65 protein-coding genes (1 of these 65 cut by a window edge) are annotated in these 54,916 nt (G+C 62.2%); 50 read left to right on the forward strand and 15 right to left on the reverse strand.

What is annotated here, in order from left to right; genetic code table 11:
* Positions 1-990: alpha/beta fold hydrolase (locus AC1Q6C_RS19715; RefSeq protein ID WP_492666738.1), on the forward strand; the 990-nt coding region annotated here is incomplete at its 5' end.
* Positions 991-1,327: 337 nt separating this feature from the next.
* On the opposite strand, the gene AC1Q6C_RS19720 is transcribed toward AC1Q6C_RS19715, so the two are convergent.
* From AC1Q6C_RS19720 to AC1Q6C_RS19735, 4 genes are all read right to left on the reverse strand, one after another.
* Complete coding sequence (locus AC1Q6C_RS19720) at positions 1,328-2,377, reverse strand: alpha/beta hydrolase (RefSeq protein WP_230359667.1); 1,050 nt, start codon at positions 2,375-2,377, stop codon at positions 1,328-1,330.
* Positions 2,378-2,510: 133 nt separating this feature from the next.
* Positions 2,511-3,374: an ABC transporter permease gene (locus AC1Q6C_RS19725; protein ID WP_019747544.1), complete on the reverse strand. Its 864-nt coding sequence runs from the start codon at positions 3,372-3,374 to the stop codon at positions 2,511-2,513.
* A complete protein-coding gene (locus AC1Q6C_RS19730; RefSeq protein ID WP_051119122.1) occupies positions 3,371-4,201 on the reverse strand; it encodes an ABC transporter permease in 831 nt (276 codons plus the stop codon). Before AC1Q6C_RS19730 ends, AC1Q6C_RS19725 begins: the two co-directional genes overlap by 4 nt.
* 29 nt (positions 4,202-4,230) lie before the next feature.
* A complete protein-coding gene (locus AC1Q6C_RS19735; protein WP_230359669.1) occupies positions 4,231-5,220 on the reverse strand; it encodes an ATP-binding cassette domain-containing protein in 990 nt (329 codons plus the stop codon).
* Positions 5,221-5,655: 435 nt separating this feature from the next.
* On the opposite strand from AC1Q6C_RS19735, the gene AC1Q6C_RS19740 reads away from it, so the two are divergent.
* Complete coding sequence (locus AC1Q6C_RS19740; RefSeq protein WP_218680618.1) at positions 5,656-6,510, forward strand: glycosyltransferase family 2 protein; 855 nt, start codon at positions 5,656-5,658, stop codon at positions 6,508-6,510.
* Positions 6,511-6,517: 7 nt separating this feature from the next.
* On the opposite strand, the gene AC1Q6C_RS19745 is transcribed toward AC1Q6C_RS19740, so the two are convergent.
* From AC1Q6C_RS19745 to AC1Q6C_RS19765, 5 genes are all read right to left on the reverse strand, one after another.
* On the reverse strand, positions 6,518-7,462 hold the full coding sequence (locus AC1Q6C_RS19745) for a diiron oxygenase (RefSeq protein WP_230359670.1): 945 nt from the start codon (positions 7,460-7,462) through the stop codon (positions 6,518-6,520).
* A 6-nt stretch (positions 7,463-7,468) separates the two neighbouring features.
* Positions 7,469-8,368, reverse strand: a complete 900-nt coding sequence (locus tag AC1Q6C_RS19750; RefSeq protein WP_492666739.1) for a prephenate dehydrogenase dimerization domain-containing protein — start codon at positions 8,366-8,368, stop codon at positions 7,469-7,471.
* 8 nt (positions 8,369-8,376) lie between these two features.
* Complete coding sequence (pabB, locus tag AC1Q6C_RS19755; RefSeq protein ID WP_003940870.1) at positions 8,377-10,461, reverse strand: aminodeoxychorismate synthase component I; 2,085 nt, start codon at positions 10,459-10,461, stop codon at positions 8,377-8,379.
* Positions 10,458-10,982, reverse strand: a complete 525-nt coding sequence (locus AC1Q6C_RS19760) for a chorismate mutase family protein (RefSeq protein ID WP_019747551.1) — start codon at positions 10,980-10,982, stop codon at positions 10,458-10,460. Before AC1Q6C_RS19760 ends, pabB begins: the two co-directional genes overlap by 4 nt.
* An 85-nt stretch (positions 10,983-11,067) precedes the next feature.
* Complete coding sequence (locus AC1Q6C_RS19765; protein WP_003940943.1) at positions 11,068-11,544, reverse strand: hotdog fold domain-containing protein; 477 nt, start codon at positions 11,542-11,544, stop codon at positions 11,068-11,070.
* A gap of 552 nt (positions 11,545-12,096) precedes the next feature.
* Here AC1Q6C_RS19765 and rpsJ point away from each other — a divergent pair.
* The 32 genes from rpsJ to truA all read left to right on the forward strand — a co-directional run bounded on the left by rpsJ (position 12,097) and on the right by truA (position 30,292).
* Complete coding sequence (gene rpsJ, locus AC1Q6C_RS19770; RefSeq protein WP_003938093.1) at positions 12,097-12,402, forward strand: 30S ribosomal protein S10; 306 nt, start codon at positions 12,097-12,099, stop codon at positions 12,400-12,402.
* Between the two features lie 17 nt (positions 12,403-12,419).
* Positions 12,420-13,076: a 50S ribosomal protein L3 gene (gene rplC / locus AC1Q6C_RS19775; RefSeq protein WP_003940826.1), complete on the forward strand. Its 657-nt coding sequence runs from the start codon at positions 12,420-12,422 to the stop codon at positions 13,074-13,076.
* Positions 13,073-13,747 carry a 50S ribosomal protein L4 gene (rplD, locus tag AC1Q6C_RS19780; protein WP_003940723.1) on the forward strand — a complete coding sequence of 225 codons (675 nt, stop codon included), beginning with the start codon at positions 13,073-13,075 and terminating at the stop codon, positions 13,745-13,747. The genes rplC and rplD overlap by 4 nt, the downstream gene beginning before the upstream one ends.
* The gene (gene rplW, locus AC1Q6C_RS19785; protein WP_003940990.1) at positions 13,744-14,049 is read left to right on the forward strand and encodes a 50S ribosomal protein L23; all 306 of its coding nucleotides are present in this window, start codon (positions 13,744-13,746) and stop codon (positions 14,047-14,049) included. The genes rplD and rplW overlap by 4 nt, the downstream gene beginning before the upstream one ends.
* Before the next feature lie 39 nt (positions 14,050-14,088).
* Entirely contained in the window at positions 14,089-14,925 is an 837-nt protein-coding gene (gene rplB / locus AC1Q6C_RS19790) for a 50S ribosomal protein L2 (RefSeq protein ID WP_003940895.1), read from the forward strand.
* 13 nt (positions 14,926-14,938) lie between these two features.
* On the forward strand, positions 14,939-15,220 hold the full coding sequence (gene rpsS, locus AC1Q6C_RS19795) for a 30S ribosomal protein S19 (protein ID WP_003940820.1): 282 nt from the start codon (positions 14,939-14,941) through the stop codon (positions 15,218-15,220).
* Entirely contained in the window at positions 15,217-15,621 is a 405-nt protein-coding gene (rplV, locus tag AC1Q6C_RS19800) for a 50S ribosomal protein L22 (protein ID WP_003940717.1), read from the forward strand. Before rpsS ends, rplV begins: the two co-directional genes overlap by 4 nt.
* Positions 15,621-16,427 carry a 30S ribosomal protein S3 gene (gene rpsC / locus AC1Q6C_RS19805; RefSeq protein ID WP_003941003.1) on the forward strand — a complete coding sequence of 269 codons (807 nt, stop codon included), beginning with the start codon at positions 15,621-15,623 and terminating at the stop codon, positions 16,425-16,427. Before rplV ends, rpsC begins: the two co-directional genes overlap by 1 nt.
* A gap of 3 nt (positions 16,428-16,430) precedes the next feature.
* Positions 16,431-16,847 (forward strand): 50S ribosomal protein L16, encoded by a 417-nt coding sequence (gene rplP / locus AC1Q6C_RS19810; RefSeq protein ID WP_003940899.1) that lies wholly within the window; start codon positions 16,431-16,433, stop codon positions 16,845-16,847.
* Positions 16,847-17,083: a 50S ribosomal protein L29 gene (gene rpmC, locus AC1Q6C_RS19815; protein WP_003940734.1), complete on the forward strand. Its 237-nt coding sequence runs from the start codon at positions 16,847-16,849 to the stop codon at positions 17,081-17,083. Before rplP ends, rpmC begins: the two co-directional genes overlap by 1 nt.
* Positions 17,080-17,361: a 30S ribosomal protein S17 gene (rpsQ, locus tag AC1Q6C_RS19820; protein ID WP_003941020.1), complete on the forward strand. Its 282-nt coding sequence runs from the start codon at positions 17,080-17,082 to the stop codon at positions 17,359-17,361. The genes rpmC and rpsQ overlap by 4 nt, the downstream gene beginning before the upstream one ends.
* 346 nt (positions 17,362-17,707) lie before the next feature.
* Entirely contained in the window at positions 17,708-18,076 is a 369-nt protein-coding gene (rplN, locus tag AC1Q6C_RS19825) for a 50S ribosomal protein L14 (protein ID WP_003940951.1), read from the forward strand.
* Positions 18,076-18,393 (forward strand): 50S ribosomal protein L24, encoded by a 318-nt coding sequence (rplX, locus tag AC1Q6C_RS19830; RefSeq protein ID WP_003941019.1) that lies wholly within the window; start codon positions 18,076-18,078, stop codon positions 18,391-18,393. The genes rplN and rplX overlap by 1 nt, the downstream gene beginning before the upstream one ends.
* Before the next feature lies 1 nt (position 18,394).
* On the forward strand, positions 18,395-18,961 hold the full coding sequence (gene rplE, locus AC1Q6C_RS19835; RefSeq protein ID WP_003940924.1) for a 50S ribosomal protein L5: 567 nt from the start codon (positions 18,395-18,397) through the stop codon (positions 18,959-18,961).
* A gap of 4 nt (positions 18,962-18,965) precedes the next feature.
* The gene (locus tag AC1Q6C_RS19840; RefSeq protein WP_003940698.1) at positions 18,966-19,151 is read left to right on the forward strand and encodes a type Z 30S ribosomal protein S14; all 186 of its coding nucleotides are present in this window, start codon (positions 18,966-18,968) and stop codon (positions 19,149-19,151) included.
* A gap of 451 nt (positions 19,152-19,602) precedes the next feature.
* Positions 19,603-20,001, forward strand: coding sequence for a 30S ribosomal protein S8 (gene rpsH / locus AC1Q6C_RS19845; RefSeq protein WP_003940873.1), 399 nt, complete (start codon positions 19,603-19,605; stop codon positions 19,999-20,001).
* 14 nt (positions 20,002-20,015) lie between these two features.
* Positions 20,016-20,555 carry a 50S ribosomal protein L6 gene (rplF, locus tag AC1Q6C_RS19850; RefSeq protein ID WP_003940970.1) on the forward strand — a complete coding sequence of 180 codons (540 nt, stop codon included), beginning with the start codon at positions 20,016-20,018 and terminating at the stop codon, positions 20,553-20,555.
* Between the two features lies 1 nt (position 20,556).
* Complete coding sequence (rplR, locus tag AC1Q6C_RS19855; RefSeq protein WP_003940996.1) at positions 20,557-20,964, forward strand: 50S ribosomal protein L18; 408 nt, start codon at positions 20,557-20,559, stop codon at positions 20,962-20,964.
* Between the two features lie 31 nt (positions 20,965-20,995).
* Positions 20,996-21,667 (forward strand): 30S ribosomal protein S5, encoded by a 672-nt coding sequence (gene rpsE, locus AC1Q6C_RS19860; RefSeq protein ID WP_003940718.1) that lies wholly within the window; start codon positions 20,996-20,998, stop codon positions 21,665-21,667.
* On the forward strand, positions 21,667-21,846 hold the full coding sequence (gene rpmD / locus AC1Q6C_RS19865; protein ID WP_003940751.1) for a 50S ribosomal protein L30: 180 nt from the start codon (positions 21,667-21,669) through the stop codon (positions 21,844-21,846). The genes rpsE and rpmD overlap by 1 nt, the downstream gene beginning before the upstream one ends.
* A 2-nt stretch (positions 21,847-21,848) precedes the next feature.
* Positions 21,849-22,292 carry a 50S ribosomal protein L15 gene (gene rplO, locus AC1Q6C_RS19870; protein ID WP_003940829.1) on the forward strand — a complete coding sequence of 148 codons (444 nt, stop codon included), beginning with the start codon at positions 21,849-21,851 and terminating at the stop codon, positions 22,290-22,292.
* 276 nt (positions 22,293-22,568) lie between these two features.
* Positions 22,569-23,888, forward strand: coding sequence for a preprotein translocase subunit SecY (gene secY / locus AC1Q6C_RS19875; RefSeq protein WP_003940773.1), 1,320 nt, complete (start codon positions 22,569-22,571; stop codon positions 23,886-23,888).
* Positions 23,885-24,430, forward strand: a complete 546-nt coding sequence (locus AC1Q6C_RS19880; RefSeq protein WP_003940868.1) for an adenylate kinase — start codon at positions 23,885-23,887, stop codon at positions 24,428-24,430. The genes secY and AC1Q6C_RS19880 overlap by 4 nt, the downstream gene beginning before the upstream one ends.
* Complete coding sequence (map, locus tag AC1Q6C_RS19885) at positions 24,430-25,227, forward strand: type I methionyl aminopeptidase (protein WP_003940806.1); 798 nt, start codon at positions 24,430-24,432, stop codon at positions 25,225-25,227. The genes AC1Q6C_RS19880 and map overlap by 1 nt, the downstream gene beginning before the upstream one ends.
* 313 nt (positions 25,228-25,540) lie before the next feature.
* Positions 25,541-25,762 carry a translation initiation factor IF-1 gene (gene infA, locus AC1Q6C_RS19890; protein ID WP_003418601.1) on the forward strand — a complete coding sequence of 74 codons (222 nt, stop codon included), beginning with the start codon at positions 25,541-25,543 and terminating at the stop codon, positions 25,760-25,762.
* Positions 25,763-25,852: 90 nt separating this feature from the next.
* Positions 25,853-25,966 (forward strand): 50S ribosomal protein L36, encoded by a 114-nt coding sequence (gene rpmJ, locus AC1Q6C_RS19895; protein ID WP_003938068.1) that lies wholly within the window; start codon positions 25,853-25,855, stop codon positions 25,964-25,966.
* A gap of 250 nt (positions 25,967-26,216) precedes the next feature.
* Positions 26,217-26,591, forward strand: a complete 375-nt coding sequence (rpsM, locus tag AC1Q6C_RS19900) for a 30S ribosomal protein S13 (RefSeq protein WP_003940834.1) — start codon at positions 26,217-26,219, stop codon at positions 26,589-26,591.
* Entirely contained in the window at positions 26,591-27,004 is a 414-nt protein-coding gene (rpsK, locus tag AC1Q6C_RS19905; RefSeq protein WP_003940683.1) for a 30S ribosomal protein S11, read from the forward strand. Before rpsM ends, rpsK begins: the two co-directional genes overlap by 1 nt.
* Positions 27,005-27,026: 22 nt before the next feature.
* Positions 27,027-27,632 carry a 30S ribosomal protein S4 gene (rpsD, locus tag AC1Q6C_RS19910; RefSeq protein ID WP_003940769.1) on the forward strand — a complete coding sequence of 202 codons (606 nt, stop codon included), beginning with the start codon at positions 27,027-27,029 and terminating at the stop codon, positions 27,630-27,632.
* Positions 27,633-27,752: 120 nt separating this feature from the next.
* Positions 27,753-28,814: a DNA-directed RNA polymerase subunit alpha gene (locus AC1Q6C_RS19915; protein WP_003941016.1), complete on the forward strand. Its 1,062-nt coding sequence runs from the start codon at positions 27,753-27,755 to the stop codon at positions 28,812-28,814.
* Between the two features lie 29 nt (positions 28,815-28,843).
* The gene (gene rplQ, locus AC1Q6C_RS19920; protein ID WP_003940748.1) at positions 28,844-29,401 is read left to right on the forward strand and encodes a 50S ribosomal protein L17; all 558 of its coding nucleotides are present in this window, start codon (positions 28,844-28,846) and stop codon (positions 29,399-29,401) included.
* A 6-nt stretch (positions 29,402-29,407) separates the two neighbouring features.
* Entirely contained in the window at positions 29,408-30,292 is an 885-nt protein-coding gene (truA, locus tag AC1Q6C_RS19925) for a tRNA pseudouridine(38-40) synthase TruA (protein WP_019747557.1), read from the forward strand.
* 57 nt (positions 30,293-30,349) lie between these two features.
* Here truA and AC1Q6C_RS19930 read toward each other — a convergent pair whose 3' ends face one another.
* Positions 30,350-31,492 (reverse strand): acyl-CoA dehydrogenase family protein, encoded by a 1,143-nt coding sequence (locus AC1Q6C_RS19930; protein ID WP_007728582.1) that lies wholly within the window; start codon positions 31,490-31,492, stop codon positions 30,350-30,352.
* A 57-nt stretch (positions 31,493-31,549) separates the two neighbouring features.
* Here AC1Q6C_RS19930 and AC1Q6C_RS19935 point away from each other — a divergent pair, with 57 nt between their 5' ends.
* The gene (locus AC1Q6C_RS19935; protein WP_007728583.1) at positions 31,550-32,128 is read left to right on the forward strand and encodes a TetR/AcrR family transcriptional regulator; all 579 of its coding nucleotides are present in this window, start codon (positions 31,550-31,552) and stop codon (positions 32,126-32,128) included.
* Between the two features lie 22 nt (positions 32,129-32,150).
* Complete coding sequence (locus AC1Q6C_RS19940) at positions 32,151-32,708, forward strand: NADPH-dependent FMN reductase (protein WP_003940967.1); 558 nt, start codon at positions 32,151-32,153, stop codon at positions 32,706-32,708.
* A 16-nt stretch (positions 32,709-32,724) separates the two neighbouring features.
* Here AC1Q6C_RS19940 and eccE read toward each other — a convergent pair whose 3' ends face one another.
* Positions 32,725-34,365, reverse strand: a complete 1,641-nt coding sequence (gene eccE / locus AC1Q6C_RS19945) for a type VII secretion protein EccE (protein ID WP_054188119.1) — start codon at positions 34,363-34,365, stop codon at positions 32,725-32,727.
* Between the two features lie 97 nt (positions 34,366-34,462).
* On the opposite strand from eccE, the gene eccB reads away from it, so the two are divergent.
* On the forward strand, positions 34,463-35,929 hold the full coding sequence (eccB, locus tag AC1Q6C_RS19950; protein ID WP_082239041.1) for a type VII secretion protein EccB: 1,467 nt from the start codon (positions 34,463-34,465) through the stop codon (positions 35,927-35,929).
* A gap of 14 nt (positions 35,930-35,943) precedes the next feature.
* Here the strand turns inward: eccB and mycP are convergent, their stop codons facing one another.
* Positions 35,944-37,356 carry a type VII secretion-associated serine protease mycosin gene (gene mycP, locus AC1Q6C_RS19955; RefSeq protein ID WP_050655855.1) on the reverse strand — a complete coding sequence of 471 codons (1,413 nt, stop codon included), beginning with the start codon at positions 37,354-37,356 and terminating at the stop codon, positions 35,944-35,946.
* 14 nt (positions 37,357-37,370) lie between these two features.
* Positions 37,371-38,837, reverse strand: a complete 1,467-nt coding sequence (gene eccD, locus AC1Q6C_RS19960; protein WP_050655863.1) for a type VII secretion integral membrane protein EccD — start codon at positions 38,835-38,837, stop codon at positions 37,371-37,373.
* A gap of 235 nt (positions 38,838-39,072) precedes the next feature.
* On the opposite strand from eccD, the gene eccCa reads away from it, so the two are divergent.
* The 10 genes from eccCa (at position 39,073) to AC1Q6C_RS20010 (ending at position 50,040) form a co-directional block, all read left to right on the forward strand.
* On the forward strand, positions 39,073-43,077 hold the full coding sequence (gene eccCa / locus AC1Q6C_RS19965; protein ID WP_050655862.1) for a type VII secretion protein EccCa: 4,005 nt from the start codon (positions 39,073-39,075) through the stop codon (positions 43,075-43,077).
* Positions 43,074-44,576: a type VII secretion-associated protein gene (locus AC1Q6C_RS19970; protein WP_050655861.1), complete on the forward strand. Its 1,503-nt coding sequence runs from the start codon at positions 43,074-43,076 to the stop codon at positions 44,574-44,576. Before eccCa ends, AC1Q6C_RS19970 begins: the two co-directional genes overlap by 4 nt.
* A gap of 184 nt (positions 44,577-44,760) precedes the next feature.
* Complete coding sequence (locus tag AC1Q6C_RS19975; protein ID WP_003940986.1) at positions 44,761-45,066, forward strand: WXG100 family type VII secretion target; 306 nt, start codon at positions 44,761-44,763, stop codon at positions 45,064-45,066.
* A gap of 100 nt (positions 45,067-45,166) precedes the next feature.
* A complete protein-coding gene (locus AC1Q6C_RS19980; protein ID WP_492666740.1) occupies positions 45,167-45,460 on the forward strand; it encodes a WXG100 family type VII secretion target in 294 nt (97 codons plus the stop codon).
* A 290-nt stretch (positions 45,461-45,750) separates the two neighbouring features.
* Positions 45,751-46,194 (forward strand): 50S ribosomal protein L13, encoded by a 444-nt coding sequence (rplM, locus tag AC1Q6C_RS19985; RefSeq protein ID WP_003940842.1) that lies wholly within the window; start codon positions 45,751-45,753, stop codon positions 46,192-46,194.
* A complete protein-coding gene (gene rpsI, locus AC1Q6C_RS19990) occupies positions 46,191-46,700 on the forward strand; it encodes a 30S ribosomal protein S9 (RefSeq protein WP_007728596.1) in 510 nt (169 codons plus the stop codon). The genes rplM and rpsI overlap by 4 nt, the downstream gene beginning before the upstream one ends.
* 154 nt (positions 46,701-46,854) lie before the next feature.
* Positions 46,855-48,192: a phosphoglucosamine mutase gene (gene glmM / locus AC1Q6C_RS19995; protein WP_050655854.1), complete on the forward strand. Its 1,338-nt coding sequence runs from the start codon at positions 46,855-46,857 to the stop codon at positions 48,190-48,192.
* Positions 48,193-48,302: 110 nt separating this feature from the next.
* Positions 48,303-48,608: a hypothetical protein gene (locus AC1Q6C_RS20000; RefSeq protein WP_050655853.1), complete on the forward strand. Its 306-nt coding sequence runs from the start codon at positions 48,303-48,305 to the stop codon at positions 48,606-48,608.
* Positions 48,609-48,688: 80 nt separating this feature from the next.
* Entirely contained in the window at positions 48,689-49,753 is a 1,065-nt protein-coding gene (locus tag AC1Q6C_RS20005) for a hypothetical protein (RefSeq protein ID WP_238587985.1), read from the forward strand.
* On the forward strand, positions 49,750-50,040 hold the full coding sequence (locus tag AC1Q6C_RS20010; protein ID WP_076949013.1) for a hypothetical protein: 291 nt from the start codon (positions 49,750-49,752) through the stop codon (positions 50,038-50,040). Before AC1Q6C_RS20005 ends, AC1Q6C_RS20010 begins: the two co-directional genes overlap by 4 nt.
* Here AC1Q6C_RS20010 and AC1Q6C_RS20015 read toward each other — a convergent pair.
* The gene (locus tag AC1Q6C_RS20015) at positions 50,001-50,840 is read right to left on the reverse strand and encodes a poly(ethylene terephthalate) hydrolase family protein (protein WP_003941000.1); all 840 of its coding nucleotides are present in this window, start codon (positions 50,838-50,840) and stop codon (positions 50,001-50,003) included. The two genes, AC1Q6C_RS20010 and AC1Q6C_RS20015, sit on opposite strands and share 40 nt — an antisense overlap.
* 111 nt (positions 50,841-50,951) lie before the next feature.
* On the opposite strand from AC1Q6C_RS20015, the gene glmS reads away from it, so the two are divergent.
* Positions 50,952-52,814, forward strand: coding sequence for a glutamine--fructose-6-phosphate transaminase (isomerizing) (gene glmS, locus AC1Q6C_RS20020; protein ID WP_003940837.1), 1,863 nt, complete (start codon positions 50,952-50,954; stop codon positions 52,812-52,814).
* A 53-nt stretch (positions 52,815-52,867) separates the two neighbouring features.
* Here glmS and AC1Q6C_RS20025 read toward each other — a convergent pair whose 3' ends face one another.
* Complete coding sequence (locus tag AC1Q6C_RS20025) at positions 52,868-53,239, reverse strand: plastocyanin/azurin family copper-binding protein (protein ID WP_003940908.1); 372 nt, start codon at positions 53,237-53,239, stop codon at positions 52,868-52,870.
* A gap of 38 nt (positions 53,240-53,277) precedes the next feature.
* Between AC1Q6C_RS20025 and AC1Q6C_RS20030 the strand changes: the two genes are divergently transcribed.
* Both AC1Q6C_RS20030 and alr read left to right on the forward strand, forming a co-directional pair.
* Positions 53,278-54,711 (forward strand): NAD(P)H-hydrate dehydratase, encoded by a 1,434-nt coding sequence (locus AC1Q6C_RS20030; RefSeq protein WP_492666741.1) that lies wholly within the window; start codon positions 53,278-53,280, stop codon positions 54,709-54,711.
* Between the two features lie 55 nt (positions 54,712-54,766).
* On the forward strand, positions 54,767-54,916 hold the 5' end (the start) of the coding sequence (gene alr / locus AC1Q6C_RS20035) for an alanine racemase (protein ID WP_158170550.1). 1,053 nt of this gene lie beyond the right edge of the window; 150 of the gene's 1,203 nt are visible here — the first part of the coding sequence; it begins with the start codon at positions 54,767-54,769; its stop codon lies beyond the right edge, outside the window.

Raw genomic sequence — 54,916 nt, forward strand, 5'->3', positions numbered from 1 at the left:
GCGTTTGTGGGTGTGTTGGGTGTTGATCGGGTGGGGTTGGATGATGATTTCTTCGAGTTGGGTGGCAACTCCCTCATTGCGATGAAGTTGGCGTCCGAACTGAGTGCATCTGTTGGTGTCGACGTCCCAGTGCGCATGCTGTTCGGTGCATCGACAGTCGAATCCCTCTCTGCCCGAATCGAAGACACACTTCGTGGTAGCGCGCCGTCGTCGAGTCAGGCGCTCGACGTTCTATTGCCGATCCGGGATGCTGGATCGTCGGTACCGGTATTCTTCATCCACCCGATGAGCGGGCTGGCATGGAAAGCCTCCGGCCTGGTTCCTCACCTCGACGCGCAGACGCCGCTCTACGGACTGCAGGCGCCGGTGATGACGGAATCGTGGCCTCTGCCCACATCAGTCGACGCATTAGCTGAGCGGTACGTTCGCGAGATGCTGAGTGTGAATCCGAGCGGCCCGTTCCACATCGTCGGCTACTCGCTCGGCGGGTTCATCGGACACGCGTGTGCAGTTCTGTTGCGCTCGAAGGGGTTCGACGTGAAGCTGGCAATGATCGATCCTCGCGGCACTACCGAAGTCGGGGAGAACCAGGCCCGGGACAACGTCTCCGAACTGGCCGCTGGATGGGGGGTCGACGTCGGGGACACTCTGGATCTCGGTGCGTTGGGCCGGGACGAGATCCTCGCGCTCGGCCGATCACTCGATTCCCTGTCATTTCTCACGACCGAGCAACTCGGATCTCTGTACGATTTTGCGCTCTCAGCTGCCTCGATAATCGACGGGTACGTACCGCGCGTCTTCGACGGTGACGCTGTACTTCTCAGCGCCACCGTGGGAGTCGGTTCGACAATCGAACTTGCCGAGGCCTGGAAGCCTTACGTCAACGGAACCCTGGCTGAGACAACGGTCGAGAGTTCGCATCACTCGATGATGGAAACCGATCAGCTCGAGCTGATCGGTCCGCGATTGTCGGCGTTCTTCAGGAGCTGATCGGACCGTTGGAGGACGTCGGGACGAATCTGAGCGAGAAGCCGACGTTCTGCGTGTTTGTCGGGTCAGGTCCCGGGCCAGGTCGGGCAATTACCGACGTCGGTATATGCCTAGATCCGGATACATGAACCGATTCCGCTGTCGTACTCATGACTGTGTGTCAGGCATGCGTCGAGGCGTCGAACGAATCGGCGCAGCCGCAGGTTGTGCAGCAATACATGTCTAACTTCGTGCGCTCGGTAAGTGAAACAGCACACTACGACGAAGGCCACCTGTACGGACACGCTGCGTCGGGCGTGTAGCGATCAGGTGGCCTTCGAGGCAGATCAGGAGTTGATCAGATTCCGAGCGACCCGGCGATGAACGGCCACGATTTGTGCAGCTGATCCTGCCAGTAGCCCCACGAGTGGGTCCCTACCGGCTGGAAATCGACAACTGCCGGAATATTCAATTCATACAGGCGCTTGGCCATGTTCGAAGTGCAAAGGTTGGTCGCTGCTTCGATTGGGCCGCCGATGATGATCTGGTTCTCGGTGTACGCGCGACCATCGCTCAGGCGTGGGTTGAGGAAGGTGTCGTTCGGAATTCCAGGAAGTCCGTTGCCCGTGCTCATGTAGATCGGTGTCCCACGCAACTTCTCTGCGTTGACGAGCGGATCGTGTTCGACCCATCCCGGTCCGTCCAATGGTCCCCACATATTGGTGATGTCGTCGACTCCGCCGATCCATTCCGTGGTCGTCCGGACGAATGCTTGTCCGAGGGGATCGCTGGTCTGTGCGCAGCCACTGTAAGCGGCAACAGAACTGTAGAAACCGGGGTACTCGATCGCCAGGTTCAGTACCGATGTACCGGACATCGAGATGGCGGAGATGGCTTGCTTGCCGTTGCTCCCCAACTCTTCGTTCAACAACGGAGGCAATTCTTTGCCCAGGAAGGTCGACCACTTATTGCGTCCAGCCTTGGGGTCGTCTTTCTCCCAGTCCGTGTAGTACGAGAGTCGACCGCCGACAGGAGTGGCGACGTTCACGTTCTTGTCGGCAAAGAACTCGACTACGTCGGTTTGCCTCTCCCACGTAGCAGCGTCTTCCCCGCCGCCGGCACCGTTCAGTAGATACACGATCGGGCGAGGCTCGGAATTGTCAGCGGGAGTGATGACCTGGATCGGAATGACCTTGTCCATCGACGCCGCGTAAACATTGACTACGAGTTGACGGTCATTGACCTTCTCGACGGACTTGACGTAAGAGCCCGTCGACGCTGTTTCGGATGAGTCGCCACCGACGCGCGCGGGGACGGCCTGCGCGATACCTGCAGTGAACAGTGAACCGGCGACAGCCAACACGCCGATCTGCACGGTGCGTCGCCAGGTCGTAGAGTTTCGCGTCAAGACTTCTTACCTCTCGGTTGAAACGGTTCTCGGAAAAGCGACTGTCTATAGCTTCCCGATTGGATATGTCGACCGGATCGTCGGATACGTTACGGAGCGACCGATTCGGTAGGTCGAGATTTGGACACAGGCGTTAGTCCGAGGCGGCCCGCCGGTATCCCTTAATCGCCGGATACAGGAATACAGCGATCATTCCGAAGGACCATGCAAATGTTTTGAGCACGGGTACGAGAACTGGCCCACCGAGCGACATTCCTCGCATCGCTTCGACGGCCACCGACATCGGCTGCGCGGCGATCACCGGCTGCAACCAAACGGGATACGCCATCGTGGGCACAAAACCACTGTTGAAGAACATCAGCAGCGTGCAGCCGATGGAGACGATTTCTACGAGTGGAAGATTGTCGGACACCGTAGCCAGGGCCGTCACCATCACCGCAAAGCCGATACCGAACACAATCGGCAGAAGAAGCATTCCGATCGCGGCAACCGGGCCTTGGTTGAAACGGAATCCGGCGATGAAACCGACTCCGATGATCACGATCGTCGTCACGAGGACACGGACGGCTTCGGCGATCATTCGCCCGACCAACCCCGACGCGCGGTGGGCTGGAAGCGTCCAGAATCGGCTGAGCAGTCCGCTGGTCTTCTCCGTCCGAAGCCCGACAGCACTCGCAATGGAACCGAACATCGCGCCGACCAGAATGATCAGCGGAACAGTGCCGTAGATACTCGGCTGACCGGTGGCTGCACTGATCGAGTTCCCGAGTACAACTCGGAACATGATGAGAGTCAGGGCCGGGTACAACAACGCTTGGATTGCGGTGGACGGATCACGAGCCCAACTGACGAGTAGACGCCGAGCTTGAATCAGGCTGTGCGTCCACAGAGCTTTTGCAGAGTTTTCCGGAAGCGCGGCGTTAGGTTCCGGGAAGTTCAGCGTCCGGCCCCGTCGTAGCTCGTTCTGGTCGAGTGACTTGTCAGTGCTTGTCATCATGCCCGCCTTGTACTTGCCCAGTAGGCAAGGGGAGCGCAGACGACAAGCAGTCCCAACGACCACATCACAACCGGGAACATCGTGTGCGACGTGACACCGCCGTGCGCGAGATCGCGCATCGCGAAGGAGAATTGTGAGACTGGCTGATTACGCACGAAGGGGCGGATCCACTCGGGAAAGCCCGTCTCGGGAACGAAGCCGCACGAAAGCATGCCCAAGATCAGCTGGGGAAGGGTAAGGGCCTGGCTGGTTGCCTGCGGGCTCTTCGAGAGTGAGCCGATAGCGTCGGCGCCCAGCGACAAGCAGGTGCTGAACACCAAGGCCAAGCCGCAGAAGAGCGCTGCCTGGCCAACACCTTCGGTGAATCGAAAGCCGATCGCGTGTCCGTAGACGAGTGCGGCCGTCAACGACACCACTGAACGGACGAATCCGCTGCTCATCCGGGACAACAAGGGGACGGGCCCATAGACCGGCATGGTCTGCATGCGCGAGCTGAACCCGGTGATTTTCTCCCTTGCCGACATCTGCGCGGCTGAAATCGACGTGAAGGCCATGGCCTGCAACACGATGATCGGCATCAGGAACTGCGCGTAGTCGATGCCTTGGAGCTGCATCACGAACTTCAACGGCAAGTAGAAGCCCACTGTGAATATCAACGGAGCGATGACGGCTATGACCAGTTCGTAGCGTCGGATCATCGCCCGCAACGTGCGACCCGTGAGAACCCACCACTGCATTATCGCCGACGGATTCGGGCGACGGTGACGTCCTACTCGAGTGGCCGCAGGAACCGAGATTTCGCGGCGACCGGTCTTCTGCAGCGTCAGGTTCGGGGTTTGGTACTTGGCCGTAGTGGTCACGCAGGCTCACCGACCTCACCGGGTTCGGCAGCCTGAGGGCGTCCAGTCAACGAGAGGAAGACATCGTCGAGAGACGGGCGCCGCAGCGCGATGTCGGCAAGCGGAATTCTCGCGTGGTCGAGGCGGCGCAAGGCCTCGGCAAGCGTCGCGGATCCACGGGGTGCCGGGATCGCGATCTTTCCGTTGTCCTTGGCAATATTGAAACGAAAGTCCGGCGGAAGTAGGTTGCCCAGAGCGTTGGCTGCCGGACCGAGCAACTCGGAGGACATCGGAACGATTTCGCAGAAGCTAGCTCCGGTACGGGCCTTGAGCTGATCTGCGGTTCCTTCGGCGATGACCGATCCCTTGTCGATCACAATGATGTTGTCGCTGAGAAGGTCGGCTTCCTCGAGGTACTGCGTGGTCAGCAGAACCGTGATGCCTTGTTCTTTCAGGGTTTGGACGAGATTCCACACGCTCTGACGGCTGCGCGGATCCAATCCGGTGGTCGGTTCGTCGAGAAACACGACTTCGGGGCGAACGACGAGCCCGCACGCGATGTCGATGCGACGACGCATACCGCCCGAGTAGTTTGCCACGGTGCGAGCGCCGGCCTCGACTAGGTCGAACTCTTCCAAGAGGTCAACGGCCCGTTGCTTCGCCGATGCACGATCCAAGCCCATCAACTGTGCAAAAAGTTCGATGTTCTCGCGGCCGGTCAGTGCGTTGTCGAGTGCAGCGAACTGCCCCGTCATCATGATCGAACGACGAACCTCCGGGGCATTTCGTACCGCGTCGTATCCGGCGATCGTCGCGCGTCCGCTGTCGGGACGGATCAGCGTCGACAGCACCTTGACCGTGGTGGTCTTGCCTGCCCCGTTGGGTCCCAGAATGCCGAGAACCGAACCTTTGGGGGCCTGAAAGTTGATACCGCGCAGAGCGTGCACATCCTTGAAGGACTTGTGAACGTCCTCCACGACTACCGCCGCGTCCGTCGATAAGGGCATCAATTCTCCGCTGTCTACATGGATGTTCGGGCCGAGCTGTGCTTGGACAGGGCTTCTCGGCCATGTCCTTTCTCGAGCAAGCCGTAGCCCGAGCCGGAGTCACTGGTAAGGGTCCCAGTGGTTGCGGGAACCTTGTACGTCTATCTCCGGATGCACAGTGGATGTTACCGGAGGGACAACCTCGGTCCGGCCTTCGCGCGGTGCGGAGTGATGCAAATGTGCAGCTTGGCGAGAAGCCGAGGTCAGGTCGACCGACGGGAATGTGCGATATCGCACAGTGTCCGGTGCCTGGCCTGATTTCGGATCGCCGACAGGTGTGAACTGTAGTTCGCGCGTGCTGAGTGCTCGTCGAGTATGACGAGTTCGTACTCGATCGACGGGCACCCCTGACTCGATCATCAAGTCGACTCACTCTGGCGAGGTAGCCTACTGCTCATGGATATCGGCACGTTGTCAGTGGTGGTTCCCGTGTACAACGAGGAGGATTACATCGCCGGGTGTTTGGAGTCCCTCTCTCGTCAAGGGGACGAAATACTCGAGATAATTGTTGTCGACAACAATTCCACCGACCGCACCCCTGAAATCGTGCGTTCTTTCGAGCAGCGGGATTCTCGAGTCCGATATCTTGTCGAACCGCGTCAAGGCGTTGTTCATGCTCGTAATGCCGGGTTCGACATCGCAGTGGGTGAATTCATCGGTAGGGTCGATGCGGATTCGCGTGTCGCACCAGGATGGGCGCGAGCGGTTCGAAGTTCCTTCGCTTCTCATGATCTTGATGCCGTTACCGGTTTCTCGTTGTTTTACGAGTCACCGTTTTCAGGGCTTCAGCGAGCAGCGGTGAACAAAGCCGAGGCCCGTGGCGATTTCCACGGAATCAAACCTGCGCACGCACTGACTGGTTCGAATATGGCGATTCGGGCGACGTCGTGGCGCTCGATCCGCGACAAGGTCAGTGATCGCACCGACATTCACGAAGACGTGGATCTGTCGCTGTGCCTGGTGAAGGCAGGGATGCAGTTCGGCACTGACCTGGACATGCGGAGCGAAATCTCCGGCCGAAGGGGAGAGACTGGACCCATCGAGTTTCTGTCATACAACAAGGCTTCGGTGACAACGCTCGAGTATCACCAGGCTATGACTGCACGACTACGTTTGATGATTCTCAAGTCGTCAATTCTGCATGCTCTGTTGTGGCCGGCGTACCGAATGTACGACCGGCAAACCGATCGGCTGTCATGGCGGAAACTGCTGTCGGGTTCCGGAGCCCGCACTATGCCCGTGGATTCGTGAGAGTCGGCTACATCCTGTCCAGATTCAAGGTCTTGTACAACCTCTCGATACCGCTGTAGTCCTGCACGAACAGGTTGTTGCGCCGTCCCGATTCGATTTCGTCGAGCATCTTCTGTCCGCCGGTTACGGCTTCGATCTCCATGATTGCTCGCCACGCGCCGAAGTCGGTCCCGCTGAAGGCGCGCATGGCGCCCTCGAAGCCTTCCAACAGATAGCTGCGATCTCCACGACCCAGGGAATCCCAGACCAGCACGGCCAATTCCCCGGCAATCGAGGCATGGCAGTACTCGTCGCGAGCGTGCAGCCGGATTGTCGCGCGGTTGATCGACTGCACGCCCGGGTCGTCCGAGATCAGGTCGAGGTATGCGGTGATCGACACCTCGGCGACGGTCATGAACGCCAACTGTGTCAGGGCAATCTTGCGAGGCCCCTCGGCTGCGTCGAGGGCTTGCGCCCGCGTGTGGACCGTCAGGACGTCTGGCAGTGCCTTGGCCGGCAGCCCCCAGCCCCTGCCTCGACGGGTCGCTGAACTGGCATTGAAGTGCATGAGCGTGTGATATTGCTCGTCGACCATCGCCTGATTGACCGCCACTGCAGCCCAATCTCCGAGACCGACGTTAAGTCGGTCTTCGGCGAGAACGTCGAAGCCGGGATTGACGACGTACTTCTCGATGTCCATGACGTTCTTGTTGAACGCGATCCATGCCCAGGCTTGCAGGCGTTGCTTCTGCTCGGGGCTCAATGCCAGGTAGGTCGGATGCTCCGCGAACGGGAGAAGTGCTTCGGGGTAGTCGGACAGCGACGAATCGAAGAGATCGTCCAGTTCCGGTTCCGCCTTCTTCACGGTTGCCCGGCGCGCCCAATTGCTCGCAAGGCGGCGGACGATTGCACTCTCGACCGGATCGGAGGCGTCGTACTCCGGGAGGCTGGGCGGACTCACTCCAGGTCTCATCGTGCCCTACTCTCTGTGCCCTTCGGCGATCTCTCTGTGCCCTTCGGCAATGCGATCGAACAAGCTCTGGCACTCCGCGTTCAATTCGCCTGAGCGATTGTCGAGCGCTGCGTCGGCGGTTTTCATCAGCGTCGTGAAGTCGCCGAGGGTTTCGGCCGCCCTGTCCACCTGTGCGGTGGCATCGAACAGTGCTTTTCGTGTCGCACCTGCATACGGATTGCCCGCTTGCACGTCCCAGTACACCTCCGGCTCGCCGCTGGCTACACGCGCCAGGAGCGCGAGCAAGGTCCGATGCGGGGGAGGGGCGACCGCGAGGAGTTCGTCCGCGGAAACTCGGAGTTCAGCCAGGGCAACGCCGAAAGCCAGCACCGACGCGTGTGTCAGAACCTGGGTGGCCGCAGCCAACCGGTCGTGACGATCGGCGTCCATCACCGCGACCGACGCGCCCCACGAGCGCACGATGTCGAGGAATCTGTCGGACTGCGGACCGCCGACGTACGGCACTGCGATGGCGGCCCGACCGCGTGGCCCGAGCGACGGACGGAACATGGGGTTGAGTCCGAGGAATTCCCCTTCTCGGCCGGCGTCGGCGATTGCTGCGTCCATCCGCGATTTGACCGACAGCGTGTCCACAACGAGAGCGCCGGATGTCCGAAGGCTCGGTAGTGCGGCTAGAGCGACCTGTTCGGGAACCGCGAGCACGATGATGCGCGAGGACTCCACGTGCGCGAGGACTTGCTCACTGGGTTTCGTGATGTCTCCGACGACTACATCTCCGTCGGGATCGCTGCCTGCTGGGTCGACGACGGTGACGGTCGACCCCCCGGCGCGAAGCAGTTCGACGAACATGGATCCGACGGCACCCAGCCCGCCGACAACCGTCGCTGTGCCTGATGACGCCGTCATGGCTGGATCTACCCGCCGTACTCGAGGACCCGCGAGGACACCGCGTCGAGCGCACGGAGCAGCGTGGACGCCTTGACCGTGGTCTCGTCGAATTCTTCTTCCGGATCGGACAACGCTGTGATGGCACCGCCGATTCCGAAGGTCACGCCGCTCTCGGTACAGACCAGCGACCGGATCACGATCGAGAGGTCCGCGGCGCCACCGAGCGCGAAGTACCCGATCGATCCCGAGTAGACCCCACGAGGGCCGGATTCGAGGCGGTCGATGATCTCCATCGTCCGTACCTTCGGAGCGCCGGTCATCGATCCACCGGGGAACGCGGCACGCACACAGTCCACCGCCGACGACCCCGGACTCAGATGTCCGCGCACCGTCGACACCATTTGGTGAACGGACGAGTACGACTCGATCGCGAACAGCCTCGGAACGTGGACACTTCCCGGAACGCAGACCTTGGTGAGGTCGTTGCGAGTGAGGTCCACGATCATCAGGTTCTCGGCGCGGTCCTTCTCGCTGTCGAGCAGGTCCTGCCGTAGGGCAGCGTCACGCGCTCGGGTGACGCCGCGCGGGCGGGTCCCTTTGATCGGCTTGGACTCGACGTTGCCGGCCGAGTCGACACGAAGGAACCGCTCAGGCGAGGCCGAGACCACCGAGATGCCGGTGAAGTCGAGAAGTGCGCTGTACGGCGTCGGATTGATCGAGCGCAGATACTCGAACGCCTGCTGTGCATCGATCGTCTCGTCGACGCTCGCCATGTTGGTCAGACACACCTCGTAGGACTCACCTGCCCGGATCTCCGAGAGGGCCGTTCCGATCAACGACAGGTACTGATCGCGATCATGCCGCAGGCGAGCCTGCGTCCAGACGGTGTCGCTGATCAGCGGAACCGGGGTGCGTTCCGGAAGGTCCGCGCCGATCCGCGCCAAGGTGTCGACGGTCGATTCGAGCCAATCGTCATAGCCGGCGTCCCGGACTTTCTCGCGCAATCTCAAAACGTGAGTGCGGCCCGCGGTGTGATCGATGACGACGGCGCGATCGGCAAACACCAGAGCGGCATCAGGAGTGGGTGCCGGATGGACTGCCCTTCCTCCGGTCTGTGCTTTCAGTTCGTAGCCGAGGTAGCCCACGTAGCCGAGGTTGAAGTCGAGTTCCGGATGTGAGGGCACGAAGCGTGTCGCGAGTTGTGCGTCCAAGTAATCGAAGAATGGAACTCGAATGTGCTCGTCGGACAGGCCTTTTCGGCTGACAGTCAGTACCTCGGCTTGCACGTCGTACGTGATGAACTCGGCCAGCGGCCCCGACGAATCGCCGAGAATCGAAAAGCGCGCACTCGGCTCTGCGGTTGCCGCGCGGTCCAGCCAGAACGCGTTCGGGCCGTCGGCGAACAGTGCTGCATAGGCCGCCGACGGGTCCACTGCAAAATCGAGAGTCACGTCGTCGACGTCGTAGTTGATCGCCGGCCGCAGGTCGGGTGTTTGCGGAGCAGGTTCGGGTCGGATCACCGAATCCAGAGTGCGTCCGACGGACAGATCGCGGAAGTTCGCGAGCAAATCTATGCCGAACTCGGTACTGATGGACTCCGGATGGAACTGAACGCCCCACATCGGCTTGGTCCGGTGCCGGACACCCATGAGCAGTCCGTCGGACGTCCACGCGGTACGAACGAAGGCGTTCGGCAGATTCTCGACGGTCAACGAGTGGTAGCGAACAGCTCGGAACGGCGACGGAAGTCCGGCAAAGATGCCCGAGCCGTCGTGATCGATCAGCGAAATTCGGCCGTGCATCGGGACGGGCGCAACCACCACGTCCGCGCCGAACAACTCGCACAGGCCCTGGTGGCCGAGACAGACACCGAGAAGTGGGAGAGGCGCTTCTTCGATGAAACGGCGGCTGATTCCGAAATCACGGTCGCGATCCGGCCGGCCGGGACCTGGGGAGATGACCACGTTGTCGTACGACGCGAGATCGAGGGAATCCCAATCCGCGTCGTTGCGGACCACGGTCGGCACAACCCCGTTGACCTCGGTCAACAGGGTGAACAGGTTGTAGGTGAACGAGTCGTAATTGTCCACCAGAAGGGTGCGGGAACTCATGTCGATGATCCTGATCTCGGTCCGACGGATTCCCGAACAGTGTCCTCCTCCTCAACAGGTGCGTTGATCACCAGGTCTTCGAGTCGACAGGTCTCGGCAATCATCAGCTCGTACAGGGCGTTGAAGAAGTCGGGGGAGAGGTCGTGTCTACGGGCGAATTCACGCGCCCGCTCCTGCACGAGGCGGACGCGGCCGGGTTGCATCATCGGAACCTCGCGTGAGCGCTTCCACTCGCCGATGCGCAGGCAGAGTTCCAGCCGCTGCCGCACCGTCTCGAGAAGTAGAGCGTCGATGGCGTCGAGGTCGCGCCGGAAGCTGTCCAATCCCTCGGCCTCGTCCGGATACGACGAGGTCTGCGTGCCTGCTTCGGAACTCGTTGTGGTCAAGAACTCTTCCACGAGGCCTCCCGGTGCTCGGCGTGACGCGAGGTCGACAATGTGGTGCCCGGAACGCAACCCACCTCCGGACACCGGCACCCCGACCGACCATCGCCGTTCGGGGAGGTGTTCCACGATCGTCATTCGCCGAAACCTGCGGTGGTGCCTAATTCTGCGAAACCTGTTTGGCGGGCGAATCAGGTTGCGATGCAGGCGGGTTCGTGAGTGCCTACTTGGGGGAGACCCAGGTGGTGATTTCGGCGTGGACTACTTCCTTGCCGCCACGGTCGAAGATCGAGATGGGAACGAGAAGTTCCGTGCCACTCTCGATCGCCGCGAAGTCCGGCAAAGTCTCGAGTCGGGCGACCGCCCGCAGGCCGGTCTCGGCCTTGGCGAGGTAGTCGACCTTCATGGACTTGGGGATCCAGCGGTGCGAGTTCGGAACCGTCGCTTCGCTCAGCATGCCCATTGCGACCTCCGCGAGATTGCATGCTGCGATCGCGTGAAAAGTGCCGAGATGGTTGTGGACGCCCCACCATTTGGGGGAGCGGACCTCGCAGAGCCCTGGTTCCAACTTGGTCACCCGGGGGAGAACAGAGGCGAAATAGGGCACGCGAATGGACATCGCCGCCGAGAAAACTGCATGTCCGAGGGCGTTGTCCGGCAATTTCTGCCATCCGCGATAGGTAGGGCTGGAGGTAGTCATAGGCGTATCTTACTTCTGAGTAAGGTTGTTGTCGCGCAGCTCACTCGGAAAAGGCAGTTCGGGGGAGTTGAGGATTTGGGCCAGGTACGGCATACTGGTCGGGTTGCCTTGTCCGGGACGCGGTCGATTGCGGCCGTGATCGGGTAAGGGTAAGACGTCACAGACGATCGATCGCAGATCCCGTCAGGGTAATCGGGTCAACGACTGTGACCATGCAAGACGAGAAGTAATGCAGGACGGAAGCAGTACCTACTTTGTGTTCGACATCGAACACGTCCGGTACGCATCACGCGCCAGATAATCGAAAGATTGTCCGGCGCAGGATGAGTGAGAAGGCGACACGCCCGACCGCGTGTACCGGAGAACAATGACAAACGAACAGCGGCAGCAGATCCTGATCTCGATCCGAATCTCGGTACTCCCGAGAACTTGGACTTGGTCCCGATCGCTTCAGTGTTCGTCGTGTCATCGTCCAGGCAAGGACTGTGCAGACGAGGTAGCTCGAGCCTGACCAGGCGGGCTACGAAACGCGGCAAGAAAAGGACACTAAGCGTGGCGGGACAAAAGATCCGCATCAGGCTCAAGGCCTACGACCACGAGGCGATCGACGCGTCAGCGCGCAAGATCGTCGAGACGGTAACCCGTACGGGTGCCCGCGTCGTTGGACCTGTGCCGTTGCCGACCGAGAAGAACGTATATTGCGTCATCCGCTCGCCGCACAAGTACAAGGACTCGCGCGAGCACTTCGAGATGCGTACTCACAAGCGGCTGATCGACATTCTCGACCCGACGCCGAAGACGGTTGACGCGCTCATGCGCATCGACCTTCCGGCCAGTGTCGACGTGAACATTCAGTGACGGCGGAGACAAAAACAATGACTGATACCAAGATCAAGGGAATCCTGGGCACCAAGCTCGGCATGACCCAGGTCTTCGACGAGAACAACCGGGTTGTCCCGGTCACCGTCGTGAAGGCTGGGCCGAACGTCGTAACCCAGATCCGTACCGAAGAGCGTGACGGCTACAGCGCCGTTCAGCTCGCGTTCGGCGCCATCGACCCGCGCAAGGTGAACAAGCCGACTTCCGGCCAGTTCACCAAGGCTGGTGTGACCCCGCGTCGCCACGTAGTGGAGCTCCGCGTTGCGGACACCTCCGACTACGAGGTCGGCCAGGAGCTCACCGCCGAGGTCTTCGAGGACGGCGCATACGTCGACGTCACCGGAACCAGCAAGGGCAAGGGCTTCGCCGGAACCATGAAGCGTCACGGCTTCAAGGGACAGGGCGCGTCGCACGGTACCCAGGCTGTTCACCGCCGCCCGGGCTCCATCGGTGGCTGTGCAACTCCCGGCCGCGTGTTCAAGGGCATGCGCATGTCCGGACGCATGGGTAGCGACCGCATCACGACGCAGAACCTCTCGGTCCACAAGGTGGATGCAGAGAACGGCCTGCTGCTGATCAAGGGTGCGATCCCCGGCCGCAAGGGCGGCCTCGTGATCGTCAAGAGTGCAGTGAAGGGTGGTGCACGGGCATGACCAGCACCGAGACCAAGTTGACCCTGGACGTCAAGGTCGCCGGCGGCAAGACCAACGGCACCGTCGATCTCCCCGCTGAGATCTTCGACGCTCCGGCCAACATCGCGCTTCTCCATCAGGTTGTCGTCGCGCAGCTCGCAGCTGCTCGTCAGGGAACCCACTCCACCAAGACCCGCGGCGACGTCCGCGGCGGTGGCAAGAAGCCGTACCGCCAGAAGGGCACCGGCCGCGCACGCCAGGGCTCGACTCGCGCACCGCAGTTCGTCGGCGGCGGAACCGTTCACGGCCCGCAGCCGCGTGACTACAGCCAGCGCACCCCCAAGAAGATGAAGGCAGCCGCTCTTCGCGGAGCCCTCTCTGACCGCGCACGCAACGAGCGCATCCACGTCATCACCGAACTGGTTGCAGGGCAGACGCCTTCGACCAAGGGCGCAATCGCGTTCCTCGGCGAGATTTCGGATCGCAAGAAGCTGCTGCTCGTCGTGGGTCGCCAGGATGTAGCCGCTTGGAAGAGCGTGCAGAACCTGGAAGGCGTGCATCCCATTGCACCCGACCAGCTCAACACCTACGACGTGCTCAATGCAGACGATGTCGTGTTCAGCGTCGAGGCACTCAACGCGTTCATCCACGGGCCCGCAGAGAGCGCTCAGAACAAGGAGGACGCCAAGTGAGCACCATCGCTGACCCCCGCGACATCCTGCTCGCTCCGGTCATCTCCGAGAAGTCCTACGGACTGATCGAGGAAGGCACCTACACCTTCCTGGTGCACCCGGACTCGAACAAGACGCAGATCAAGATTGCCGTCGAGAAGGTCTTCGGCGTCAAGGTGACCAGCGTCAACACCGCCAACCGTCAGGGCAAGCGTAAGCGGACCCGATTCGGTTACGGCAAGCGCAAGGACACCAAGCGCGCGCTCGTGACCCTGTCCGCTGACAGCAAGCCCATCGAGATCTTCGGAGGACCGGTCGCGTAAGCGCCGGGACTTGACGAGACATAGAGGACGAGAAGACTCATGGCAATCCGTAAGTACAAGCCGACAACACCGGGCCGTCGTGGCTCGAGCGTCTCGGACTTCGCCGAGATCACTCGGTCGACCCCCGAGAAGTCGCTGGTTCGCCCGCTGCACGGTCGCGGTGGACGTAACGCACACGGTCGTATCACCACCCGTCACAAGGGTGGCGGACACAAGCGTGCATACCGACTGATCGATTTCCGTCGCAACGACAAGGACGGCATCCCGGCAAAGGTCGCTCACATCGAGTACGACCCCAACCGCACAGCAAACATCGCACTCCTGCATTACGCAGACGGTGAGAAGCGCTACATCATCGCCCCCAAGGGCCTGGTGCAGGGTTCACCGGTCGAGTCCGGTGCAGGCGCCGACATCAAGCCGGGCAACAACCTGCCGCTGCGCAACATCCCGACTGGTACCACCATCCACGGTGTGGAACTGCGTCCCGGCGGCGGAGCCAAGATGGCTCGTTCCGCAGGCGCCAGTATCCAGCTCCTCGGTAAGGAAGGCAGCTACGCCACGCTGCGTATGCCTTCCGGTGAAATCCGTCGCGTCGACGTGCGCTGCCGCGCATCCGTCGGCGAGGTCGGCAACGCCGAGCAGTCGAACATCAACTGGGGCAAGGCCGGCCGTATGCGTTGGAAGGGCAAGCGCCCGACCGTTCGTGGTGTCGTGATGAACCCGGTCGACCACCCGCACGGTGGCGGCGAGGGCAAGACCTCAGGTGGACGCCACCCGGTCAGCCCGTGGGGTAAGCCTGAAGGCCGTACCCGCAAGAACAAGGCAAGCGACAAGATGATCGTCCGTCGCCGCCGCACCGGCAAGAACAAGCGCTAGGAGGGAGTGAAGGATGCCACGCAGCCTTAAGAAGGGCCCGTTCGTCGATGACCACCTCCTCGCGAAGGTGGATGTACAGAACGAAAAGGGAACCAAGCAGGTCATCAAGACCTGGTCCCGTCGTTCGACAATCATCCCGGACTTCATCGGCCACACGTTTGCAGTTCACGACGGCCGCAAGCACGTCCCCGTGTTCGTTTCCGACTCCATGGTCGGACACAAGCTCGGAGAGTTTGCACCGACCCGCACGTTCAAGGGTCACATCAAGGATGATCGGAAGGCGAAGAGGCGATGAGCAACACCGAAACCGCCAACCCGACTGCCAAGGCTGTAGCGAAGCACGTTCGCGTTACGCCGATGAAGGCACGTCGAGTTGTGGACCTGGTCCGCGGGCGCTCGGTTGAAGACGCCCTGAACATCCTGAAGTTCGCGCCGCAGGCAGCGAGCGAGCCGGTCGCCAAGGTGATCGCCTCCGCAGCAGCCAACGCCGAGAACAACCTCGACCTCGACCCCAGCACGCTTGTCGTTGCTACGGCGTTCGTGGACGAGGGCGCGACCCTCAAGCGGTTCCAGCCGCGTGCACAGGGACGTGCGTTCCGTATTCGCAAGCGCACCAGTCACATCACCGTGATCGTGGAGAGCCTGCCGAAGACCGGAACATCGACCCGTAATCGCCGGAAGGGAAGTGCTCAGTAGTGGGCCAGAAAATCAACCCGCACGGCTTCCGTCTCGGCATCACCACCGACTGGAAGTCTCGCTGGTACGCAGACAAGCAGTACGCGGAGTACGTCAAGGAAGACGTCGCGATCCGTAAGCTCCTCGCCACCGGCATGGAGCGCGCAGGAATCGCGAAGGTCGAAATCGAGCGCACCCGTGACCGTGTTCGCGTGGACATCCACACTGCACGTCCGGGCATCGTCATCGGCCGCCGCGGCGCCGAAGCCGATCGCATCCGCTCCGAGCTCGAGAAGCTGACCGGCAAGCAGGTTCAGCTGAACATCCTCGAGGTCAAGAACGCAGAAGCTGAAGCACAGCTCGTCGCACAGGGTGTGGCCGAGCAGCTCTCGAACCGCGTTGCCTTCCGTCGTGCAATGCGCAAGGCCATCCAGTCGGCCATGCGTCAGCCCAACGTCAAGGGAATCCGCGTTCAGTGCTCCGGTCGTCTCGGCGGCGCCGAGATGTCCCGGTCGGAGTTCTACCGCGAAGGCCGTGTGCCGCTGCACACGCTTCGTGCGGACATCGACTACGGCCTCTACGAGGCCAAGACCACCTTCGGTCGCATCGGCGTCAAGGTCTGGATCTACAAGGGCGACATCGTCGGTGGCAAGCGTGAGCTCGCCGCCAACACGGCCGCACCGGCCGGGGATCGCCCGCGTCGTGAGCGTCCGAGCCGTCCGCGTCGTTCCGGTGCCACCGGTACCACTGCGACCAGCACCGAGGCCGGCCGCGCAGCGACCGCAACCGCCGATGCTCCCGCAACTGAACAGAATCAGGAGGGCTGACGCATGTTGATCCCACGGCGGGTCAAGCACCGCAAGCAGCACCACCCGAGCCGTTCGGGTGCCGCCAAGGGCGGTACCCAGGTGACCTTCGGTGACTACGGCATCCAGGCTCTCGAGCCTGCCTACATCACCAACCGGCAGATCGAGTCCGCTCGTATCGCCATGACTCGGCACATCAAGCGTGGCGGCAAGATCTGGATCAACATCTTCCCGGATCGCCCCCTCACGAAGAAGCCGGCCGAAACCCGAATGGGTTCCGGTAAGGGTTCGCCCGAGTGGTGGATTGCCAACGTCAAGCCCGGACGCGTTCTGTTCGAGATGACATACCCCAACGAGGAGATTGCTCGTGAGGCCCTGCGCCGCGCGATGCACAAGCTCCCGTGCAAGTGCCGGATCGTGACCAGAGAGGAGCAGTTCTGATGGCTACTGGAACCCCAGCAGCAGAGCTCCGCGAGCTCAGTGAAGACGAGCTGGTCACCCGGCTCCGTGAGTCGAAGGAAGAGCTTTTCAACCTTCGTTTCCAGATGGCTACCGGCCAGATGGACAACAACCGACGACTGCGCACCGTTCGTCACGAGATCGCGCGCATCTACACCGTCCTGCGTGAGCGTGAGCTCGGACTCGCTGTGGGTCCGGATGCAGGTGACGCGGCATGAGTGAGGAAAAAGCAGTGAGCACAGAAGAGCGCGCGAGCCGTAAGGTCCGTGTCGGATACGTCGTGTCCGACAAGATGGAAAAGACGATCGTGGTCGAGCTCGAAGACCGCGTCAAGCACAAGCTCTACGGCAAGATCATCCGCCGTACGACCAAGGTGAAGGCGCACGACGAGAACGGCGTTGCCGGCGTCGGCGACCGCGTTCAGCTGATGGAAACCCGTCCGCTGTCCGCGACGAAGCACTGGCGTCTGGTCGAGGTCCTCGAAAAGGCCAAGTAAGCCTGATCGAATCCTCGAGCTGATCGAGTATCACCGAATGGCCCGCTTCCCCTTGGGGGAGTGGGCCATTCGGCTTTCCGGGGGCTTTCGGGGCTTTCCGGGCGAAGGGTTCGAGTTGCGTCGAGTACGGCTGATTTGGTATTCGGCGAACCCTTCCCTACAATAGAACGGTTGCCTGTGGCAGAGGTGTGTCTTCACGTGCGCAGCTCGAACGGTGCTTGCAGTGATCGTCTCCCGACGTCAGTCGGTGGGACTGCAGCTCAGACACGACGCAGGTGGCAACAATGACCGCGCGCACCGGGTCGGTAATCCGTTGCGCACGAAATTCCAGGTCTAGGGAGATCAAGTGATTCAGCAGGAGTCGCGAGTTCGCGTCGCTGATAACACGGGTGCCAAGGAAATCCTTTGCATCCGCGTTCTCGGCGGTTCGTCACGTCGCTACGCCGGGATCGGTGACGTCATCGTCGCCACCGTCAAGGACGCAATCCCCGGTGGAAACATCAAGAAGGGTGAGGTCGTCAAGGCCGTCATCGTTCGCACGACCAAGGAGCGCCGTCGTCCGGACGGTTCCTACATCAAGTTCGACGAGAACGCTGCAGTGCTCATCAAGGCTGACAGTGATCCCCGTGGAACCCGCATCTTCGGACCCGTCGGCCGTGAGCTGCGCGAGAAGAAGTTCATGAAGATCGTTTCGCTTGCCCCGGAGGTGCTGTGATGAAGGTGCACAAGGGTGACACCGTTCTGGTCATCGCCGGCAAGGACAAGGGCGCGAAGGGCAAGGTCATTCAGGCCTACCCCGCGACCGACAAGGTCCTCGTCGAAGGCGTGAACCGAATCAAGAAGCACACCGCGGTTTCCGCGAACGAGCGCGGAGCATCCTCCGGCGGCATCGTCACGCAGGAAGCCCCGATCCACGTTTCCAACGTTGCAGTCGTCGACTCGGACGGAAACCCCACCCGCGTGGGCTACCGCACCGACGAAGAGTCCGGCAAGCGCGTTCGGATTTCCCGGAAGAACGGGAAGGACATCTGACATGACCTCCACCGAAAACAAGGTCCAGCCGCGCCTCAAGGCACGCTACCGCGCTGAGATCAAGGACGCGCTCAACAGCGAGTTCGACTACTCGAACGTCATGCAGATCCCCGGCGTCGTCAAGGTTGTCGTCAACATGGGCGTCGGCGACGCCGCCCGTGACGCCAAGCTGATCAACGGCGCTGTCCATGACCTGTCGCTGATCACGGGCCAGAAGCCCGAGATCCGCAAGGCACGTAAGTCCATCGCGCAGTTCAAGCTCCGCGAAGGTATGCCCATCGGTGCACGCGTCACCCTCCGTGGTGACCGCATGTGGGAGTTCCTGGACCGCCTCGTGTCTGTCGCTCTGCCCCGTATCCGCGACTTCCGCGGTCTCTCGGGCAACCAGTTCGACGGCAACGGCAACTACACGTTCGGCCTCAACGAGCAGTCGATGTTCCACGAGATCGACGTGGACAAGATCGATCGCCCCCGCGGCATGGACATCACCGTCGTGACCACCGCAACCAACAACGAAGAAGGCCGTGCACTGCTCAAGCACCTCGGCTTCCCGTTCAAGGAGAACTGAGCGCATGGCTAAGAAGGCATTGGTCAACAAGGCCAACAAGAAGCCCAAGTTCGCGGTTCGCGCCTACACCCGCTGCCAGCGGTGCGGTCGCCCGCACTCGGTGTTCCGCAAGTTCGGCTTGTGCCGTATCTGCGTTCGCGAGATGGCTCACGCCGGCGAGCTTCCCGGAGTTCGCAAGAGCTCTTGGTGATCTGAGGCCCTTGGGCTTCGTCACACCACGCATGTGAATGGGCGTGGGTTCCTTTGGAACCCACGCCCATTCGTGGTTTTCATCGAGATGTGAATCGTGCCGATCCTGAAAAGAACTGCCCCGCTGCGACTCTGGTTGAAAGCGATCATCGTTCGTCGGTGTCGTTCTTCGGTGCCGAACGAGCAGTTCAGATTTCGGGGTGCGTCGATAGCTTCCCGATCGCATCCTTCGGGCGGCAGTGGGGGAGGCGACATGGGATCCCGGTGGACACCTGCGCCAAAGTTCCCTACACTAGAGCGGTTGCCGTGGCTGACGCATGCGTTCAGCTCGGTGCGGTAACTTACGCCGTCTGACACAAGTCGGACGGCCCAGCCGAATTGCTGGAGGCCCACGATCGGATTCGTCCGGTGTTGCATGGGAACCACAGCGAGAAAGGTGTCGAGGTCGACCTATGACCATGACTGACCCCATCGCAGACTTCTTGACGCGTCTGCGCAACGCCAACACGGCGTACCACGATGAGGTGAAGCTTCCCCACTCGAAGATCAAGGCGAACATCGCCGAGATCCTCAAGCGCGAGGGCTACATCTCCGATTTCCGTACCGAAGACGCAGAGGTCGGCAAGACCCTCATCGTCGATCTGAAGTACGGTCCCAGCCGCGAGCGTAGCCTCGCCGGCGTGCGTCGCGTTTCCAAGCCCGGTCTCCGGGTTTACGCGAAGTCCACCAACCTGCCCAAGGTCCTCGGAGGCCTCGGCGTGGCCATCATCTCCACGTCGTCCGGTCTGCTCACCGATCGCCAGGCGGCCAATCAAGGAGTAGGCGGGGAAGTCCTCGCCTACGTCTGGTAAGGGAGGCCACCACAATGTCGCGTATTGGAAAGATTCCGGTCACCGTCCCCGCGGGCGTTGACGTCACGATCAGCGGCCAGGATGTCACCGTCAAGGGTCCCAAGGGCACCCTCGCGCTGACCATCTCCGAGCCCATCGCAATCGAAAAGGCAGAGGACGGCTCGCTGAGCGTCACGCGCCCCGACGACGAGCGTCGTAGCCGCGCGCTGCACGGTCTGTCGCGGACCCTGGTTGCGAACATCATCACCGGTGTCACCGAGGGTTACACGAAGAAGATGGAGATCCACGGTGTTGGTTACCGTGTGGCACTGAAGGGCAAGGACCTCGAGTTCGCGCTCGGCTTCAGCCACCCGGTGCCGATCGAGGCTCCTGAAGGCATCACCTTCGTCGTCGAGTCGCCCACCCGGTTCTCGGTGTCCGGCATCGACAAGCAGAAGGTCGGGCAGATCTCGGCCAACATCCGTCGTCTCCGTCGTCCGGACCCGTACAAGGGTAAGGGCGTGCGTTACGAGGGTGAGCAGATCCGCCGCAAGGTCGGAAAGACGGGTAAGTGATATGAGCCAGACTGCAAACCAGAAAGCCAAGCGGATTCCGCTGGGCAAGGATGCGTCCACCAAGCGTCGTCTCTCGAAGACGCGTCGTCACTTCCGTCTCCGCAAGAAGGTCTCCGGCACGCCCGAGCGTCCCCGCTTGGTCGTCAACCGGTCCTCGCGCCACATCCACGTCCAGCTCGTGGACGACCTGGCCGGCCACACCCTGGCCTCCGCGTCGACCATCGAAGCAGACGTGCGCGTGGCAGAAGGCGACAAGAAGGCTGCGAGCGCGAAGGTCGGTCAGCTGATCGCCGAGCGCGCCAAGGCTGCCGGCGTGGAAGCAGTTGTCTTCGACCACGGCGGACACGGCTACCACGGTCGCATCGCGGCCCTGGCAGACGCGGCTCGCGAAGGCGGGTTGAAGTTCTGATGACCAACATTTTCAACGGAAGGACAGCCTGATGCCGGGACGTCAAAGGCGTGACGGCGGAAGCGGACCCGCCGGACAGAATGGCCCCAACAGCGGTGACAACAGCAACGCTCGTGGGGACAACCGTGGTGGCGGCCGTGACCGTCGCGACGGTGGCCGTGGCGGAAACGCTGCGGAGAAGTCACAGTTCATCGAGCGCGTTGTCACGATCAACCGCGTTTCCAAGGTCGTCAAGGGTGGTCGTCGCTTCAGCTTCACCGCTCTGGTGATCGTCGGAGACGGCAACGGACTGGTCGGCGTCGGCTACGGAAAGGCCAAGGAAGTTCCCGCGGCCATCCAGAAGGGTGTCGAGGAGGCTCGCAAGAGCTTCTTCCGCGTCCCGATGATCGCCAACACCATCACTCACCCCGTTCAGGGTGAGGCTGCTGCCGGCATCGTCATGCTTCGCCCGGCAAGCCCCGGTACCGGTGTTATCGCCGGTGGCGCTGTGCGCGCCGTGCTGGAGTGCGCTGGTATCGCGGACATCCTGTCGAAGTCGCTCGGTAGCGACAACGCCATCAACGTCGTGCATGCGACCGTTGCTGCGCTCAAGGGTCTGCAGCGTCCCGAGGAAGTTGCGGCTCGCCGCGGCCTCACCCTCGAAGAGGTTGCACCCGCCGGCATGCTTCGCGCTCGCGCACAGGCTGCTGGGAGTGTGAAGTAATGGCAGATCTCAAGGTCACTCAGATCAAGAGCATCATCGGGACCAAGCAGAACCAGAAGGATTCTCTGCGCACGCTGGGTCTCAAGGGCATCCGTCAGACCGTTGTTCGTGAGGACAACGCACAGAACCGCGGTCTGATCAACGTGGTGCGCCACCTCGTAACAGTTGAGGAGGTCTAACCATGACCATCAAACTGCACCACCTGCGCCCCGCTCCGGGATCCAAGTCCAACAAGATTCGTGTTGGACGCGGTGAGGGCGGCAAGCGTGGTAAGACCGCAGGTCGCGGTACCAAGGGCACCAAGGCACGTAACACCGTGCGCGTGGGCTTCGAGGGTGGACAGATGCCGCTTCACATGCGTCTGCCCAAGCTCAAGGGCTTCACGAACCCGTTCCGCGTCGAGTACCAGGTCGTCAATGTCGGCGACATCGCCCGTCTGTTCCCCGAAGGTGGAGCAATCACGGTCGAGGATCTCGTCGCCAAGGGCGCAGTCCGCAAGAACCAGCTCGTCAAGGTTCTGGGCGACGGCGAACTGACAGTTGCCGTTCAGGTGACCGTCGACAAGTTCACCGGTTCCGCCAAGGAAAAGATTGCTGCTGCCGGTGGTTCCGCCACCGAGCTGTGAGTGATCACGCGTAGCTAGTCCGATGGCCGCAGCGCAGCGTTTGCTGCGGTGCGGCCATCGGCGTCTACGAGGTCGTGTCACAGGTACGAGGTCGTGTCACAGATTGGTCGTGCATGCTCGGACGGGCCAGTATTCTGGTCACCGAGTGGCAAATGTATCTTCGGCTTACCCGGTTTTCGTGGTCTGCCCGCCTAGTTCCCAAATGCTCACTGTTAGAGTTCAAAAGTTCGACAGGTCAAAACGATCTGTCTCCCTACCGTCGTGCCAGGAGGATCTTTGCTTTCCGCCTTCGTCTCGGCCCTCAGGACCCCAGACCTGAGGCGGAAGATCCTCTTCACCCTCGGCTTGGTGGCTCTGTATCGGGTCGGCGCTCTCATCCCGTCCCCAGGTGTCGACTACGGCCGTGTGCGTCAGTGCATCGATATCGCCAACTCCGGTGACTCAGCAGGTATCTACTCGCTGATCAACCTGTTCTCCGGCGGCGCTCTGCTGCAGATGTCGATCTTTGCGATCGGCATCATGCCGTACATCACGGCGAGCATCATCGTGCAGCTCCTGACCGTGGTGATTCCGAAGTTCGAGGAACTTCGGAAAGAAGGCCAGTCCGGCCAGGCCAAGATGACGCAGTACACGCGTTACCTGTCCATTGCTCTGGCAATCCTGCAGTCGACCGGCATCGTCGCTCTTGCGGCACGCGGACAGTTGCTCCAGGGCTGTGACGACATCATCGCCGACAAGTCGATCTTCGGTCTTGTCATCATCGTGCTGGTCATGACTGCCGGTGCTGCCATGGTCATGTGGTTCGGCGAGGTCATCACCGAACGTGGCGTCGGCAACGGTATGTCCCTCCTCATCTTCGCCGGTATCGCATCGCGTATCCCGAGCGAGGGCAAGGCAATCCTCGACAGCCGTGGTCCGCTGGTCTTCGCCTTCGTCTGCCTCGCAGCGCTGCTGATCATCGCCGGTGTCGTCTTCGTCGAGCAGGGTCAGCGTCGTATCCCGGTGCAGTACGCGAAGCGGATGGTCGGACGCAAGATGTACGGCGGATCCTCGACGTACCTGCCTCTGAAGGTGAACCAGGCCGGCGTCATCCCGGTGATCTTCGCGTCTTCACTGCTGTACCTCCCGAACTTGATTGCACAGCTGACTTCGGCCAGTACAGCGGTCGACCCCAGTTGGTGGCAGCGCCTCATCAACACCTACCTGGTGAACCCGGCCAACCCGGTGTACATCGCGATCTACTTCGGCCTGATCGTCTTCTTCACGTACTTCTACGTCGCCATCACCTTCAATCCCGAAGAGCGCGCCGACGAGATGAAGAAGTTCGGCGGCTTCATCCCCGGTATCCGACCCGGTCAGCCGACCGCGGACTACCTCAACTACGTGCTGAGTCGCATCACCCTTCCGGGTGCGATTTACCTCGGCACCATTGCTGTTCTGCCCAACCTGTTCCTCGACATCGGGAACGGCGGCGGCGCGCAGAACCTGCCGTTCGGTGGCACCGCGGTGCTGATCATGGTCAGCGTCGGCCTGGACACCGTGAAGCAGATCGAGAGTCAGCTAATGCAGCGTAACTATGAAGGGTTCCTCAAGTGAGACTTGTCCTCCTTGGTCCTCCCGGTGCCGGCAAGGGCACCCAGGCCGCTATCTTGTCCGAGAAGTTCGGCGTTCCCCATATCTCCACGGGTGATCTCTTCCGCGCGAACATCGGTCAGGCCACCGCTCTCGGTGTGGAAGCAAAGAAGTACATCGACGCCGGCGAACTCGTACCGAGCTCGATCACCAACGACATGGTGAAGGCTCGCGTCGCAGAACCGGACGCAGCAAACGGTTTCCTTCTCGACGGATTTCCGCGCTCGGTCGAACAGGCTCAGGCACTCGAGGGAATCTTGAAGGATCTCGACACCAAGCTCGACGGTGTCCTCTCCTTCGTCGTCGACGAGGACATCGTGGTCGAGCGTATGCTCGCCCGTGGTCGTGCAGACGACACCGAGGACGTCATTCGCAACCGACTCCGGGTCTACCGCGACGAGACGTCACCGCTGTTCGATTACTACAAGGACAGCATCGTCTCCGTCGACGCGATCGGCGAGGTCGAAGAGGTCAACGCTCGCGCACTGGCAGCGTTGGGTAAGTAATGGTCTTCGGGCGCAAACGCAAGGTTGTTCCGTTCCGCTCCGCGGGCGAACTCGACGCGATGGCTGCTGCCGGCGCGATCGTGGGTTCGGCTCTGGTGGCGGTTCGCGCTGCGGCGAAGCCCGGTGTCAGCACTTTGGAATTGAACGCGGTCGCTGAATCCGTCATTCGTGACGCCGGCGCCGTGCCCTCGTTCCTCGGGTACCACGGCTTCACCGGCTCGATCTGCTCTTCGGTCAACGATCGCGTCGTTCACGGAATCCCTTCAGCTCAGGACATCCTGGCTGAAGGCGACCTGGTTTCCATCGACTGTGGCGCGATCCTCGACGGATGGCACGGTGACTCCGCTTGGACGTTCGGTGTCGGTGAGATCAGCGTCGCCGATCAGGAGCTCAGCGAAGCCACTCGGCTTTCTATGGAAGCCGGGATCGCGGCAATGATCGCCGGCAACCGTCTGACGGATGTTTCGCACGCGATCGAGGTCGGTACTCATGCCGCCGAGAAGTTGCACGGTCGTTCCTACGGCATCGTCGACGGATACGGCGGACACGGAATCGGCCGGGAAATGCACATGGATCCGTTCCTCGCCAATGAAGGTGCCCCGGGTAAGGGTCCTGAACTGGTTGTCGGATCGTGCCTGGCGATTGAGCCGATGCTCACGCTCGGCACCACCGACACGGTGATTCTCGACGACGACTGGACCGTTGTGACGACCGACGGGTCCCGTGCGGCGCACTGGGAACACACTGTCGCAGTGACCGAAGACGGTCCGCGGATTCTGACACTCCGGCCGGAGTAGTCGACACAGTCGCTGACAAGTGTTGGCAGCGAGCATGTTTCACGTTCGAGAAGTCCCAGCCTCATTTCGAGGCTGGGACTTTTTCGATGGGGGAGCGGTGTGCGTCGTCACCCTGACCGGAGGCGCATTTGGCCTGGTCGTTTACATCGCGTAACATGGCTAGGCGGTGCGCTATGCGCGTCGATAGTTCGTGTGCCTACGCTCGGATCACTCCGGGATCGGGCTTTCGAACTGCCGACGATCTTTCCATTGCGTGCCAATGTAACGGAAGCCGATGCACGAAGCATGCCAAACCAAACGGATCGCGGAGGATATGGCTAAGAAAGACGGGGCCATCGAGGTCGAAGGACGAGTAGTCGAGCCGCTGCCCAATGCGATGTTCCGCATTGAGCTCGAGAATGGCCACAAGGTCCTCGCCCACATCAGCGGAAAGATGCGTCAGCACTACATTCGCATCCTCCCGGAAGATCGCGTTGTCGTAGAGCTCTCGCCCTACGATTTGTCGCGCGGACGCATCGTTTACCGCTACAAGTAACGAACTTCCCGGACCTGACCTGGGTCAGGGAGAAGTATGTCTGCTGCGGTTCATCGCGGCAGGCTGCGACAAAACAGGAGATCAGAAGACGTGAAGGTTCAGCCGAGCGTCAAGAAGATCTGCGAGAAGTGCAAAGTGATTCGCCGTAACGGTCGAGTCATGGTGATCTGCGAGAACCTGCGTCACAAGCAGCGTCAGGGCTAGATCTAGCTTTTCGAAGATCTGCTTGGCAACAAGCAAAGAAGACCTCCCAGTACCAGCCATTGTTGACGAGACCCCACGCGATCGTTCACCGATCGCCAAGGTCGGACAATGGTTCACCCCCGGCACGGAGGCCGGGGCCCCACTGAGTTAGTTGATGAGATCATCTGCGCCTTCGGGCGTCGGTACTCGGCAAGAGGCACAGGGGAAGGGCTGGGAGCAGACCTCCGCACACCGATAAGGAAATGCCACCATGGCACGTCTCTCTGGTGTTGATCTTCCTCGCGAAAAGCGCATGGAGATCGCACTGACATACATCTACGGCATCGGCCGTACCCGCTCCAAGGAAATCCTTGACGCCACCGGCGTCAGCCCGGATCTCCGGAGCAAGGACCTCTCGGACGAGGACCTGGCAAAGCTCCGCGAGTACATCGAGGAGTCGCTCAAGGTCGAGGGTGACCTTCGCCGCGAGGTTCAGGCCGACATCCGTCGCAAGATCGAGATCGGCTGCTACCAGGGCCTGCGCCACCGTCGTGGTCTGCCCGTGCGTGGTCAGCGCACCAAGACCAACGCCCGTACCCGTAAGGGTCCGAAGCGCACCATTGCCGGCAAGAAGAAGGCGAAGTAATGCCCCCGAAGTCACGTAGCACCGGTCCGAAGAAGACCCAGAAGACGCGTCGCAGGGATAAGAAGAACATCCCGCACGGCGCCGCTCATATCAAGAGCACCTTCAACAACACCATCGTGTCCATCACGGACCCCGCCGGAAATGTCATTTCCTGGGCGTCTTCGGGACACGTCGGCTTCAAGGGTTCGCGTAAGTCGACTCCCTTCGCCGCTCAGCTTGCTGCTGAGAGCGCTGCCCGTAAGGCGCAGGAGCACGGTGTCAAGAAGGTTGACGTCTTCGTCAAGGGACCGGGATCCGGTCGCGAGACCGCAATCCGTTCCCTCCAGGCCGCTGGCCTCGAGGTCGGCACCATTTCCGATGTAACCCCCCAGCCGCACAACGGCTGCCGTCCGCCCAAGCGGCGTCGGGTATAGCGGGAAGGATAGGTAGAAGAAAATGGCACGTTATACCGGACCCATCACCCGCAAGTCGCGTCGTCTGCGCGTCGACCTCGTTGGAGGCGACCAGGCATTCGAGCGTCGCCCGTACCCGCCCGGACAGCACGGCCGCGCGCGTATCAAGGAGAGCGAGTACCTGCTCCAGCTGCAGGAGAAGCAGAAGGCTCGCTTCACCTACGGCGTCATGGAGAAGCAGTTCCGCCTGTACTACAAGGAGGCGAACAACCGCCCCGGCAAGACCGGCGAGAACCTGCTTCGCATCCTCGAGTCGCGTCTCGACAACGTCGTGTACCGCGCAGGCCTCGCTCGCACGCGCCGTCAGGCACGTCAGCTGGTCACGCACGGTCACCTTCTCGTGAACAACAAGAAGGTCGACATCCCGAGCTACCGCGTCTCGCAGTACGACATCATCGATGTCAAGGAGAAGTCGCTCTCCACGCTTCCGTTCCAGGTTGCGCGTGAGACCGTCGGCGATCGCCCGGTTCCCGGGTGGCTGCAGGTTGTCGGCTCGCGTCTGCGGATCCTGGTTCACCAGCTTCCCGAGCGCGCGCAGATCGACATCGCTCTGCAGGAACAGCTCATCGTCGAGTACTACTCGAAGTAAGGCGCTTCGCACCCCGTGAGTGGTTGAGGAGTCTCCGGACTCCTCAACCACTCACAGGGCCGCAGGCCCTTTCCCATCGTGGGCGTCAAATAGTGGACGTCCGTACAGGAGGAAATACCAATGCTCATTTCTCAGCGACCCACGCTGACCGAAGAGGTCATCGCTGATAACCGCTCGAAGTTCGTCATCGAGCCCCTGGAGCCAGGTTTCGGGTACACGCTCGGCAATTCGCTGCGCCGCACGCTGCTCTCGTCGATCCCCGGCGCTGCTGTCACCAGCATCCGTATCGACGGCGTTCTCCACGAGTTCACCACCGTCCCGGGCGTGAAGGAAGATGTCACCGACATCATCCTGAACCTCAAGGGCCTCGTCGTGAACTCCGAAGAGGACGAGCCGGTCACCATGTACGTCCGCAAGCAGGGCCCCGGCGCTGTTACTGCGGGCGACATCGTGCCCCCGGCAGGCGTCACCGTGAACAACCCTGATCTGCACATCGCCACCCTGAACGACAAGGGAAAGCTGGAGATCGAGCTCGTAGTCGAGCGCGGTCGTGGCTATGTCCCCGCCGTTCAGAACAAGGCGTCCGGCGCAGAGATCGGCCGTATCCCGGTCGACTCGATCTACTCGCCGGTGCTCAAGGTCACCTACAAGGTGGAGGCCACTCGCGTCGAACAGCGCACCGACTTCGATCGGCTCGTTCTCGACGTGGAAACGAAGAACTCCATCACCGCACGGGACGCGCTCGCTTCGGCGGGCAAGACCCTGGTTGAGCTCTTCGGCCTGGCCCGTGAGCTGAACGTCGAAGCAGAAGGAATCGAGATCGGACCCTCGCCTGCCGAGGCCGATCACATCGCTTCCTTCGGACTCCCCATCGAGGATCTGGACCTCACGGTCCGCTCCTACAACTGCCTCAAGCGCGAAGGTGTTCACACCGTCGGTGAGCTTGTCGGCCGTACCGAGTCCGATCTGCTCGACATCCGCAACTTCGGACAGAAGTCCATCGACGAGGTCAAGGTCAAGCTGCATTCGCTCGGCCTGTCCCTCAAGGACAGCCCCGCATCCTTCGATCCCACCACCGTTGCCGGCTACGACGCCGCCACCGGAACGTGGAGTGACACTGATGCCGGTTCCTTCGGCGATGCCGAAGGTACCGAGGACTACGCCGAGACCGAACAGCTGTAGCAGCTCAGGTCCTTTACTAGGAGATCATCATGCCCAAGCCCAAGAAGGGTGCCCGCTTCGGCGGGTCGGCTTCCCACCAGAAGGCGATTTTCGCCAATCTGGCTACCGCGCTCTTCGAGCACGGTCGCATCACCACCACCGAGTCCAAGGCCAAGGCATTGCGCCCCTACGCCGAGAAGCTCGTCACGCACGCAAAGGCCGGCACGCTGGCTCACCGTCGTGAGGTGCTGAAGGTCATCCGCAACAAGGATGTCGTTCACACCCTGTTCGCCGAGATCGGCCCGTTCTACGCGGACCGTAACGGTGGATACACCCGCATCATCAAGACGATCCCCCGCAAGGGTGATAACGCTCCGATGGCAATCATCGAGCTCGTCAAGGAAAAGACCGTCACCTCCGAGGCTGACCGCGCTCGTCGCGTCAAGTCCTCGCAGGAAGCTCCCGCCGCAGAGAACGTCGTCGAGGCCGTAGAGGCCGACGCGACCGAGGCTGAGGTCGAGAACGCTGACGCAGTCGTCGAGGCCATCGAGAACGAGACCGCAACTGCGGCCGACGCTCCCGAGGCCGAAGAGGCCAAGAAGGACTAGTCTCCCTTGGTTTCGGCACACGCTGAATCGAACGAGCCCGCCGCCCCCATCGGGGACGGCGGGCTCGTTCGATTGCGGCTCGACATCTCCTACGACGGCACCGACTTCTCGGGTTGGGCCCGCCAGACCGATCTGCGCACCGTGTGCGGTGAGATCGAAGACAAGTTGGGAACGGTGCTTCGACGCCCGGTTCAGTTGACCGTTGCCGGTCGAACCGACGCCGGTGTCCACGCCACCGGTCAGGTAGCGCACGTCGACGTTCCGGGAGAGTTGCTCCCGGACGATCCGTCTCGACTCGTGCGCAGACTTGCACGATTTCTGCCCAAGGACGTTCGGGTCAAACAGATATCGGTGGTTCCGGGTGACTTCGATGCGCGCTTCTCCGCGATGCGACGTTATTACGAGTACCGGGTGACCAACGCGGCGTTCGGAGTGGAACCACTACGCGCACGCGACACCGTCTCGTATCCCAAACCACTCGATCTCGGAGCGATGCAGGAAGCGTCGAATCGGCTGCTGGGTCTGCACAACTTCGCGGCATTCTGCAAGCGTCGAGAAGGCGCTACGACGGTGCGGGAGCTGCAGCGTTTCGACTGGACCCAAGAGGGCACGGTGTTCACGGCGTACGTGAATGCTGACGCATTCTGCTGGTCGATGGTTCGCAGTCTCGTCGGCGCAGTCCTCTCCGTCGGTGAGGGACGGCGCACGGCCGCCTGGGTGGCAGGGTTGCTCGACGAAACGTCGCGATCCAGTTCCATCCTCGTTGCGCCGGCGCACGGACTTTCGTTGGTCCGCGTGGACTACCCCGACTACTCGGAACTGGCTGCCCGCAACGCGATTACCCGTGAGACCCGCGAGATTCCGTCTTCGGGTGGATGCTGCGGCGACTGAACATCACCATGCAAAATGCCCTCCCGCTCTGTGTGGGAGGGCATTCGTATCGGGGGGCTATCCCGCCAGTTGGCGCGCGATGACCAATCGCTGAATCTGGTTGGTGCCCTCGAAGATCTGCGTGATCTTGGCCTCGCGCATGTAGCGCTCGACGGGGAAGTCCTGGGTGTATCCGTACCCACCGAATACCTGAACGGCGTCGGTGGTGACCTTCATTGCCGCGTCGGTGGCCACGAGCTTGGCGACGCTCGCGTTGCGTGAATACGGAACTCCGGCGTCGCGGCGGCGGGCTGCATCGAGGTAGGTGGCTCGCGCGGAGTCGACTGCGGCAGCCATGTCCGCGAGCACGAAACCGAGTCCCTGGTGATCGATGATCCGCTTGCCGAATGCCTTGCGCTCCTTCGCGTAAGCGACCGCGTCGTCGAGCGCGCCTTGAGCGATTCCGACGGCAACGGCAGCGATTCCGAGTCGGCCGGAGTCGAGAGCGCTGAAGGCAATCGGCAGCCCCTGGCCGCGCTGACCGATCAATCGCTCCTCAGGAATGAAGGCGTCGTCGTAGTTCGCGGAGGCAGTGGGGACCGCGCGTAGCCCCATCTTCTCTTCGGGTTTTCCGAAGCTGAGGCCTTCGGTGTCCTTGTCCACCAGGAGGCAGGAGACGCCGCGTGAACCGTCGTCACTGGTGCGTGCGAAGAGGTTGTAGAAGTCCGCCTTGCCGCCGTTGGTGATCCAGGCTTTCGAACCGTTGACGCGGTAGCCACCGTCGGTGGGCGTCGCCTTGCACGACAACGCGGCGGCGTCGGATCCGGCCTGCGCTTCGGAAAGGCTGTACGCGCCGATGGTGTTGCCGCCCAGCATGTCCGGTAGCCAGCGGTTCTTCTGTTCGTCGGTGCCGAAGGTGAACAGCGGGAAGCACGACAGGCTGTGCACGCTCACCGCCACTGCAACCGCTGCCCAGCGTGAGGCGATCTCTTCGAGCACTTGGAGATACACCTCGTACGGCTGATCGCCGCCGCCGAACTCCTCGGGATACGGAAGGCTCAGCAGACCCGCCTGTCCGAGTGCGGGGAACACTCCGTCTGGATACTTCTCGGCCTTCTCGTATTCGTTGACCTTGGGCGCGAGTACCTTGTCCGCGACATCACGCGTCAGTTCGATGAGATCGCGAGCTTCTTGGCTGGGCATCAGGCGTTCGACGGGCACGGTCGGCTCCTAGCTAGGTAATAGTACTGAGAACGATACTGCAGTACTGTTGTAGGTATGGCAAGGCTGGTTCACAAGACGACTGCGCGCAGGGCAGAGTTGTTCGATCAACTGGTCGAACTGTTCTTGAGCGAGGGTTTCGCCCACCTCACGCTCGACGAGATCTCAGCTCGTCTGCACTGCTCCAAGAGCACCTTGTACACCGTGGCGGCCGGCAAAGAGGATCTGGTGCGGGCTGTGACAGTGCACTTCTTCCGGGCGGCGACCGATGCAGTGGAGAGTGCAGTCGCCGCCGAAACGGCCCCGCCTCGTCGAGTCGCGGTGTATCTCGAAGCAGTGGGTGATCGGCTGTCCGCGGCGTCCAGTCAGTTCATGGAAGACCTGGCCGAATCGGTGTCGGCGAGCCAGGTCTACGAGAAGAACACGTCGATCGCTGCTGATCGTGTGCGATCGCTCATCGTCGAGGGAGTCGATTCGGGCGCATTCCGGCAGGTACACGCATCATTTGTCGCCGATGCCGCTGCGGCGACGATGGTTCGGATCCAGCAACGCGCGGTCTACCGGGCAACTGGTCTGGACGATGCCAGCGCTTATCGGGAACTGGCAGCACTTATCACGGACGGGATCACTGCGTGATCAGTCGCTAGCATCGACGTTCATGGCACCTTTGAACGTCGAAGTCATCGTAGGTTCGGTCCGCGAGGGGCGAATGGGACGAGCAGTGGCGGACTGGTTTGTCGAGCGCGCAACCGCGAACCCGTCGTGGAACGTATCGGTGATCGACCTCAGAGAGCTGTCGTTGCCCCAGGATTTCTCGGATTCACCTGCCACGGAGGTTTTCCGCCGGCGAATCGGGCGCGCCGACGCTGTTGTCGCCGTGACCTCCGAATACAACCACGGGTATCCGGCTGCTCTCAAGACCGCATTCGATTCGGTGAAACACGAGTGGCGTGCCAAGCCGATCGGATTCGTGTCCTACGGCGGGATTTCAGGTGGTGTTCGGGCCGTCGAGCAACTGAGGCAAGTGGTGGCGGAGTTGCACATGGTCTCGGTGCGTCAAAGCGTGACCATCCACCGGGTGCGTAAGCAATTCGGACACGAGCCGTACGGCGTCGATTCGATTGCGATCGATGCAAGCGAGAAGATGATTCGTGAATTGGATTGGTGGGGAAGCGGATTGCGGATGCAACGTGCAAGTGATCCCTATCCCGGCTGATCTTGGACATACGCGATCACGCCATCTGGTGAGCGTCGCCGGCTCGTGGACGGCCGATGAACGATGTCTCGGAAGCGATGGTCACCAGAGTCAGGTCGACGCGTGTACGGCCGGTTTCGACCGTGATCTTGTCACCGAGTGCGAATGGCTGGACTATCGAGATTTCAGGGTCGACCCGAGGCCATTGGCGTGGATGTCCGTACACATAGATTGCGGTCACGCCGGCACGCGGAGACAACCCCTCGACGCCGTCGAACACGACAGTGTTGAAGGCGCCCTCAGGCCCACCGCCCTGCCCGGACACGCGGAGTCGGTCAGGCACTCCCATCGAGTCGGTGAGCGCGGTCCACGCTTGCGGTCGATCGGTGTGGACGAGTACCAGTGCGCCGGTCGCGATGGCTCGAAAGATCAACTGCTGAGCCAGATAGAGTTCGCCGGCGACAAGAACGGTGTTGACGCCCGGCCCCGAAATTCTGGCCGCGACACCGTGCCCGTTTCGGTCCGAGCCGATGAGTTGGCCGCACCCGGCAAGGGGTAGAGCGAGTGAGTCGAGTGTGCCCCCGTCCATGCGAACGCCCGGCGTGATGCCGTCCAGCGCGGCCAATGCGGTTGGCAAATTGGTCAGCAATCCGTCGCGCTGGCGCCCACGTAGCGAGACCAAACCGGCCAGCGGTGCGTTCTCAGGTGGATTGCGCGTGGTGAAGCGACATGTCGCACTGACCTTCGCCTCTCCGCGTTGTCCGGTGGGTCGTAACCGAATTGTCACGGACGTCCCGACCGTTGCCACTGCCCACACTCGGGTCAGGGTCGCAGTGGTGATGAAACGGGGTTCGATCCCAAATCCGACGTTGGACACGCCAGGCAAGGGGGTACTTCGCCACGTTTCGGTGACCTCGTGGCCGGCCACTCCTCTTGTCACCTGGGCAGTGGACGACGCGATCTCCGGTGCGGTCAGGATCCGCGCCTTGCATCCCGCTGAATCGAGCACCCGGATGACACGATTGGCGGCAACAGCTATCGCGCGGCCGGCGCCCTGTTCGCCCCCGCCCCGGCGTTCGACTGCTGCACCACCCTCCAGCGCGTCGAAACGTAGTGCAAGCCAAACACTTCTGGTGGCGGTGGCTGGTAGTGGTCCGATGAGACGTTCGTAGACTTCGGTGGCAGGCGTTCCCGACGCGGCGCGGTATCCGTGACTGACGATGTCGATGCCGGTGAGTGAGATGTCGTGCTGATAGAGACAATTGGCGAGGGCTGCCGTGGGCAGAAGGTGGGAAGCGTCGAACGAATGACGGCCGATCCTGGTCAGGTAGTCGCGTGGGGGAGCGATCTCGACGACAGCGACGAGCGAAGATCCGTCCACTCGGAGCCCGATGGACTGCTCGGAGGGAGTGTGAAAACTGACGATCGTGCTGCGGTCGACGTCCTTGCGGTGCAGATAGCGAAAGTACCTGACAATCCAGGACATTACCGACCAACCGCCCACATGAAGCAGCATTGATCCGGCAACCACACAACCGATTGCCAGCGCCCAGAACCAATCGAGCCCACTGGCCATCGCGATTCCGCCCGCACCGATTCCGAAAATCTGTGCCGGCACGAACTCGCGCGTCGAAATCCTGTGTGACGACGGCCAATGCTTCAACCGCGATCGGTCCACGGTTCCTCCCCGATACCTGACCTGCGAACTACCCGAAAATTTCCGCCCCAGCGGAACTGTACTGTGTCTTCGCAAGGGGATGTAAGGCACGGGGGGAATGATGGCTGCGACACCTACCACGCGCTGGCAGGTCAACGGGTACCGATTCTTGGTCAGGCGGATGGAACATGCGCTGGTCAGACGAGACGTGCGGATGCTTCACGATCCGATGCGATCACATTCGCGCGCCTTCACCGTCGGAATAGTCCTCGCTGCACTGGGATTGGCGGGTTGCGCTGTACTCGCTCTGTTTCGGCCACAGGACAGAATCGGCGATGCAGAGATCGTCGTTGCAAAGGAATCGGGCGCGATGTTCGTCGCCATGGAGGGTACGTTTCGCCCTGTGCTGAACTTGGCCTCCGCACGACTGATTCTGGGTTCGCCAGGAAAACCGGCAATAGTCAAGGCATCCGAGGTCGAGGCGAAACCCCGGGGCGCGCTCGTCGGCATTCCCGGCGCACCGTCCGCGCTGCCGGAATCGGCCGACCCTACCAACGCCGCGTGGACGGTGTGCGATTCCGTCGGATCCGACGGGAGAAAATCGTTGACGACTTCGGTCCTGGTCGGCTCGTCCAATGTCGGCGAAAACACGACATATCTGACGAATGACCGTGCATTCCTGGTGAAGTCGGGTTCCGATCACTTTCTCGTGTACGACGGGAAGCGAGCGGAAATCGATGTGGACGATCCGGCGATCATGCGGGCTTTAGGCCTGGAAGGAGCACAGGCGCGACCGATCAGTATCGGATTCCTCAATTCGATTCCCGAAGTTCCGCGCATCGAGGCTCCGCGAATCCGCCAACTGGGATCGGCGCCCCGGTTTCCTCTGCAGAACAAGACTGTCGGCTCCGTCGTCCAGGTTTCGGTGGGTGCGGACCCGCAGTACTACGTGGTACTCGAGAACGGGATCCAGAAGATCGGTGCGGCGCTCGCCCAACTGATCTACTTCTCGGATTCGCAGGGCGCCACCGGGATCGCGAGCGTCACCCCTGATGCCATCAGTCGTATTCCCTCGGTGAGTGAGCTGGCCGTCGACTTGTTGCCGCGGGTGGTTCCGGAGATCGTCGATGATCACGGCGCACCTGTCGGCTGTCTGGAATGGGCTCCCCCACCTGCAGTCGAGGGCGGCGAAAGTAGTTCTGCAACGCTGAAACTTGTCGCTGGATTGCAGGTTCCGATCCCGGAGGGTGGCAAGTTGGTGTCCTTGGCGCAGGCGGACGGATCGGGTGACAATCTCGACAACGTCCATGTCGAACAGGGATTCGGCGGATTTGTTCAAGCGACCGGAATCGAGACGAACAGCACCAGGCACGACGGAGTGTTCTACGTAGCCGATACCGGTGTGAAGTACGGCGTACCGGACGAAACCTCCGCTCGCGCGCTCGGATTGACGCGAACGCCTGATCGCGCGCCTTGGCAGATTCTCGACCTGCTTGCATCAGGTCCCGCGCTCGAGAAGAGCAATGCACTGATAGCTCACGACGGAATCGCCCCCGATACAGCGCCGGCCGCTCCGGTGAACTGAACACTGCTGACGGTTCAGGGATCGATGTTCTGGCGTTCGGGAAGATGCCGACGAATTACTCGACGAAGAGGCATCGATGCCAACAGCGTCAGTAGGGCGAGGGTGCCGACCGTTCCGGCTCCGACGAGTGCCGTGTCGCGAGATCGGTTGTCGGGGGTCGGCGGCGTGGGTAGGGGATCGATCGACACCGACTGATGGTTGACCTTGACGCGTTCTCCTGGGGCCAATTCGCCCGTCACTGCCGCAAGTGGATCGATGACGCCGTGACCGACGTAGGGATTCCAACCCTGCGCCGGAGCGTGGGCGGTGGCTTCGATACGTTGCATGACCTGAAGCGCAGTCAGTTCCGGGTGAACCGACCGGACCAGTGCGGCGGTCGCCGCGACAAAGGGCGCAGCGAAACTGGTCCCGTTGAACGACTGTACGGCGCCGTCGGAGCCGTACACCCCGTTGGTCAGACCGGGCGACGTCGGGTGAAGTGAGGTGATTCCGGTGCCGGGCGCCGCCACGTCGACCCACGGACCGCCGAGGCTGAAGGAACTGGCGGCGCCATTGGGGTCTACCGACCCGACCGTGAGGACATAGTCGTCGTACCAAGCCGGACTGGCAATCGTCGCAACCGAGTTCCATGGATCGGCTAGGGGATCGACGGGATCCGGCGGCGGATTCTGGTTCTTGCAACCTCCGGATCCGACGTTACCTGCAGCTGCGACGACTACGACGTTCTTCGCGATCGTGGCGTATTCGATTGCAGCGCCGAGTCGTTGGTCGTTGATCCCGTCCCCGGCAGGCTTGCAGGCGACTTCGGAGATGTTGATGACGCTTGCACCCATGTCCGCAGCGTGACGGACGGCCGATGCCATGGTGTCGACGTTTCCGTACCCGGATGAGTTCTCGGCTACAGCAGGGTCTTCGCGTTGGCCGGCCACCGAGAAGGCGGCACTGGACTGCCTGATCGAAATTATCTGTGCGTCAGGCGCAGCTCCGGAGAATCCGGAACCCTCGACTTGCTGGGCGGCGATGAGACCGGCCACGACAGTTCCGTGTGCGTCACAATCGTCGGTGCCGTCGGAGGTACCGACGTAATCACCGCCGCCGTCGAGCGACGGCAGCCGGGGATGTCTGCTGACACCGGTGTCGATGACAGCAATTCGCTGTCCTGCCCCTCTGGTGATCGGCCACACAGAATCGAATCCCAGATCTCGTTGAGAACGTGGAATGTCCGCATTGTCACCACCTGCCACGGCTGGGACGCACAGGGTTCGTTGTTCGGTGGGTTGTGGAGGTGCAGGCGGACTGTCCTCCGGCAGCACGGCAGGATCGATGGGGGAGGGAACCGCGCTCGATGCGCCACCTGCCCCGGCGAGAACGCTGAAGGCAACGATCACGAGACTGGCGCAGATGTTTGTTGCACGTCGAATCACCATCGATCACCGATCGCTCAGAGGCTACGCATGAGCGCGAAGAGGCCACTGACCCAGCAGATCAGCGGAACGATTGCTGCAATCGCAGCGAGGTCCAACAGCTCGGCAGCGCGTCGCATCACGGGGCTGAATGTGTTCTGGGGGGCAAGGATTCCCAGAACCAGTGCCAGGAGGAGAACGGTCATCGTGATGGCGAAGACGACCAATGCATGGTCGCGATGGGTCCATGCCATGTCGCCCAGGAGAACGAGAATCACCGAGATGCCTGCCGCGATGAGTGGCACAGCCTGCTGTGCGCCCGCGTAGGTGCGCCCGCGAAACATCAGCACGACGGCCGTCGCGAATGCGAGAGCAAGATTCGGCCAGACGATCCCCTGACCAGGCCAGGACCACGCGAGTGCGACGGCAGCGACGAGCGCGACCACTGACGTGGCCACGATCAGCCCAGTCAGATAGCTACGCGCCCGCCCTGCCCTTTCCGCCAACTCGGTCAGCCCGGGTAGTTCGGGTTCGGGCAGTCCGTCGCGGTCGTCGTCGAGGGGATTACTCGGCGTCGGAACAGGGGGAAGCGGTAGTCGCGCGAACAACATCGACAGTCGAGCGGTGAACGTGAGAACGATCAATGCGGCGGCAATCACCGCGCCGCTGACGGTCGCGGTGCGCGCCTCGGGAAGCGTGGTAGTGACGGCAAAGGTGCCCACCGCCGCGAGAAGGACGACGAGAAGTGCTGTGAAGACAGCTAATCCGGTGCCGCACAAGCGGAAGCAGATCAGAGTTACCGCAGCGGCAGATGCCGAACCGAGAAGCAGATGAGCCGAAAGAACAGTGCCGGGCACGCAGAGTGCGCCGGAGACGAACGCCAGTGGCACCGAAGCGCATCCGAGCGTGACGGAACTTCCAGAGTCTCCGTACACCCGCGCTGCCACGACGGCGGCGACGGTGAGCACCAAAGACGTCACTCCGCCGCAGACGGCGCCGATCAGTCCCGTGTCGCCGAGGACCAGGGCGAGGGCCGCGACGAGCGCAGCGACGAGGGCGGCGGTCGAGCCGACAATGCGCGCGGTGACCGGAGTCCAGCGTCGGTAGACGTCCGCATCCGTGGCCGCGACGGTGTACATGATGTCGTCGAAGAGTGGGGGCGGGGCAGCGGTGTCCGAGGCCTCGAGTACGAGCAATTCTCCATCGCGGATTCCGTGCTCGTGCAGCGACAGCGTCGGTGCCAGCGGTGCCCTGCCGACTTTCGACAGAGTCCAGTCGACGGGCTCGAATTGTTCGGTGGTGTGGTCGAACTCGTTGAAATTGCTGTGGTTGACAATTGTGTCCACAATGCCCGGAATGACCACGGTGAGTGGAACACGAAGCGGCACCGCAAGATCCACCTGCGAATGGGCTGAAAGTACCGTCAACCTGCACAGTTCGGCAGAATGACTCGCGCCTCGTCCGTTTCCGGTGTTCGCAGCGCTGGTTGTAGTGGTGCTGGTCAAGATCTGTCCCCTCCCATGACGCGATTCCCCCTTCGCGTCACCCCAGTTCACCCGAACAATACGACATGAACTGCGCGCCTGTATCGGAGACAGCGCCGACAACAGGTGGCACCGACCCGAGTGTCGGTGTTGTGATCTACTCTCTTGCAATTGCGCGAGTACGCCTTGGGGGGCCGGCGGTAGTCGGACGAGGCGTCTGGCGGCAACAGCTGCAGCACCGATGGGGGTGGGTGAATTGAGCACTGTCAGATTTGCGCGTCGAGCACGCCGTGAATCGCCGCGCACACCGGGCGGCGAGGTGACGCTTCAGCCCCCACCGGAGATACCTCGCGTCACGCCGGGAAACCTACTGACCAAACTACTTCCGGTGATCATGGTGGTTGCCATGATCGGCATGGTGGCGCTGATGTTCTCTTCCGGCATGGCGCGCAATCCGATGTCCCTGCTGTTTCCGGTCATGATGATGGTGTCGATGCTCGGAATGCTCGCCGGGGGCGGTCGTAGCGGTGGAGCAAGAGCGTCCGAAGCGAACGAGGACCGCAAGGACTACCTCCGGTACCTGGATCAGATGCGTAGTGATGTTGCTGCGACGACTGGTGCGCAGCGTGCTGCTCTCGAGTGGAGCAATCCCGAGCCGTCGCTGCTCTGGACACTGGCCGGGACTGTGCGGATGTGGGAGCGTCAGATCACCGACTCGGACTACTGCCACGTTCGGGTAGGTCTGGGTACACAGCGATTGGCCACCAGACTCGTGTCTCCGGAGACCGGGCCGGTCGAGGATCTCGAACCCGTCGCTGCTGTCTCACTTCGGCGATTCGTCCGTGCACATTCGGTTGTGCAGGACCTGCCGACCGCCGTCTCGCTTCGCGGATTTGCTGCGATGTCCATCGAGGGGCAGAGAGATTCCGCTCGTGCGCTTGTCCGCTCGATGTTGATGCAGCTGTGCACATTCCACGGTCCGGACACGCTCCAAGTTGCGGTGGTGTGCGGTCCCGATACCGAATCCGAGTGGGAGTGGGTCAAGTGGCTCCCACACGTGCAACACCCGCAGTCTCAGGACGGCACCGGCACTGCACGCATGGTGTTCGGTTCGTATCTCGAATTCGAAAGTTCCCTCGGGGAACCGCTTTCGATGCGTGCTCGATTCGCTCGCAACACTCCAGCCAGTGCGGGCGTTCCGCATCTCGTGCTGGTCGTGGACGGTGGCTTACTCGAAGGTGACACCGGCCTGTTGTCCGAATCCGGGCTCGACTCGGTGACCGTCCTCGACCTCTGCGGGTTCTGCCCGCGGCTGGTGGCGACGCGTGGGTTGCGACTGGTCGTCGGTAGCGATCAGATCGGCGCGGTGAGCAGCGCAGGAGTTGAGAACTTTGCGAGGCCCGACGCTGCGACGACGAGCCTGGCGCAGGCGTTCGGCCGTCGCATCGCACCGTTCCGTGCGGCATCGCAGAATGCCGTCGACGCAGCTGACGACGACCGATCCCTTCGGACGTGGAGCCAGATGTTGGGGATAGGAAACGTTGCGAGGTTCAATCCTGAGCATGGCTGGCTTCCACGTCAGGGGCGCGACCGACTCCGTGTGCCGATCGGTGTCGGACAAGACGGAAACCCCGTCGAACTGGATCTGAAGGAGTCGGCCGAGAACGGTATGGGTCCGCACGGGCTGTGTATCGGAGCCACCGGTTCTGGCAAGTCGGAGTTCCTGCGAACCTTGGTGCTCGGCCTGATCGCGACCCACTCTCCCGACGCACTGAACCTCGTCCTGATCGACTTCAAAGGCGGTGCAACCTTTCTCGGCCTCGAGGAGGCGCCGCACGTTGCTGCGATCATCACCAACCTTGCCGAGGAATTGGCGATGGTCGATCGTATGAAGGACGCGCTCGCCGGCGAAATGAATCGTCGACAAGAACTGTTGCGTGCGGCAGGAAACTTCGCAAACGTGTCCGATTACGAGAAGGCGAGGCTGGCCGGCGCTGCACTAGATCCCTTGCCGGCACTCTTCGTGGTTGTCGACGAGTTTTCCGAACTGCTCAGTCAGCAGCCGGAATTTGCCGAATTGTTCGTGGCCATCGGGCGATTGGGCAGGTCACTTCACATTCACCTGCTGCTGGCCAGTCAGCGACTCGACGAAGGAAAGCTCCGGGGTCTCGACAGCCATCTTTCGTATCGCGTCGGGTTGAAAACGTTCTCGGCGAACGAGTCTCGTTCCGTCCTCGGCGTTCCCGATGCTTATCACCTTCCGGGCACACCCGGTGCGGGATACCTGAAGTCCGATTCTGCTGAGATCGTTCGCTTCCAAGGTGCGTACGTGTCAGGCCCGTACGAGGGCGAGCGGATCGTGCCCACTCGATTCTCGGTCGATTCCCCCGTCGAACTGGCGCCGCTGCCGTTTACCGCGAAGCCCGTGATCGGACCAGAGGCCGTTGTCGTTCCCGTCGAGCCCGACGTCGTCGACATGGGTGAAATCGGTGACGATGCACGTACTCTCATGGGAGTCCTCGTAGACCGCATGCGCGGTCACGGTCCACGTGCGCATGAAGTGTGGCTCCCGCCGCTCGAGTCATCTCCGACGCTTGACCAGTTGTTGCCGCGGTGGGCGACCGGTGATCAACCTCGCGGAAATCTGAGCGCTCCCTTCGGCATAGTCGACAGGCCGTTCGATCAGCGCCGCGATCTACTCGTCGCCGATCTCAACGGATCGACTGGCAACCTCGCGATTGTCGGCGGCCCGCAGTCGGGAAAGTCGACGGCGTTGCGCACGTTGATCTTGTCTCTGAGCATGACGCACACGCCGGAACAGATTCAGTTCTACTGCCTCGACTTCGGCGGTGGAACGCTCCTCGGATTGAAAGATCTGCCGCACGTCGGATCGGTGGCAAACCGCTTGGATTCCGACCGCGTCCGGCGCACAGTTGCCGAGGTACTCGGTGTGGTCGCTAAACGGGAGCGACTGTTTCGTGACCTCGGCATCGAATCGATGGCCGATTTCCGTAGATTGCGAACAGCTGATCCCACCGGGGAAGGTGAGGCTGCGGGACTCCGAGAGGACCCGTACGGTGACGTCTTCCTCGTCGTCGACGGTTGGCCAAGCGTTCGTTCGGATTTCGAATCACTCGAGCCCCAGATCAACATGCTCGCCGGTCAAGGTTTGTCCTTCGGTGTACACGTGATCGTCACGACGTCGAGGTGGGCCGAGATCCGGCCGGCACTCAAGGATCAACTGGGTACTCGCATCGAACTTCGTTTGGGTGATCCGGGAGATTCGGATGCGGGTCGCCGGAAAGCCGGCCTGGTGCCGGAAGGTCGACCGGGTCGTGGCATCACTCGCGACGGACTCCACCTTCTCACCGGACTACCTCGAATCGACGGCCTACCGGGTAGTGAGAACTCGAGTACGGCTGTGGTGGCGACGGTTGAACGTATTGCAGCCATGTCGAATTCGCGTCCGGCACCCACCGTGCGGATGCTCCCGGATTTCTACTCGCGGGCAGAACTTCTCGAAGCTGTCGGGACCCGGTGGCCCTCAACGAGCGCGGCCGACGGTCGGTGCCTCACGGTGCCGATCGGGCTCGGTGAGACCGACCTCGCCCCGGTGTACATGGACTTCCGGGAACACCCGCACCTGTTGATATTCGGCGACACCGCGTGTGGGAAGACATCTCTCTTGCGTGGAATAGCCGAAGGGATCATCGCGTCGAACACACCGGCCCAGGCCAAGCTGATCATCGGTGACTATCGGCATTCCCTGCTGGGCGTGGTCGAAGGGAATCACCTCGGCGGGTACTCGGCGTCGTCGACGACCTTCGGTGAATTGATGGTCGACTTGGCTCGGATCGTCGCTGCCAGAATGCCGAACGCCGAAACAACGCAGCAGCAATTGCGGGAACGGTCGTGGTGGAGTGGGCCGGAGATTTACGTACTGATCGACGACTACGACCTTGTGGCCACACCGAGTGGAAATCCGGTGGCGCCGTTGCTCGAATACATTCCGCACTCCAAGGACATCGGTTTGCACCTGGTTATTGCCCGCCGTTCCGGTGGTGCGGCCAGAGCACTGTACGAGCCGGTCATTGCGAGAATTCGCGACATGGCGCCGGCCGGATTGATCATGAGCGGAAGCCGTGACGAGGGAAATCTCGTCGGCACTGTCCGCGCGTCGGCGATGCCGGAAGGCCGTGGGGTCTACGTTTCCCGCTCGCAAACCCAACTTGTCCAAGTTCCGTGGATGCCACCGCTGTGACCGCTCCGTCCGCAGTGTCGGTCTCGTTACATTGGGGTGCATCGAATATCTGGGTCGTATCGGGTCAACGCGAATTCTGTTGCAGTGCAGACCTCCGACGCGAACCGGCGTCGGGCCCCGGTGCGGCCGGCGAGAATGCGATCGATTACATCGACGACGATTATGTCGACGTGGATGGTCGGGTTGTCCCGACAGTCTTGGAGGTGGCCAGGCTGATCTCCAGTGCGATGGACGGGTGCGGAATCGTCGACGCAGACATTCTTCATCTCAGTCATCCCTCGGATTGGGGTGCCCCACGCAGGCGGCGATTGCTCGATGCCGCACGTCGAGTGGCGCACGACGTCGTACTCGTTCCGACGTCGATCGCGGCGGCGAGGTCGGCTCATACGGCTTGGCGATCGCGGTGTGTCGTCCTCGAACTGCGAGGCGGAACGGTGGTCGCTTCTGTTGTCGCTGAGGTCGACGGTGAACTCCGAATCGACGGAACACAAAGTTCGGAGATCGCAGACGTTGCGGGGTTGTTTTCCGCAATCGGGGATCTATCGGTTCGGGACGCTGTGGTGTTGGTCGGGCCGAGCTCTCATGCTGTTGCGGCTTCGCTCGAACGGGGGTCGACGAATGTTCACGGCCACGCGAGCATCCGAATTCTGGACGAGAGCCGGGTGGCTGCGTCTCTGGTGGATCCTCAGACGCTCGTTCGCCAGACAACCGCGCGGGACAGTTCGGGACGAATTGTCGACAATTCGGCTTTCGGCGCCGGGTGGGTAGGCGATACGGATGGCGCGAAGTCGATTTCTGGCGCGGACTCGAATGCCTCTTCGCCGCGTCGCGTCGGCGGGCGGCGAAGAGGCCGTCGATGGTTCGCGGCGGCGCTTGCGGTGGTCGCCGTCGCCGGTGCGGTCGCAGCAACGGTCGTGGTGTCCACTCGCGATCGAGGCGATTCTCGGTTGGCGGGGTCGGTCGCAGCCACGGCGGAAGTCGAAGTCGAGATCGTGGAGGCGTCGAAAGAGCAGGAAACGCCTGCACCGAAGACTTCGATCTCGTCGATCGAGTCCGGGGCCACTCCGGAACTTACTCGTGTGGACGTGGGAAGCGTTGCGGCAGAATTGCCTTCCGATTGGAAGCTTCTGTCGCGAGGGACCTCGAGCGGGCGTACCGATTTGGTACCCGGTTCGGGTGCGGATCGCAAGATCGTGGTCATCGAGAAACGTCTTGCGGAAGGTGTGGGATTCGATTCCGTCGAAGCTGTTTTGCGTCAGCAGTTTTCGACGTTCGAGGACCCCTTGCGGTTCGCAGAGTTTGCTGTGCTCGACGATGCCGCAGGAAAACGGGCAGTGGTGTACGTCGAGTTTCCGGACGATTTCTCCGAGGTGCGTTGGCACGTATACGTCGACAACGGACGGCAAGTGAGTATCGGCTGCCAGTATCTGGTCGGTGAGTGGGGCAGTCTCGAAGCGGACTGCCTGCGGATGTGGCAGTCGGTCGAATTCACACCGTGACCGGATCGGTCGGTTCTGAAAATATTCTTCGGTCGGGCCGGAACCGTTGGTACGAAGGTCGCGTCAAAGTATGTGTAGCGCACATCAGGGAGTTCCGCTCGACCCCGGTGCACATCCGACGGACAAAGCCCGTTGTGTGTGATCGCCGATACCGAACGGTACTCACCGAATCCAGGGGGACGACATGGGCTTTACCGCAACTACCGCTGAATTGATCGATTCGGCGGGGACCATCGACGGACATCTCGGTGACATCAGGGGGCTGGTCAACGCTGTTCGGTCGGAGGCCGACGCTTCGCACAATTCGTGGAACGGTGCGGCGCAGGTCGAATACGCAGGAATCATGGAGCGATACAACAGCGCGGCCCTGAAGTTGGACACAGCTCTGACCGACATCTGCGAGCAGATCAAACAGGCCGCGGGAACCTTCGACTCGACCGAAGACGACAACGTCAGCTCGCTTCGCGGCGCGACGGTGAACATGTCCTGACCGCCAGCACTTCATCGTCCGGTCAAGCAATCCTCAGCCAGTAGTTCTCACAAGTTAGTTCTCACAAGTTCTCTCCAGTCACACCGAACCGGGAGCAGTTATGTCCGACAGGATCAAGTACGACTTCAGCGGCCTCGCAATGCTGTCCGATCAGATGAAACAGCAGGCCAAAGCGATCAACGACAAACAGGGCGACATCAAGGTTGTCGTGGACAAGCTGCAAGCAGGCTGGGAAGGGGCAGGTTCCGAAGCGTGGAACGACGCACAGCGTCGCTGGGCCCAGGCTTCCGAAGAACTGAACATGGTTCTCGCGCAGATCGCCGGAGCGACGGCGAGCGGCTCGGAGAAGATGCAGGAAGCTGATCGGATCGCCGCAAACGGGTTCGGTGGGTGACAACATCCCATGCCGTGATGACACCCCGCCTGCCCCGGTACCGTCAGGTTGCCGGGGCAGGCGCATGTCGATCGCTCGCGTCGCTGTGCTGGACGATGATGCTGTTGGCAGGAATGGCTGCGCTTTGACCTGGCAGCGGGTAGACCGGTATCGTCTATCGGTGGCGTGCCGTAGGGCTCCGGCAGAAATGCGTGGAGACCGGCGGTTCTCGGGTCTCAACTGGCCGCCGAGGATCGTTTACGCGATACGCACATGGTCAGCAGTGGAATGAATTAAGACGAGGAAGATCTGTGTCTACGTACACCCCGAAGGCCGGAGATGTGACCCACACGTGGCACGTCATCGACGCCACTGACGTGGTGCTCGGCCGTCTTGCCGTTCAGGCAGCGAACTTGCTGCGTGGCAAGCACAAGCCCACCTACGCGCCGCACATCGACGGTGGTGACTTCGTTGTCATCATCAACGCAGAGAAGGTTGCCATCAGCGGCAACAAGCTGCAGGGCAAGAATGTTTACCACCACTCCGGATTCCCGGGTGGCCTGAAGTCCCGCACTGTCGGTGAGGTCCTCGACAGGACTCCCGATCGTCTCGTCGAGAAGGCCATTGTCGGCATGCTCCCCAAGACGAAGCTCGGCCGCGCAATGAGTAGCAAGCTCAAGGTTTACGCGGGCCCGAATCACCCCCACACCGCGCAGCAGCCGGTGCCGTTCGAGATCAAGCAGGTCGCACAGTGACATCGCCGGAAGAGCAGAACGTGTCCGAAGAGAACATCGAAGCAGTGGAAGAGCTTGTCTCTGACGCAGTCGAGGTCGTCGAAGAGGTTGCTGCAGCTACGCTCGCACCGATCGTCCTCGATCGCCCGGTCCAGACCGTCGGTCGCCGCAAGGAGGCTGTCGTTCGCGTCCGGATGGCTCCCGGTACCGGTCAGTTCAAGCTCAACGGTCGTACGTTGGAGGACTACTTCCCCAACAAGGTTCACCAGCAGCTGATCAAGGCTCCGCTGGTGCTCGTCGAGCGTCCCGAGTCTTTCGACATCATTGCACTGCTGCACGGTGGCGGCCCGTCCGGTCAGGCAGGCGCACTGCGTCTGGCTATCGCGCGCGCACTCATCGAGGTAACCCCTGATGATCGTCCGGCCCTCAAGCGTGCAGGCTTCCTGACGCGTGACGCCCGCGCGGTCGAGCGTAAGAAGTACGGCCTGAAGAAGGCCCGTAAGGCATCGCAGTACTCCAAGCGCTGATGCTTTGCCGAGGTTGACCCGACGGGTCTGCTTCGGCACCTGTTCACCACAAGAGCGGGCGTCCATCGTTACCGGACGCTCGCTCTTGTGTTTCTCGGAGAAATTCCCTTCTCGAGTTCCCTTCTCGAGGTTCACAGGATTCAGGAGTCGTTCTATGGGTCGGTTGTTCGGTACTGACGGTGTTCGTGGACTTGCCAATTCGGATCTGACTGCAGATCTTGCATTGAGATTGGCAGTTGCCGCGGCGAGCGTACTGACAGCCGACACCTCGGACGCACGTCCGACCGCCGTGATCGGCCGCGATCCTCGCGCCAGCGGTGAGATGCTTCAAGCCGCGGTGACCGCAGGATTGAGTTCCGCGGGTGTCGACGTGCTCGACGTGGGTATTCTTCCGACTCCGGCAGTTGCATACTTGACGGCAAAGCTCGACGCCAGTCTCGGTGTCATGATCTCTGCATCGCATAATCCCATGCCGGACAACGGAATCAAGATTTTCGCAGCCGGTGGACACAAGCTCGATGATGCTGTCGAGGTGGCGATCGAGGATGCACTCGAGGGCACTGCACCGCCCGTCCTACCGACAGGTGCCGGGATCGGCCGCGTCCGTACGGTCGACGACGCCGCTCAGCTGTACCTTGCGCATCTGGCGAGCGCGGCGAGCGAGCCACTCGCTGGACTCACCGTTGTGGTCGACTGCGCCAACGGCGCCGCTTCCGCGCTCGCACCGGTTGCCTACGCGGCAGCGGGCGCTCGCGTCATCGCGATCAGCGCCGATCCCGACGGCCTCAACATCAACGACGGCTGCGGATCGACGCACCTGGAGAATCTTCAGAAAGCCGTAGTCGATCACGGGGCGGACCTAGGCCTCGCGCACGACGGCGACGCCGACCGCTGCCTGGCCGTCGACGAGACCGGAGCGGTGGTCGACGGTGACGCGATCATGGCAGTTCTGGCGATCGCGATGAACGACGCCGGTGAGTTGGTCGAGAACACTCTCGTCGCGACTGTCATGAGCAATCTCGGTTTGCACATCGCGATGCGCGAGGCCGGTATCAACATCGTGACTGCTGCCGTAGGCGACCGCTACGTCTTGGAGGAACTGCGCGCGGGCGGATACAGCCTCGGTGGCGAGCAGTCAGGCCATGTCGTGTTGCCGGCGTTCGGCACCACGGGCGATGGGATTCTCACCGGCCTCCGGCTGCTCGGACGCATGGCTCGCACGGGTAAGTCGGCATCCGCGCTGGCCGCAACGATGACAACCCTCCCGCAAGTTCTGATCAACGTGAAGGTCGGGGACAAGGCGACAGTCGCAGCATCGCCGTCGGTACTCGCAGCAGTCGCGGACGCAGAGCGCGTCCTCGGTGACGGTGGTCGCGTGCTCCTGCGCCCGTCCGGGACAGAGCAACTGGTCCGCGTCATGGTCGAGGCCACCGAACTTCCGCTCGCGCAGAAGCTGGCCGACGAGTTGGCCGAGATCGTCGGTTCGGTTTAGCCCCTCATTACGCGTTCGCGTTTTGAGGGAACGTAATTGCGCCCTGCTGCGTCCAAGGAGTCAAAGGCCGCTCGACGTTCGAGTGGTTCCGTTGAAACTTGGGAGCGCTCGTGGATGTCGACCGCGCTGGAACAGATGAATTGGCGCGCCATGCGGTGTCGGCGGCCCAGGCTCTGCGCGATTCTGCCGAGCCGATCAGGCGTCTGCGATTCAGCGGTGCCGTTTCGGGCCGTGATTACGCCGAGCATGGAGCCGCGTTGGCGTCGGCATTGGCGGTCCTGAATTCTCGCTTGACTGGCCGTGCGGATCTTCTCGATGCGTTGGCGCGTCGGCTTTCCTCTTCGGCTGAGGTGATCGCTGAGGTGGACGGTCAGGGTGCGCAGCGATTGCGAGACTCCAGCGGGTCGGTCTCATGAGACGGACGAGCGGTACCGCACAGGCAGTACCAAACAGCTACTATTGCGTCGAAGATATTCTTGCACTGCGTGATTCGCGCGTGCGTCCTGACGAAATCCTGGATGCTGGTGCGAGGGGACTGCAGTTCTTCGATCGATTTCACGACCTGGCCTCTCGGTTGGGCTTCGAAGAACGGATGCTTACGTCCTACGAGGATGCGTATCGCGCAGAGGCTGGTATCGATTTCGAGGCACTAATGCGAGATGCGTCGGACATGGCGGCAGCGGTGGACGGTTCGGTCGCCGAGATCGCGATGCTGACGACCCTGGCGGAGAATCTTCCTGCAGTGTGGAATGTTTCCGGCGTGGGTGCGGTCGTAGATCATGCCTTCGCGGCGCGGCGTGAAGCTCGGTCCGATGCGGATTCGGCGCCACTGTTGATCACGCTGGCCGACGAGTTCGCGCGGACGGTTCGAACGGCTTTGGCAGACAAGGCTTTCAAGGTGGCAAGCCTCGACCGGGCGACGATCGGCGGTCTGGGTGCGGGGGAGATCGACCAGCTGACTCACGTCGCTTCCACCGGTCGTGGTGCGGCGCCATGGCTGGACACGGTTTTTCGTTCGGCGTATCTGGATACTCGCGATGAATTCGACAGGGCGTGTGCGGAGTGCGCGAGCGCGGTTGGTCATGCTTTTGACGCCGCGACCCAGTGGGTGACAGACGCGTTCACGTCAACCTTTCCGATCGCCGAGCCGAGTGCATCAGGTGTCGCCGCCGCTCCTGTCTCTTTCTCGATCGGCGGCAACACTTGGGGCTTCTCGATTGCGTCCGACGGTCGTGGGGTGAGTCTGGATGTTGCAGGTGCTGACGGGAACTCTGTGTCGGCCACCCTGGAGTTGAGCGAAAATGGTTGGCCGAGAATAGTGCTCGATGCCGATCCGGAGATGTCGCTGCACGAGGCGCGCCCGCAAGAAGCGTCCCAGCCTGCGACACTCCAGCCCGAAACTCCCGACCCTGAGATTCGCGAGCACGAGGTGCCGGTTGAATCCAACGCCGAGTTCTCGCCCGCGCCGGACCCGGAGCCGCCTTCCACAGTCCCCGACGAGTCGATCGTGGTCCCCGACGGAGAGACGGGCGCTGAGTTGGCCGGAGCTGGTCCGCTGTGAAGTCCGTTCACGCGCCGTTCGAAGCGATCCGTCGAACCCTCGATTCTCAACTCGACGACTTCCGTGAGCGCAGAGTGGCCGCAGCGAGCGCGGAATCGCACCAGGAGCCGCCGTCCGAAACGACATCCGCCGAGAATGACACGGATGGGCCGGTCAGGTCCGGCCCGTATCTGCGATCCGCGTCAGAGCCGACGCCGACGCCGACGCCGCCGTGCTCGCCGCCGGAGTCGGTGGCGAGTACGGACTCCTACTTACGCAACAGCTGGCTGGCCCGCGCGTCGGAGTGAGGTTCGACCGGCAGCAACGGCGCCGTGTGCGGAATCTCGACGTCGGGATCAGCAAAATCCTTGTACTTCTTGTCGCCGGTCAGATGGAACAACAGGAAGCCCGTGAGCAGGCACCGTGTGGCGGCCTGTGTCTTGCGCTCGGATCCACCGAGGCCCAGGGCGCCGAGGAGTCGGCGGCCTTCGATCAGTCCGGCGTCTTGGGCGTCATTCACGGTACGTGCGATGACAGGACCGCCCCACTCCACGCTCAGCGGCCGGGCATTGCTGGTCAAGGAATCGACGTCGTCTTCGCCGGCGAGGATCAATCCGGGCGCTGTGATCTTCGACGCGTAGTTCTCCGCCTTGGGTGCTGTCGGGGCCGGGAACAGTGCGGCTACCGCACCGACATCCCCGCGCTGCGCTGCGGCCAGTACCGCCGCGCCCGCGCCCATGCCGTGACCGGCAAAGGCGACCCGATCGGGTTGGACGCTGATCTGTCCGGGGCCGAGTCGCACGCCGACGCAGATGTCGAGCGTCGCTCGAAGATCTGCAGCCAATCCGAGATGTGACGGGACCGGACCGCGTTCGCTGTCGGGCGCCGCTGCGACAATTCCCCAGGAAGCGAGGTGCTGGAGTGTCTGCTCGTACTTGTGGGACCCGACCATCCACCCGTGCGCGAAGGCAACGGCGGGGAGATTGAAACCGGTTTCCGGCGTGTACACGACACCCGGCTGTCCGGCCAGGGCGAGGTTGCCGCGGAGAACTCGGTGCGGGCCGCGCTTGGACAGCTCACGGGTCAGTGTCTTCAGTTTCGGTGCCACGGTTGAAGACGTTATCCGATGAGCCGCCTCGTGTATGCGGAGCGGACGCTGCAACCAGGTGCGGGAACCGCAAATGCGCCCACCGCCGATGTCCAAGTACCCTGAGTCACCATGTGCGGAATCGTGGGATACGTCGGCCACCGCCCAGCTCTGGGCGTTGTGGTGGAGGCTTTGCGACGAATGGAGTATCGCGGGTACGACTCGTCGGGAATCGCGATTCTCGACGGAACCGGTGGGGTCGAGATCGAGCGTAAGGCCGGTAAGTTGGCCAACCTCGAGGCGGAGCTCGGCGAGTACGGTGCGGATCACTTCGTCGGTACGTCCGGTATGGGCCATACACGTTGGGCGACGCATGGGCGTCCGACGGACCGCAATGCGCACCCGCATCGTGATGCCTCGGGCAAGCTGGCTGTCGTTCACAACGGAATCATCGAGAATTTTGCCCCGCTGCGTGCGGAGCTCGAGGCTGCAGGCGTCGAACTGCAGAGCGACACGGATTCCGAGGTCGCGGTTCACCTCGTCGCCCGGGCGTACGCCCAGGGGCCGACGGCAGGTGATTTCATCGAGAGTGCGCTGTCGGTGGTTCGTCGGTTGGAAGGTGCGTTCACGCTCGTCTTCACGCACGCTGATCACGCGGACACGATTGTCGCCGCGCGCCGCTCGACACCGCTCGTAGTCGGTGTCGGTGAGGGCGAGATGTTCCTCGGCTCCGACGTCGCTGCATTCATCGAGCACACACGCGATGCGGTTGAACTCGGACAGGATCAGGCAGTGGTGATCACTGCCGACAGCTACCGGATCTCCGACTTCGCGGGTAACGAGGCAGAAGGACGCCCGTTCCGCATCGACTGGGATCTCGCGGCCGCCGAAAAAGGTGGTCACGATTACTTCATGCTCAAGGAGATCGAAGAGCAGCCGACCGCTGTCGCCGACACGCTCCTCGGCCACTTCGAAAACGGGAAGATCGTCCTCGACGAGCAGCGGTTGTCCGATCAGGAACTGCGCGACGTCGACAAGGTGTTCGTTGTCGCTTGCGGTAGCGCTTACCACTCCGGTCTGTTGGCGAAGTACGCGATCGAGCATTGGACGCGTCTACCTGTCGAGGTCGAACTCGCCAGCGAATTCCGTTACCGCGACCCGGTTCTCGATCGCTCGACGCTTGTTGTCGCAATCTCGCAGTCGGGGGAAACGGCCGATACGCTCGAGGCTGTCAAGCACGCCAAGGACCAGAAGGCACGCGTCCTGGCGATCTGCAACACCAACGGTGCACAGATCCCGCGTGAAGCCGACGCAGTCCTCTACACCCGGGCAGGACCGGAAATCGCGGTCGCGTCCACCAAGGCGTTCCTGGCGCAGGTGACCGCGAACTACCTCGTCGGTTTGGCTTTGGCGCAGGCTCGCGGAACCAAGTATCCGGACGAGGTCGCCCGCGAGTACGCCGACCTCGAAGCGATGCCCGCATTGGTCAGCAAGGTACTCGAGACGGCAGAACCGGTGCGCGCGTTGGCGCGCCAGTTCGCGCACGCGTCGACCGTGCTGTTCCTGGGGCGTCACGTCGGCTACCCGGTGGCGCTCGAGGGTGCGCTCAAGCTCAAGGAGCTCGCGTACATGCACGCCGAGGGCTTTGCCGCCGGTGAGCTCAAGCACGGCCCGATCGCCTTGATCGAGGAGGACCTTCCGGTCATCATCGTCATGCCGTCGCCGCAGGGCCGCGCTGTCCTGCACTCGAAGTTGGTGTCCAACATTCAGGAGATCAAGGCGCGCGGGGCGACGACTATCGTCATCGCTGAGGAAGGCGACACCGTCGCCGCGGCGCACGCGGATCACCTGATCGAGATTCCGGCGTCACCGACTCTGCTGCAGCCGTTGCTGTCCACGGTTCCGTTGCAGATCTTTGCGGCCGAGGTTGCCGCGGCGCGTGGCTACGACGTCGACAAGCCGCGTAACCTGGCGAAATCGGTTACGGTCGAGTAGCTTTCGCTAGAAAATCGGGCCCCGCAGTCGCAAGACTGTGGGGCCCGAGCGCGTTACGGCGTCTCGACGACGACGGTTCCGCGCATCTCGGGATGCGGTGTGCAGGTGTAGTCGTAGGTTCCGGGTTCGGTGAACGTGTAGGTGTAGGTTCCCGATTTCTTGAGCGGACTGCGGAGTTTGCCCTTGGCGTCCCCGAGGCCGTTGACGTCGTGGGCCATTCCGTTGTCGTCGAACACCCACGTGACCGTCTCGCCGACATTCACGGTGATGGACGCGGGGGAGTACGCCATCCCGGAGATGGTCACCACGGGTCCGCTGGCCGTCGTTTCCGGAGCCGGTGGTGTGGAGTCGGTGCCGGAACTGCACCCGACCAGACCGAGAGCGAGCACGAGACCCGCGATTGCCGGGCGAAGACGTGATTTCATGGTTTCGAGGGTAGCGACGGCAACTGAAGGGTTCCGACATGCGTGGGTACTACACAGCCGATCAGGTGCGAGCAGCTGAGGCGCCGCTGCTCGACAAGCTGCCCGACGGGGTGCTGATGCGTCGAGCGGCGTACGGTCTTGCGCGAGTAGTCGCGGACGAATTGCGTTCCCGTACAGGGTCGGTCGCGCATCGGTCGGTGACGCTGCTGGTCGGTACGGGCGACAACGGCGGTGATGCCCTGTGGGCCGGTGCGTTGCTCCGCAAACGAGGTGTGAGCGTGCGGGCCGTGTTGCTCGATCCGGCGCGCGCTCATCGGGCGGGCCTCGATGCTCTCTTGAAGGCCGGCGGCCGAGTCGCCGCCGAAGTCGGGTCGCCGGATCTGGTGATCGACGGCATCGTCGGGATTTCCGGGCACGGCGGTCTACGGCCTGACGCGGCCGATCTCGTCGGCCAGGTGGATGCACCGATCGTGGCGGTCGATCTTCCGAGCGGCGTCGACGCGAACACCGGCGCAGTGGACGGCCCGTCGGTGACCGCTGATGTGACGGTCACATTCGGTGCGCTCAAGCCGGTACACGTACTCGCGGCTCCGCTGTGTGGTCGTGTCGAACTCGTGGACATCGGATTGAGCGTCGGCGAACCCGAGTTCGGTTCGCTCGATCCGGCGGAGGTCGGTGCGCTGTGGCCGGTGCCCGGTCCGGAGGACGACAAGTATTCGCAGGGTGTGGTGGGCATCGTTGCGGGAAGTGAGCAGTATCCCGGCGCGGGCGTGCTCTGTACCGGTGCCGCGGTTACCGCGACCGCCGGCCTGGTCCGCTACGCCGGGCACGGCGCCACCGAGGTGCTCGCCCTGTTCCCGGAGGTGATTGCGAGTGAGACGTTCCGAGCCGCCGGGCGAGTTCAGGCGTGGGTGGTCGGCCCCGGTATGGGTACCGACGACGACGCCGCGCGACTTCTGGCGTCGGTGCTGGCTACTGATGTACCCGTTGTTGTCGATGCGGACGGACTTACCCTCCTCGCTCAGCGTCCCGAACTTGTCGCAGCCCGGACCGCGCCGACACTGTTGACGCCCCACGCCGGCGAGTTCGCTCGATTCACAACTCTTGGCGACGACAGGATCGCGGCCACGCGTGCTCTTGCCGCACGCCTCGGAGTCACGGTCCTGCTGAAGGGCCATACGACGGTGATCTCGGATCCCGGCGGTGAGGTGCTGGTCAACGACGCCGGCGGCTCCTGGGCATCGACGGCAGGTTCGGGTGACATCCTCTCCGGTGTGATCGGTGCGTTGCTGGCGGCGGGTCTGAGCCCTCTCGAAGCCGGGGCCGTCGGGGCGCGGGCGCACGCGTTGGCTGCGAACATCGCCGCTGCCGGCGGTCAGAGCGATGTCGCCGGAGCACCGATTTCGGCTTCACCCCTGCTGGGAGGTCTGCGGGAATCGGTGCGTGTGCTTCGCTCTTTTGCCCTCGATTGAGGGTGTTCAAACCCGAACACGTGTCCGATTCTGCGTGGGTGGCAGGATTGTCGCCATGACGCTTGCCCAGGGAAGAGCACCGAAGGAGCCTGCGGAGGGGAAGGCGAGCCGACTCGACGACGCAGTAGGGCCGCAGACGGAGGCAGTCGTCGATCTGGACGCGATCGCGCACAACGTGCGTGTTCTGCGTGAATTTGCCGGGGAT

It is taken from the genome of Rhodococcus sp. MT28, from assembly GCF_058792695.1.

What these genes read in the sequence shown, in the direction of transcription:
- AC1Q6C_RS19725 (WP_019747544.1), bottom strand. Translation starts at nt 3,374, where the DNA reads ATGATGACAAGCACTGACAAGTCACTCGACCAGAACGAGCTACGACGG.
- AC1Q6C_RS19735 (WP_230359669.1), bottom strand. Translation starts at nt 5,220, where the DNA reads ATGCCCTTATCGACGGACGCGGCGGTAGTCGTGGAGGACGTTCACAAG.
- AC1Q6C_RS19740 (WP_218680618.1), top strand. Translation starts at nt 5,656, where the DNA reads ATGGATATCGGCACGTTGTCAGTGGTGGTTCCCGTGTACAACGAGGAG.
- AC1Q6C_RS19745 (WP_230359670.1), bottom strand. Translation starts at nt 7,462, where the DNA reads ATGAGACCTGGAGTGAGTCCGCCCAGCCTCCCGGAGTACGACGCCTCC.
- AC1Q6C_RS19750 (WP_492666739.1), bottom strand. Translation starts at nt 8,368, where the DNA reads ATGACGGCGTCATCAGGCACAGCGACGGTTGTCGGCGGGCTGGGTGCC.
- pabB (WP_003940870.1), bottom strand. Translation starts at nt 10,461, where the DNA reads ATGAGTTCCCGCACCCTTCTGGTGGACAATTACGACTCGTTCACCTAC.
- AC1Q6C_RS19760 (WP_019747551.1), bottom strand. Translation starts at nt 10,982, where the DNA reads ATGACGATCGTGGAACACCTCCCCGAACGGCGATGGTCGGTCGGGGTG.
- AC1Q6C_RS19765 (WP_003940943.1), bottom strand. Translation starts at nt 11,544, where the DNA reads ATGACTACCTCCAGCCCTACCTATCGCGGATGGCAGAAATTGCCGGAC.
- rplC (WP_003940826.1), top strand. Translation starts at nt 12,420, where the DNA reads ATGACTGATACCAAGATCAAGGGAATCCTGGGCACCAAGCTCGGCATG.
- rplD (WP_003940723.1), top strand. Translation starts at nt 13,073, where the DNA reads ATGACCAGCACCGAGACCAAGTTGACCCTGGACGTCAAGGTCGCCGGC.
- rplB (WP_003940895.1), top strand. Translation starts at nt 14,089, where the DNA reads ATGGCAATCCGTAAGTACAAGCCGACAACACCGGGCCGTCGTGGCTCG.
- rpsS (WP_003940820.1), top strand. Translation starts at nt 14,939, where the DNA reads ATGCCACGCAGCCTTAAGAAGGGCCCGTTCGTCGATGACCACCTCCTC.
- rplV (WP_003940717.1), top strand. Translation starts at nt 15,217, where the DNA reads ATGAGCAACACCGAAACCGCCAACCCGACTGCCAAGGCTGTAGCGAAG.
- rplP (WP_003940899.1), top strand. Translation starts at nt 16,431, where the DNA reads ATGTTGATCCCACGGCGGGTCAAGCACCGCAAGCAGCACCACCCGAGC.
- rpmC (WP_003940734.1), top strand. Translation starts at nt 16,847, where the DNA reads ATGGCTACTGGAACCCCAGCAGCAGAGCTCCGCGAGCTCAGTGAAGAC.
- rpsQ (WP_003941020.1), top strand. Translation starts at nt 17,080, where the DNA reads ATGAGTGAGGAAAAAGCAGTGAGCACAGAAGAGCGCGCGAGCCGTAAG.
- rplX (WP_003941019.1), top strand. Translation starts at nt 18,076, where the DNA reads ATGAAGGTGCACAAGGGTGACACCGTTCTGGTCATCGCCGGCAAGGAC.
- rplE (WP_003940924.1), top strand. Translation starts at nt 18,395, where the DNA reads ATGACCTCCACCGAAAACAAGGTCCAGCCGCGCCTCAAGGCACGCTAC.
- AC1Q6C_RS19840 (WP_003940698.1), top strand. Translation starts at nt 18,966, where the DNA reads ATGGCTAAGAAGGCATTGGTCAACAAGGCCAACAAGAAGCCCAAGTTC.
- rpsH (WP_003940873.1), top strand. Translation starts at nt 19,603, where the DNA reads ATGACCATGACTGACCCCATCGCAGACTTCTTGACGCGTCTGCGCAAC.
- rplF (WP_003940970.1), top strand. Translation starts at nt 20,016, where the DNA reads ATGTCGCGTATTGGAAAGATTCCGGTCACCGTCCCCGCGGGCGTTGAC.
- rplR (WP_003940996.1), top strand. Translation starts at nt 20,557, where the DNA reads ATGAGCCAGACTGCAAACCAGAAAGCCAAGCGGATTCCGCTGGGCAAG.
- rpsE (WP_003940718.1), top strand. Translation starts at nt 20,996, where the DNA reads ATGCCGGGACGTCAAAGGCGTGACGGCGGAAGCGGACCCGCCGGACAG.
- rpmD (WP_003940751.1), top strand. Translation starts at nt 21,667, where the DNA reads ATGGCAGATCTCAAGGTCACTCAGATCAAGAGCATCATCGGGACCAAG.
- rplO (WP_003940829.1), top strand. Translation starts at nt 21,849, where the DNA reads ATGACCATCAAACTGCACCACCTGCGCCCCGCTCCGGGATCCAAGTCC.
- map (WP_003940806.1), top strand. Translation starts at nt 24,430, where the DNA reads ATGGTCTTCGGGCGCAAACGCAAGGTTGTTCCGTTCCGCTCCGCGGGC.
- infA (WP_003418601.1), top strand. Translation starts at nt 25,541, where the DNA reads ATGGCTAAGAAAGACGGGGCCATCGAGGTCGAAGGACGAGTAGTCGAG.
- rpsM (WP_003940834.1), top strand. Translation starts at nt 26,217, where the DNA reads ATGGCACGTCTCTCTGGTGTTGATCTTCCTCGCGAAAAGCGCATGGAG.
- rpsK (WP_003940683.1), top strand. Translation starts at nt 26,591, where the DNA reads ATGCCCCCGAAGTCACGTAGCACCGGTCCGAAGAAGACCCAGAAGACG.
- rpsD (WP_003940769.1), top strand. Translation starts at nt 27,027, where the DNA reads ATGGCACGTTATACCGGACCCATCACCCGCAAGTCGCGTCGTCTGCGC.
- AC1Q6C_RS19915 (WP_003941016.1), top strand. Translation starts at nt 27,753, where the DNA reads ATGCTCATTTCTCAGCGACCCACGCTGACCGAAGAGGTCATCGCTGAT.
- rplQ (WP_003940748.1), top strand. Translation starts at nt 28,844, where the DNA reads ATGCCCAAGCCCAAGAAGGGTGCCCGCTTCGGCGGGTCGGCTTCCCAC.
- AC1Q6C_RS19935 (WP_007728583.1), top strand. Translation starts at nt 31,550, where the DNA reads ATGGCAAGGCTGGTTCACAAGACGACTGCGCGCAGGGCAGAGTTGTTC.
- AC1Q6C_RS19940 (WP_003940967.1), top strand. Translation starts at nt 32,151, where the DNA reads ATGGCACCTTTGAACGTCGAAGTCATCGTAGGTTCGGTCCGCGAGGGG.
- eccB (WP_082239041.1), top strand. Translation starts at nt 34,463, where the DNA reads ATGATGGCTGCGACACCTACCACGCGCTGGCAGGTCAACGGGTACCGA.
- mycP (WP_050655855.1), bottom strand. Translation starts at nt 37,356, where the DNA reads ATGGTGATTCGACGTGCAACAAACATCTGCGCCAGTCTCGTGATCGTT.
- AC1Q6C_RS19975 (WP_003940986.1), top strand. Translation starts at nt 44,761, where the DNA reads ATGGGCTTTACCGCAACTACCGCTGAATTGATCGATTCGGCGGGGACC.
- AC1Q6C_RS19980 (WP_492666740.1), top strand. Translation starts at nt 45,167, where the DNA reads ATGTCCGACAGGATCAAGTACGACTTCAGCGGCCTCGCAATGCTGTCC.
- glmM (WP_050655854.1), top strand. Translation starts at nt 46,855, where the DNA reads ATGGGTCGGTTGTTCGGTACTGACGGTGTTCGTGGACTTGCCAATTCG.
- glmS (WP_003940837.1), top strand. Translation starts at nt 50,952, where the DNA reads ATGTGCGGAATCGTGGGATACGTCGGCCACCGCCCAGCTCTGGGCGTT.
- AC1Q6C_RS20025 (WP_003940908.1), bottom strand. Translation starts at nt 53,239, where the DNA reads ATGAAATCACGTCTTCGCCCGGCAATCGCGGGTCTCGTGCTCGCTCTC.
- AC1Q6C_RS20030 (WP_492666741.1), top strand. Translation starts at nt 53,278, where the DNA reads ATGCGTGGGTACTACACAGCCGATCAGGTGCGAGCAGCTGAGGCGCCG.